The organism is Streptomyces sp. NPDC006235 (assembly GCF_040613735.1).
Lineage (GTDB): Bacteria > Actinomycetota > Actinomycetes > Streptomycetales > Streptomycetaceae > Streptomyces.
Genome location: NZ_JBEXSR010000043.1, coordinates 1 through 54,822 on the forward strand (window position 1 = coordinate 1; position 54,822 = coordinate 54,822).

General features: G+C 70.2%; 58 protein-coding genes, 8 tRNA genes and 1 riboswitch (1 of these 67 only partly in view). Of the genes, 24 read left to right on the forward strand and 42 right to left on the reverse strand.

Annotation, left to right across the window (positions count from 1 at the left end; genetic code table 11):
• A partial coding sequence (locus ABZ192_RS34880; RefSeq protein ID WP_356928493.1) for a transposase occupies window positions 1-180 on the forward strand: 180 nt, incomplete at its 5' end.
• Window positions 181-235: 55 nt separating this feature from the next.
• On the opposite strand, the gene ABZ192_RS34885 is transcribed toward ABZ192_RS34880, so the two are convergent.
• The 4 genes from ABZ192_RS34885 to ABZ192_RS34900 all read right to left on the reverse strand — a co-directional run bounded on the left by ABZ192_RS34885 (window position 236) and on the right by ABZ192_RS34900 (window position 3,160).
• Entirely contained in the window at window positions 236-1,180 is a 945-nt protein-coding gene (locus ABZ192_RS34885; protein WP_356928494.1) for an aldo/keto reductase, read from the reverse strand.
• Window positions 1,181-1,340: 160 nt separating this feature from the next.
• A complete protein-coding gene (locus tag ABZ192_RS34890) occupies window positions 1,341-2,372 on the reverse strand; it encodes a M23 family metallopeptidase (RefSeq protein ID WP_356928495.1) in 1,032 nt (343 codons plus the stop codon).
• 11 nt (window positions 2,373-2,383) lie between these two features.
• Window positions 2,384-2,540: riboswitch (cyclic di-AMP (ydaO/yuaA leader) on the reverse strand.
• A 300-nt stretch (window positions 2,541-2,840) separates the two neighbouring features.
• A tRNA-Met gene (locus tag ABZ192_RS34895) sits at window positions 2,841-2,914 on the reverse strand.
• Window positions 2,915-2,968: 54 nt separating this feature from the next.
• The gene (locus ABZ192_RS34900) at window positions 2,969-3,160 is read right to left on the reverse strand and encodes a hypothetical protein (RefSeq protein ID WP_356928496.1); all 192 of its coding nucleotides are present in this window, start codon (window positions 3,158-3,160) and stop codon (window positions 2,969-2,971) included.
• A gap of 444 nt (window positions 3,161-3,604) precedes the next feature.
• Between ABZ192_RS34900 and ABZ192_RS34905 the strand changes: the two genes are divergently transcribed.
• Window positions 3,605-4,129, forward strand: coding sequence for a hypothetical protein (locus tag ABZ192_RS34905; RefSeq protein WP_356928497.1), 525 nt, complete (start codon window positions 3,605-3,607; stop codon window positions 4,127-4,129).
• A gap of 49 nt (window positions 4,130-4,178) precedes the next feature.
• Here ABZ192_RS34905 and ABZ192_RS34910 read toward each other — a convergent pair whose 3' ends face one another.
• A complete protein-coding gene (locus tag ABZ192_RS34910; protein WP_356928498.1) occupies window positions 4,179-5,339 on the reverse strand; it encodes a dihydrofolate reductase family protein in 1,161 nt (386 codons plus the stop codon).
• A gap of 112 nt (window positions 5,340-5,451) precedes the next feature.
• On the opposite strand from ABZ192_RS34910, the gene ABZ192_RS34915 reads away from it, so the two are divergent.
• From ABZ192_RS34915 to ABZ192_RS34925, 3 genes are all read left to right on the forward strand, one after another.
• A complete protein-coding gene (locus tag ABZ192_RS34915; protein WP_356928499.1) occupies window positions 5,452-5,967 on the forward strand; it encodes a MarR family transcriptional regulator in 516 nt (171 codons plus the stop codon).
• A 152-nt stretch (window positions 5,968-6,119) separates the two neighbouring features.
• On the forward strand, window positions 6,120-6,761 hold the full coding sequence (gene ribA / locus ABZ192_RS34920) for a GTP cyclohydrolase II (RefSeq protein WP_356928500.1): 642 nt from the start codon (window positions 6,120-6,122) through the stop codon (window positions 6,759-6,761).
• Between the two features lie 117 nt (window positions 6,762-6,878).
• The gene (locus tag ABZ192_RS34925; RefSeq protein WP_356928501.1) at window positions 6,879-7,442 is read left to right on the forward strand and encodes a MarR family transcriptional regulator; all 564 of its coding nucleotides are present in this window, start codon (window positions 6,879-6,881) and stop codon (window positions 7,440-7,442) included.
• A gap of 84 nt (window positions 7,443-7,526) precedes the next feature.
• On the opposite strand, the gene ABZ192_RS34930 is transcribed toward ABZ192_RS34925, so the two are convergent.
• The 5 genes from ABZ192_RS34930 to ABZ192_RS34950 all read right to left on the reverse strand — a co-directional run bounded on the left by ABZ192_RS34930 (window position 7,527) and on the right by ABZ192_RS34950 (window position 11,727).
• Entirely contained in the window at window positions 7,527-8,591 is a 1,065-nt protein-coding gene (locus ABZ192_RS34930) for an ATP-binding SpoIIE family protein phosphatase (protein WP_356928502.1), read from the reverse strand.
• Window positions 8,591-9,034, reverse strand: coding sequence for an anti-sigma regulatory factor (locus tag ABZ192_RS34935; RefSeq protein ID WP_356928503.1), 444 nt, complete (start codon window positions 9,032-9,034; stop codon window positions 8,591-8,593). Before ABZ192_RS34935 ends, ABZ192_RS34930 begins: the two co-directional genes overlap by 1 nt.
• Entirely contained in the window at window positions 9,034-9,420 is a 387-nt protein-coding gene (locus tag ABZ192_RS34940) for an STAS domain-containing protein (RefSeq protein WP_356928504.1), read from the reverse strand. Before ABZ192_RS34940 ends, ABZ192_RS34935 begins: the two co-directional genes overlap by 1 nt.
• A 77-nt stretch (window positions 9,421-9,497) precedes the next feature.
• The gene (locus ABZ192_RS34945; RefSeq protein WP_356928505.1) at window positions 9,498-10,397 is read right to left on the reverse strand and encodes an STAS domain-containing protein; all 900 of its coding nucleotides are present in this window, start codon (window positions 10,395-10,397) and stop codon (window positions 9,498-9,500) included.
• 115 nt (window positions 10,398-10,512) lie between these two features.
• Complete coding sequence (locus ABZ192_RS34950) at window positions 10,513-11,727, reverse strand: PP2C family protein-serine/threonine phosphatase (RefSeq protein ID WP_356928506.1); 1,215 nt, start codon at window positions 11,725-11,727, stop codon at window positions 10,513-10,515.
• Window positions 11,728-11,881: 154 nt separating this feature from the next.
• Between ABZ192_RS34950 and ABZ192_RS34955 the strand changes: the two genes are divergently transcribed.
• Both ABZ192_RS34955 and ABZ192_RS34960 read left to right on the forward strand, forming a co-directional pair.
• On the forward strand, window positions 11,882-12,376 hold the full coding sequence (locus tag ABZ192_RS34955; protein WP_356928507.1) for a MarR family transcriptional regulator: 495 nt from the start codon (window positions 11,882-11,884) through the stop codon (window positions 12,374-12,376).
• 329 nt (window positions 12,377-12,705) lie between these two features.
• Window positions 12,706-13,566 (forward strand): RNA polymerase sigma factor SigF, encoded by an 861-nt coding sequence (locus ABZ192_RS34960; protein ID WP_356928508.1) that lies wholly within the window; start codon window positions 12,706-12,708, stop codon window positions 13,564-13,566.
• A gap of 9 nt (window positions 13,567-13,575) precedes the next feature.
• Here ABZ192_RS34960 and ABZ192_RS34965 read toward each other — a convergent pair whose 3' ends face one another.
• The 5 genes from ABZ192_RS34965 to ABZ192_RS34985 all read right to left on the reverse strand — a co-directional run bounded on the left by ABZ192_RS34965 (window position 13,576) and on the right by ABZ192_RS34985 (window position 17,906).
• Window positions 13,576-14,034 (reverse strand): MarR family winged helix-turn-helix transcriptional regulator, encoded by a 459-nt coding sequence (locus ABZ192_RS34965; protein WP_356928509.1) that lies wholly within the window; start codon window positions 14,032-14,034, stop codon window positions 13,576-13,578.
• 167 nt (window positions 14,035-14,201) lie between these two features.
• Window positions 14,202-14,274, reverse strand: a tRNA-Lys gene (locus tag ABZ192_RS34970).
• Between the two features lie 157 nt (window positions 14,275-14,431).
• Complete coding sequence (locus tag ABZ192_RS34975; RefSeq protein ID WP_356928510.1) at window positions 14,432-16,576, reverse strand: DEAD/DEAH box helicase; 2,145 nt, start codon at window positions 16,574-16,576, stop codon at window positions 14,432-14,434.
• A gap of 352 nt (window positions 16,577-16,928) precedes the next feature.
• On the reverse strand, window positions 16,929-17,468 hold the full coding sequence (locus tag ABZ192_RS34980; RefSeq protein ID WP_356928511.1) for a hypothetical protein: 540 nt from the start codon (window positions 17,466-17,468) through the stop codon (window positions 16,929-16,931).
• Window positions 17,469-17,555: 87 nt separating this feature from the next.
• A complete protein-coding gene (locus ABZ192_RS34985) occupies window positions 17,556-17,906 on the reverse strand; it encodes a metallopeptidase family protein (protein WP_356928512.1) in 351 nt (116 codons plus the stop codon).
• An 83-nt stretch (window positions 17,907-17,989) separates the two neighbouring features.
• Between ABZ192_RS34985 and ABZ192_RS34990 the strand changes: the two genes are divergently transcribed.
• From ABZ192_RS34990 to ABZ192_RS35005, 4 genes are all read left to right on the forward strand, one after another.
• Window positions 17,990-19,564: a metallophosphoesterase gene (locus ABZ192_RS34990; protein WP_356928513.1), complete on the forward strand. Its 1,575-nt coding sequence runs from the start codon at window positions 17,990-17,992 to the stop codon at window positions 19,562-19,564.
• A gap of 79 nt (window positions 19,565-19,643) precedes the next feature.
• A tRNA-Glu gene (locus ABZ192_RS34995) sits at window positions 19,644-19,716 on the forward strand.
• A 37-nt stretch (window positions 19,717-19,753) separates the two neighbouring features.
• Window positions 19,754-19,828, forward strand: a tRNA-Asp gene (locus ABZ192_RS35000).
• A gap of 24 nt (window positions 19,829-19,852) precedes the next feature.
• A tRNA-Phe gene (locus ABZ192_RS35005) sits at window positions 19,853-19,926 on the forward strand.
• Between the two features lie 91 nt (window positions 19,927-20,017).
• Here ABZ192_RS35005 and ABZ192_RS35010 read toward each other — a convergent pair.
• From ABZ192_RS35010 to ABZ192_RS35085, 16 genes are all read right to left on the reverse strand, one after another.
• The gene (locus ABZ192_RS35010) at window positions 20,018-21,220 is read right to left on the reverse strand and encodes a tyrosine-type recombinase/integrase (RefSeq protein WP_356928514.1); all 1,203 of its coding nucleotides are present in this window, start codon (window positions 21,218-21,220) and stop codon (window positions 20,018-20,020) included.
• Entirely contained in the window at window positions 21,220-21,417 is a 198-nt protein-coding gene (locus ABZ192_RS35015) for a helix-turn-helix domain-containing protein (RefSeq protein ID WP_262005986.1), read from the reverse strand. The genes ABZ192_RS35010 and ABZ192_RS35015 overlap by 1 nt, the downstream gene beginning before the upstream one ends.
• 179 nt (window positions 21,418-21,596) lie before the next feature.
• On the reverse strand, window positions 21,597-22,742 hold the full coding sequence (locus ABZ192_RS35020; RefSeq protein ID WP_356928515.1) for a DUF3631 domain-containing protein: 1,146 nt from the start codon (window positions 22,740-22,742) through the stop codon (window positions 21,597-21,599).
• Window positions 22,739-23,053: a hypothetical protein gene (locus tag ABZ192_RS35025; RefSeq protein ID WP_356928516.1), complete on the reverse strand. Its 315-nt coding sequence runs from the start codon at window positions 23,051-23,053 to the stop codon at window positions 22,739-22,741. The genes ABZ192_RS35020 and ABZ192_RS35025 overlap by 4 nt, the downstream gene beginning before the upstream one ends.
• A gap of 86 nt (window positions 23,054-23,139) precedes the next feature.
• Window positions 23,140-24,060: a bifunctional DNA primase/polymerase gene (locus tag ABZ192_RS35030; protein ID WP_356928517.1), complete on the reverse strand. Its 921-nt coding sequence runs from the start codon at window positions 24,058-24,060 to the stop codon at window positions 23,140-23,142.
• Entirely contained in the window at window positions 24,057-24,749 is a 693-nt protein-coding gene (locus tag ABZ192_RS35035) for an SAM-dependent methyltransferase (protein ID WP_356928518.1), read from the reverse strand. The genes ABZ192_RS35030 and ABZ192_RS35035 overlap by 4 nt, the downstream gene beginning before the upstream one ends.
• 90 nt (window positions 24,750-24,839) lie before the next feature.
• Window positions 24,840-25,304: a hypothetical protein gene (locus ABZ192_RS35040; protein WP_356928519.1), complete on the reverse strand. Its 465-nt coding sequence runs from the start codon at window positions 25,302-25,304 to the stop codon at window positions 24,840-24,842.
• 203 nt (window positions 25,305-25,507) lie between these two features.
• On the reverse strand, window positions 25,508-27,637 hold the full coding sequence (locus ABZ192_RS35045) for an FtsK/SpoIIIE domain-containing protein (protein ID WP_356928520.1): 2,130 nt from the start codon (window positions 27,635-27,637) through the stop codon (window positions 25,508-25,510).
• An 82-nt stretch (window positions 27,638-27,719) separates the two neighbouring features.
• Window positions 27,720-27,914, reverse strand: coding sequence for a hypothetical protein (locus ABZ192_RS35050; RefSeq protein WP_356928521.1), 195 nt, complete (start codon window positions 27,912-27,914; stop codon window positions 27,720-27,722).
• Between the two features lie 2 nt (window positions 27,915-27,916).
• Window positions 27,917-28,087 (reverse strand): pRL2-8, encoded by a 171-nt coding sequence (locus ABZ192_RS35055; RefSeq protein ID WP_356928522.1) that lies wholly within the window; start codon window positions 28,085-28,087, stop codon window positions 27,917-27,919.
• A 2-nt stretch (window positions 28,088-28,089) separates the two neighbouring features.
• Window positions 28,090-28,407, reverse strand: coding sequence for a hypothetical protein (locus ABZ192_RS35060; RefSeq protein ID WP_356928523.1), 318 nt, complete (start codon window positions 28,405-28,407; stop codon window positions 28,090-28,092).
• A 1-nt stretch (window position 28,408) separates the two neighbouring features.
• On the reverse strand, window positions 28,409-28,759 hold the full coding sequence (locus tag ABZ192_RS35065) for an RRQRL motif-containing zinc-binding protein (protein WP_356928524.1): 351 nt from the start codon (window positions 28,757-28,759) through the stop codon (window positions 28,409-28,411).
• Window positions 28,759-29,868, reverse strand: coding sequence for a hypothetical protein (locus ABZ192_RS35070; RefSeq protein ID WP_356928525.1), 1,110 nt, complete (start codon window positions 29,866-29,868; stop codon window positions 28,759-28,761). The genes ABZ192_RS35065 and ABZ192_RS35070 overlap by 1 nt, the downstream gene beginning before the upstream one ends.
• Window positions 29,865-30,311: a Pycsar system effector family protein gene (locus tag ABZ192_RS35075; RefSeq protein ID WP_356928526.1), complete on the reverse strand. Its 447-nt coding sequence runs from the start codon at window positions 30,309-30,311 to the stop codon at window positions 29,865-29,867. Before ABZ192_RS35075 ends, ABZ192_RS35070 begins: the two co-directional genes overlap by 4 nt.
• Complete coding sequence (locus tag ABZ192_RS35080) at window positions 30,308-30,577, reverse strand: DUF6284 family protein (protein ID WP_356928527.1); 270 nt, start codon at window positions 30,575-30,577, stop codon at window positions 30,308-30,310. The genes ABZ192_RS35075 and ABZ192_RS35080 overlap by 4 nt, the downstream gene beginning before the upstream one ends.
• Window positions 30,578-30,673: 96 nt before the next feature.
• Window positions 30,674-30,853: a hypothetical protein gene (locus ABZ192_RS35085; RefSeq protein ID WP_356928528.1), complete on the reverse strand. Its 180-nt coding sequence runs from the start codon at window positions 30,851-30,853 to the stop codon at window positions 30,674-30,676.
• A 402-nt stretch (window positions 30,854-31,255) separates the two neighbouring features.
• Between ABZ192_RS35085 and ABZ192_RS35090 the strand changes: the two genes are divergently transcribed.
• The 5 genes from ABZ192_RS35090 (at window position 31,256) to ABZ192_RS35110 (ending at window position 38,391) form a co-directional block, all read left to right on the forward strand.
• The gene (locus ABZ192_RS35090; RefSeq protein ID WP_356928529.1) at window positions 31,256-32,014 is read left to right on the forward strand and encodes a GntR family transcriptional regulator; all 759 of its coding nucleotides are present in this window, start codon (window positions 31,256-31,258) and stop codon (window positions 32,012-32,014) included.
• Window positions 31,995-32,708: a GNAT family N-acetyltransferase gene (locus ABZ192_RS35095; protein ID WP_356928530.1), complete on the forward strand. Its 714-nt coding sequence runs from the start codon at window positions 31,995-31,997 to the stop codon at window positions 32,706-32,708. The genes ABZ192_RS35090 and ABZ192_RS35095 overlap by 20 nt, the downstream gene beginning before the upstream one ends.
• 1,189 nt (window positions 32,709-33,897) lie before the next feature.
• Entirely contained in the window at window positions 33,898-37,866 is a 3,969-nt protein-coding gene (gene hrpA, locus ABZ192_RS35100; protein ID WP_356928531.1) for an ATP-dependent RNA helicase HrpA, read from the forward strand.
• A gap of 93 nt (window positions 37,867-37,959) precedes the next feature.
• Window positions 37,960-38,034, forward strand: a tRNA-Asp gene (locus tag ABZ192_RS35105).
• A 168-nt stretch (window positions 38,035-38,202) separates the two neighbouring features.
• Window positions 38,203-38,391: a DUF6274 family protein gene (locus ABZ192_RS35110; RefSeq protein WP_356928532.1), complete on the forward strand. Its 189-nt coding sequence runs from the start codon at window positions 38,203-38,205 to the stop codon at window positions 38,389-38,391.
• Window positions 38,392-38,853: 462 nt separating this feature from the next.
• On the opposite strand, the gene bldC is transcribed toward ABZ192_RS35110, so the two are convergent.
• Both bldC and ABZ192_RS35120 read right to left on the reverse strand, forming a co-directional pair.
• Window positions 38,854-39,060 (reverse strand): developmental transcriptional regulator BldC, encoded by a 207-nt coding sequence (gene bldC, locus ABZ192_RS35115; protein WP_003949541.1) that lies wholly within the window; start codon window positions 39,058-39,060, stop codon window positions 38,854-38,856.
• A 620-nt stretch (window positions 39,061-39,680) separates the two neighbouring features.
• A complete protein-coding gene (locus ABZ192_RS35120; RefSeq protein WP_356928533.1) occupies window positions 39,681-40,526 on the reverse strand; it encodes a hypothetical protein in 846 nt (281 codons plus the stop codon).
• 223 nt (window positions 40,527-40,749) lie between these two features.
• Here ABZ192_RS35120 and ABZ192_RS35125 point away from each other — a divergent pair, with 223 nt between their 5' ends.
• Both ABZ192_RS35125 and ABZ192_RS35130 read left to right on the forward strand, forming a co-directional pair.
• Window positions 40,750-41,853: a Glu/Leu/Phe/Val dehydrogenase dimerization domain-containing protein gene (locus tag ABZ192_RS35125; protein ID WP_356928534.1), complete on the forward strand. Its 1,104-nt coding sequence runs from the start codon at window positions 40,750-40,752 to the stop codon at window positions 41,851-41,853.
• 299 nt (window positions 41,854-42,152) lie between these two features.
• Window positions 42,153-42,404, forward strand: a complete 252-nt coding sequence (locus ABZ192_RS35130) for a DUF3073 domain-containing protein (protein WP_020277200.1) — start codon at window positions 42,153-42,155, stop codon at window positions 42,402-42,404.
• A gap of 91 nt (window positions 42,405-42,495) precedes the next feature.
• Here ABZ192_RS35130 and purM read toward each other — a convergent pair whose 3' ends face one another.
• From purM to purS, 9 genes are all read right to left on the reverse strand, one after another.
• The gene (gene purM, locus ABZ192_RS35135; RefSeq protein WP_356928535.1) at window positions 42,496-43,563 is read right to left on the reverse strand and encodes a phosphoribosylformylglycinamidine cyclo-ligase; all 1,068 of its coding nucleotides are present in this window, start codon (window positions 43,561-43,563) and stop codon (window positions 42,496-42,498) included.
• 45 nt (window positions 43,564-43,608) lie between these two features.
• Window positions 43,609-45,138: an amidophosphoribosyltransferase gene (purF, locus tag ABZ192_RS35140; protein ID WP_356928536.1), complete on the reverse strand. Its 1,530-nt coding sequence runs from the start codon at window positions 45,136-45,138 to the stop codon at window positions 43,609-43,611.
• Window positions 45,139-45,204: 66 nt separating this feature from the next.
• Window positions 45,205-45,981, reverse strand: a complete 777-nt coding sequence (locus ABZ192_RS35145; RefSeq protein ID WP_356928537.1) for an META domain-containing protein — start codon at window positions 45,979-45,981, stop codon at window positions 45,205-45,207.
• A 37-nt stretch (window positions 45,982-46,018) separates the two neighbouring features.
• Window positions 46,019-46,816, reverse strand: coding sequence for a sterol carrier family protein (locus ABZ192_RS35150; protein ID WP_356928538.1), 798 nt, complete (start codon window positions 46,814-46,816; stop codon window positions 46,019-46,021).
• Between the two features lie 10 nt (window positions 46,817-46,826).
• Window positions 46,827-47,660 (reverse strand): M23 family metallopeptidase, encoded by an 834-nt coding sequence (locus tag ABZ192_RS35155; RefSeq protein WP_356928539.1) that lies wholly within the window; start codon window positions 47,658-47,660, stop codon window positions 46,827-46,829.
• A 52-nt stretch (window positions 47,661-47,712) separates the two neighbouring features.
• Complete coding sequence (locus ABZ192_RS35160; protein WP_356928540.1) at window positions 47,713-48,219, reverse strand: helix-turn-helix domain-containing protein; 507 nt, start codon at window positions 48,217-48,219, stop codon at window positions 47,713-47,715.
• 105 nt (window positions 48,220-48,324) lie between these two features.
• Window positions 48,325-50,583 (reverse strand): phosphoribosylformylglycinamidine synthase subunit PurL, encoded by a 2,259-nt coding sequence (gene purL / locus ABZ192_RS35165; protein ID WP_356928541.1) that lies wholly within the window; start codon window positions 50,581-50,583, stop codon window positions 48,325-48,327.
• Window positions 50,580-51,260 carry a phosphoribosylformylglycinamidine synthase subunit PurQ gene (gene purQ, locus ABZ192_RS35170; protein WP_356928542.1) on the reverse strand — a complete coding sequence of 227 codons (681 nt, stop codon included), beginning with the start codon at window positions 51,258-51,260 and terminating at the stop codon, window positions 50,580-50,582. Before purQ ends, purL begins: the two co-directional genes overlap by 4 nt.
• Complete coding sequence (purS, locus tag ABZ192_RS35175; protein WP_010045045.1) at window positions 51,257-51,520, reverse strand: phosphoribosylformylglycinamidine synthase subunit PurS; 264 nt, start codon at window positions 51,518-51,520, stop codon at window positions 51,257-51,259. Before purS ends, purQ begins: the two co-directional genes overlap by 4 nt.
• Before the next feature lie 267 nt (window positions 51,521-51,787).
• On the opposite strand from purS, the gene ABZ192_RS35180 reads away from it, so the two are divergent.
• From ABZ192_RS35180 to ABZ192_RS35205, 6 genes are all read left to right on the forward strand, one after another.
• A complete protein-coding gene (locus ABZ192_RS35180) occupies window positions 51,788-52,105 on the forward strand; it encodes an Lsr2 family protein (RefSeq protein WP_356928543.1) in 318 nt (105 codons plus the stop codon).
• A gap of 134 nt (window positions 52,106-52,239) precedes the next feature.
• A tRNA-Gly gene (locus ABZ192_RS35185) sits at window positions 52,240-52,311 on the forward strand.
• 98 nt (window positions 52,312-52,409) lie between these two features.
• A tRNA-Gly gene (locus ABZ192_RS35190) sits at window positions 52,410-52,482 on the forward strand.
• A gap of 144 nt (window positions 52,483-52,626) precedes the next feature.
• Window positions 52,627-53,598 (forward strand): ABC transporter ATP-binding protein, encoded by a 972-nt coding sequence (locus ABZ192_RS35195; protein ID WP_356928544.1) that lies wholly within the window; start codon window positions 52,627-52,629, stop codon window positions 53,596-53,598.
• Window positions 53,595-54,398 carry an ABC transporter permease gene (locus ABZ192_RS35200; protein ID WP_356928545.1) on the forward strand — a complete coding sequence of 268 codons (804 nt, stop codon included), beginning with the start codon at window positions 53,595-53,597 and terminating at the stop codon, window positions 54,396-54,398. The genes ABZ192_RS35195 and ABZ192_RS35200 overlap by 4 nt, the downstream gene beginning before the upstream one ends.
• Before the next feature lie 22 nt (window positions 54,399-54,420).
• Window positions 54,421-54,822, forward strand: the beginning of a protein-coding gene (locus tag ABZ192_RS35205; RefSeq protein WP_356928546.1) for a histidine kinase. 867 nt of this gene lie beyond the right edge of the window; 402 of the gene's 1,269 nt are visible here — the first part of the coding sequence; its start codon is at window positions 54,421-54,423; its stop codon lies off the right edge, out of view.

Here is a 54,822-nt window from a genome sequence, read left to right on the forward strand (position 1 = left end):
ATCCGGCGCGGCGAAAGCCTGTGCCGACTCGACCGGGCGGCCTACCGTCGCCGCAATGTCGTCGAACGCTGCTTCAACCGGCTCAAACACAACAACGCCCTGGCCACCCGCTACGACAAGCGCGCTCGTCACTACCAAGCCCTGGTCACCATCGCCCGTCTCAGGCTCTGGCTTCCCTGACATTGCGGACACGGCCTAGCCGACCCCCCCCCAATCGGCCACCAGTCGGAACCGCTCAGGCCGAAGCCTCCGTGAGCCGCCCGACCTCCGCCTCCGTCAGCGTCAGCTCCCCGACCCCGATCAGCGCGGGCAGCTGCTCCACCGTCCGCGCGGAGGCGATCGGCGCCACCACGGTCGGCTGGGCCGCGAGCCAGGCGAGGGCGACCGTGGCGACGGGGACGTCATGGGCCGCGGCGATCCCGTCAAGGGCGTCGAGGACCCGGCGGCCCCTCTCGGTCTGAAGGTGCTGGGCGGCACCGCTCGCCCGCGCGCTGTCGACGGTCGTACCGGGCCGGTACTTGCCGGTCAGGAAGCCCGACGCGAGCGCGTAGTACGGGACGGCCGCCAGGCCGGTCCGCGCGGCGAGGTGCTGGAGCTCGCCCTCGTAGGTGTCGCGGGAGACCAGGTTGTAGTGGGGCTGGAGGGCGACGTACCGGGCGAGCCCCTCGCGGTCGGAGAACTCGATGGAGGCCCGCAGCCGCTCCGCGGAGATGTTGGAGGCGGCGATGTGCCGCACCTTCCCGGCCGTCACGAGTTCGTCGAGCGCGCCGATGATCTCCTCCACCGGCACGTCGGGCTTGTCGTAGTGCGTGTAGTACAGGTCGATGTAGTCGGTGCCGAGGCGCCGCAGGGAGGCGTCGGCGGCGGCCTTGATGTTGGCGGCGGACAGGCCCTGGAACTCGGGGTGCTGGCTGACCTTCGTGGCGACGACGACGTCCGCGCGGTTGCCGCGCGACGCCAGCCACTTACCGAGGACGGTCTCGGACTCGCCGCCCTGGTTGCCGTCCACCCACGCCGAGTAGACGTCGGCGGAGTCGATGAAGTTGCCGCCGGCGGCGGTGTACGCGTCGAGGACGGCGAACGACTGGGCCTCGTCCGCGGTCCAGCCGAAGACGTTGCCGCCGAGGGCGAGCGGGAAGACCTCGAGGTCGGAGGAGCCGAGCTTGCGAAGAGACGTCATGCTCCGCGTCAACGGCCGTGCGGGAGAGGCTCATTCCACAGCGGACGCAAAACTCCCGTAAACGGCCCCGCACGAAACTTCCGCACGAGACCCCGCACGAAACCTCCGCACGAGACCCCGCGCGAAACCTTCCGCACGAGACCGCAAACGCCGCCGTCGCTCAGACGTTCAGGCCCTTGCCCCGCAGCCACGCAAGCGGGTCGATGCCGTTGCTGGACCCACCGGTGTGGACCTCGAGGTGCAGATGCGCCCCGGTGACGTTGCCCGTCGCGCCCACGCGGCCGATGACGTCGCCCGTGCTGACCTTCTGGCCGACGCTGACGCCGATGGACGACTGGTGCGCGTACCAGATCTCCGTGCCGTCATCGAGGGTCAGGACCGTCTTGTAGCCGTACGAGCCGTTCCAGCCCGCCTCGGTGATGGTGCCGCTGTGCACCGCCTTGATCGGCGTGCCCGTGGGCGCGGCGAAGTCGAGGCCGGTGTGGTAGCCGGAGGACCAGTAGGCGCCGGCCTGACCGAAGGTCGAGGTGATGGTGTACGCGGAGGTCGGCAGCGTGTACTGCTTGGCGAGGGCGGCGAGCCGCTCGGCCTCGGCCTTCTTCCGGGCCTCCTCCTCCGCCTTCTCCTTGGCTTCGGCGGCCTTGGCCTTGGCTTCCTTCTCGGCCTTGGCGGCGGCCTCCGCGGCCGCCTTGCGGGCGGCTTCGGCGGCGTCCTGCGCGGCCTTGGTCTCGATCTGCTCCTGCTGGTGCTCGACCTGCGCCATGATCCGGGCGCGCAGTGCCTCACCGGCGCCGGAGGTGCCCTGCTCGGTGTCGGCGGACGCCGTGGCGAGGTCGCTGAGCGGAGTGGCGGAGCCTTCGGGGGTGTCGTCGTCCGAGATGAGGGAACCCACCGAGGGAAGGTCCGGGACGGAGATCGACACCGGCGGCTTGCCGGTCTGGGCGCTGGCCATGCCGCCCGCACCCACGGCGGCTATGACGCCGACGCCGAGGACGGTGGAGCTGCGCGCGAGGCCTCCGCCGCGCTGCTTGGTGACGCGATGCCGGCCACGGATGGGGCGGATGGACTCCGCGGTGGGGTTCCATTCCTGGAACGGGCCCTCGTCGGTGTGGTGACCGCCGTAGCCGAAGGTTTCGGTGTCGCGCTGGTTCGGCGCGGACGGGGCCGCGGGGGCAGGCCGGTTTGACGCCACGTGGGCGTACTCCTTTCCTTCCTTCTCGCCTACCGGGTTAGCTGACGGGTTCGGAGCAGGAAGGTCTCCTACGCGCGTATACCGGCCGTGCTTCCACGGCGGCATCCGCTCGATTCACCCCAAGTGGTGGTTCCCCGGTTCCCTTTCAGGATTCGGCGCGTGCGCACGGAGCCGCCTTCTGTGACGGCTGGGACGACCGCGCTGCGTTATCGAACGTTAATAGACGCGCGGTGGGTATTCCAGCGATTCCGCTTGATCATTAACCTTTTTCACGCGGACCAACCTGCCACGACCAGTCCAAAACGGGCGAGTTGACCGCCACGCAAGTGACTCACGTGTTTTGACGGTGTGTCAGTTGTGATGCGGAGCGGCGTGCTTCATTCACCGACAGTAATGTCGGCGGTAAAGGGAGAACCCAGGAAAAACCGAGGGCCGGAACCCTTTCGGATTCCGGCCCTCGGCCTTCAGTAGCGGGGACAGGATTTGAACCTGCGACCTCTGGGTTATGAGCCCAGCGAGCTACCGAGCTGCTCCACCCCGCGTCGTTGTGACTCCAGTGTACGCCATCCGCGGGACCACTCGCGCACACCCGGTGCTCAGCGGCCCGGGTCGCCCGCGGGGGTGAGGGTCTCCCAGGCGGTGAACAGGTCGTCGGTGCCGGCGGGCCGGGTGCGCACGGCCAGTGCGTGCGCGGCCGGGACCGACCGGCCGAGGCGGCCCTCCAGGCGATGGAGGACGGCCTCCAGGTGCGGTCCGAGTCTCCCCTTGATCCGGCCGCCGCACAGCACCCGGGCACGGACTCGCCCCGTTGGCGACGGGCGTGCAGGGCGAGCGCGGCCGTCAGCCGGTCCTCGGCCTCGCCGTAGAGGTCGACGCCCTGGTGCCGGGCCGTCTCGGCGATGTGTGCGGTGGCGGCGAGCGCGACACCGACGTGCCGGAAGCTGCGGCAGGTCTCCTGGGCGACACCGTCCCGGTACGTGGCCTGCCCGGACCAGTACGCCGTCGTCCGCCGCGGCGTGGCGAGGCCGGAGCCGGGCACGGTGAGCGGAGCGGGGCCGTCCTTCTCCAGGTAGAAGTAGGCGGGCACGCGTTCCCGGAAGCGCTCCAGGGCGTGACCGAAGGCCCGGTGGTCGTCGAGGAAGACGGCGATGGCGATGACCGCGTCGGTCGCCACCAGGTCCCAGCTCCCGGTGAAATCCGGGTCGGTGACGGCGACTTCGGGGAGACGGGCCGTGCGCAGCATGCGCTCGAAGCGCCGCACGCGCTCGGCGGGCCAGCCGGCACCCGGGGTGTGCCGCACGATCTCCGCGGCCCTGGCCCAGACCGACCCCGCCCGTGACGGTGAAGAGGGCCTGGGTGTAGGCGGCCAGTGCGTCCGCGCGTTCCCCGGCGCAGCCCCGGCCCTCCAGGTCACCGGCCGGGCAGACGACGGTCCCGTACGGCTCGGCCCGGTACCGGTACGAGCCGTACCTGCTGTCCCGCATGTCGAGGTACGCCTTCAGCCAAGGCTGCTTCCCGGCGGTGACGTGCTCGCGTACGGCGTCCAACCGGGCCTTGGCGACGAGGACGCCGGGGTGGGTGAAGGGGGCGTCGGCGGGCAGGGCCGGGCCGTGGGCCGGAGTGTCCGCGTCGACCGCTCCGCACGAGGAGGCGAAGAGGGCGAGCGCGGTGAGCAGGAGCGCTGCCGTACGTCGTCTTCCCGCTGCCCGCATGGCCGCTGGCTCCGCGCTGTCGTACCGGCCCTGGAGGCAGCGTGACCCGCGGGGCGGCCGGGCCGCAGGATCTGTTGGGCCGATCGGCCCGCGCTCAGTGCGTCAGGTGGCGGTTCGGGGCCTTGGCGCGCTCCTCGTGCTCCGGGAGGACGAGGACTTCCACTCCCCCGGCCGCCAGCAGGCCGCTGCCGTCGGCGTCCGCCACGAAGGTGTCCGGCTCGCGCCAGGCCGTGACCACGCGTCGTACGCCCGCGTCGAGGATCAGCCGGGCGCAGGGTGCGGGGCGGGAGGCCCGGCGGGCGCAGGGCTCCAGGCTGCTGTAGACCGTCGCGCCGGCGAGCCTGGGATCGGCCGGGTCGAGCTTGGCCAGGGCCGCCTCCTCGGCGTGCACGAGCGGGTCGCCGCCCTCGCGGGAGTGGCCGCGGGCCAGCTCGGTGCCGTCGGCCGCGACGACCACCGCGCCGACGCTGAACGCCGTGTCCGACGGCGGGCACTGTGCGGCCAGTTCGCAGGCGAGGGCCAGCCAATGGTGGTCGGCGGCGACGGGCAGGGGGCCGGTGCCGGGGGCGGTCGGCTCGTAGCGCATGAGGACCACGTCCTCGATCCGCCGGGTCTCCAGCAGCCGGAGCCGGCCGGACTGGTAGCCGCCGGGCCCGAAGAGGCGGGGTGCCCCGGGGTCGCCGACGAAGAGCGGGGCGAGGACCAGCTGGAGTTCGTCGGCCAGGCCCTGGGTGAGGAGCTGGGTGTGGATCAGGCCGCCGCCCTCGACCATGAGGCGTCGTACGCCCCGGACGTCGTGCAGGTGGGTGAGGAGCCGCCGCCAGTCGAGGTCGGCGCCGAGGGGGACGACGTCGGTGGCGTCGGCGGCATCGGTGCCATCGGCCGTGGCGAGGCCGAGGGCACGGGCGCGTTCGGCGCCCTGGTCGGTGGTGTAGAGGACCTTCTGGCCGCCGGTGTGCCAGAACTGCGCCGCCGGGTCGAGGTCGCCGGAGCCGCTGACCGTGACCTTGAGGGGGTACTCCGGCAGACCGGCTGCCGTGCGGGCGGCCCGCCGCTCGGGTGAGTTGACCAGCAGGCGCGGGTTGTCGGCGCGGACGGTCCCGGCACCGATCAGGATCGCGTCGACGGACGCCCGGACCTCGTCGACCCGGTCGAAGTCGGCCGGGCTGGACAGGAGCAGGCGTTCGGGGCCGGTGTCGTCCAGGTAGCCGTCGAGGGAGACGGCGGCGGACAGCAGGACGTACGGGTGGGGCATCGACGCTCCCGGCTCGTGGAGACTCGTGGCGGACGGGTGAACGGCGGACTGGTGGGACGGCGGACCGACGGACGGCCTTGGTTCAAGTTTGAAACAAACCTACACTGGGTGCATGACGACTCGCTGGCTCACCCCCGAGGAGCAACGCGCCTGGCGCGCGTACATCGCCGCCTCCTTGCTCCTGGAGGACGCGATCGACCGGCAGCTCCAGCAGGACGCCGGCATGCCGCACCTGTACTACTCCATCCTGTCGGTCCTGTCGGAGTCCCCGGAACGGCGGCTGCGCATGACCGATCTCGCCGAGCGCCTGAAGATCACGCGCAGCCGGCTGACGTACGCGGTGACGCGGCTGGAGAAGGACGGCATGGTGCGGCGCGAGGCCTGCCGGTACGACAAGCGGGGCAGCATCGCGGCCCTGACGGACGACGGGTTCGCCGTACTGGACCGGGCGGCGCCCGGGCATGTCGAGACGGTACGGAGCTTCCTGTTCGACCGGCTCAGCAAGGAGCAGGTGGAGCAGCTGGAGGAGATCTCCACGGCGATCGCGCAGGGGCTCCAGGAGGACGGGACGCGGCCGGCGTCGGACGACGTGCCGTGGCGACGGAGGTCCTCCACGGCCTGTTCGTGACTCACCTCACAACACACCTCGGTCTCACCGCTTCTCATTGCTTCAAATTTAAAGCAAGGGTAGGGTTCCGGACGTGGATCTGCTTCAAATCTGAAGCAGACTGCAAGCCGACGGCTGTGCAGCCGAACAGGAACGGAACCCGGAGGCCCCGCATGCCCGACACCCCCGCTGTCCTCGCCACCCCGCGCTCCCGCGTCCGGGTCCCGCTGCGCTTCCACGACGGCTACGAGGTCGACGCCGAAGTCGTCACCTTCCACGGCCTGGCCGACGGCCAGGAGCACGTGGCCGTCGTCCTGGGCGAGCCCGGGCAGGTTCCGCTGGTGCGGCTGCACTCCGAGTGTCTGACCGGGGACGTGTTCGGCTCGGCCCGCTGCGACTGCGGCCCGCAGCTGCGCGAGGCCGTCGAGCGCATAGCCGAGCGCGGCGGCGTGCTCCTCTACCTCCGACAGGAGGGCCGGGGCATCGGCCTCTACAACAAGCTCGACGCGTACGCCCTCCAGGACGAGGGCCTCGACACCTACGAGGCGAACGCGGCCCTGGGGCTGCCGGAGGACGCCCGCGACTACACGGCGGCGGCCCAGATGCTCCGGGCCCTGGGCGTCGGTGAGCTGGACCTGCTCTCCAACAACCCCGACAAGGCCGCCCAGCTGCGCGATCTGGGCGTGGCAGTCCGCGACCGCGTCCCCACGGGCGTCTTCACCACCGCGCACAATGTCCGGTACCTGCGCGCGAAGGTCCTCCAGACCCAGCACACGCTGCCGCTCGCCGCGCTGACAGGGCTCAGCGCGGGCTGAGCCTCCAGGCCCGGCCGGGTGCGTGAACGGGGCGGCTTGCCCCTTGGCTCATCGGGTACAGCCTTTGAAAGAGGGCGACCTCTGCAGTACCCGGAGCTTATGGAAAGTGACCGTTTCGTGACCGATCTCGACGGCCCCGGCGATCCCCGGGCGAGGAGACGGGGCGATGGCCCGGAGGCCGTGGCGGCGCAGATCGCCGAGGCCGTGGAGAGCCTGACGGCTCTGTGGTCGGTCGCCGCGCAGGACGCCTCCCTGCGGCTGTCCCTGCACCAGCTGCGGGCACTGCGCACCCTGGAGGCGGCGCCCGGCCTGAACCTGACGGCCCTGGCGGACCGGCTCGACATCGGCCTCCCCACGGCCAGCCGCCTGTGCGACCGCCTGGCGGCGGCCGGCCTCCTGGAACGCGCCCCGCACCCGGACACCCGACGCGAGGTGCAACTGTGGCTCACCACGCACGGGCGGCACGTCCTGGGCGACGTCGCCGGCCGCCGGGCACGGGCCCTGACCACGGCGCTGGCGGCGATGGAACCGGCGGAACGGGTGGCGCTGAGCAGGGGGTTGCGGGGGTTTCTGGCGGCACGGCGCGCGGAGATCCCGCGCGTCGACGGGGCCGAGCGGGACGCCGGGCCTGACGCGGCTGGCCCTCCTCCCCGGACCGACCCCCCGCCCGGCGAGCCGTAAAGCCGTAGCGCCCATAGCGCCGTATTCAGGACGCCGTAGCGCCGTCAGGGGCAGATCCGCCCCTCGACCCCGCAGGTCCGCCCCTCAACCCCCCGAGCCCTGACGGCTCCCGCCGCCCCCGCCCAGCACCGCCACACACGTGTCGTCCCGCACCGGGCGGGCCGCGCTGCCCGCGTCGCGGAGGACCACCGCGGCCACCACCGCCGGGTCACACCCGAGGAGCACGGTGTCGTCGGGGGGCGTCCAGCGGCCGGGCAGGCCGTCGCTGTGCAGGACGAGCAGGCTGTCGTCCCGCCACGGCTCCCGCTGCACGGACACGGACGCCGGGGCCTGCGCGCCCACGATGCCGGGCTGGGACAGCATCGCCCTCCAGCTGCCGTCGGTGCGCAGCCGGGCGCCGACGTTGCCGATCCCGGCGAAGTGCAACTGCCCTGACCCGAGATCCAGTTGGGCCACGGCGACGGCCGCGCCCCGGGTGCGGCGCAGGGACCGGCCCAGATGCCGCAGCATCTCGGCGGGCGGCCGGTCGGCCACGTCGCGCAGCGCGTCCACGGCGACGCCCGACGCCTCCGCCGCCTTGGGTCCGTGACCGAGCCCGTCGGCGAGCAGGAGGGTCAGACGGTCACCGGTGCAGACCCGGCTCCAGGCGTCACCGGAATACTCGGCCCGGCCGAGGGGGACGTTGACGCCACCGGCGCGCGGACTCCGCGGGGCCGTCCGGTACCGGCCGACGGGGGGTTCGTGGTCGATACGGGCCATGGCCACGGTGCCCCGGCCGGGTGCGCTGTGCAGGTCGAAGTCGTTCGCTATGCGCCGACACGTGCCGAGGCCGGCGCCCAGGGAAGCCGCGGTCGTGTAGCCGTCGCGCATCGCCGCCGCGACGTCCGGTATGCCCGGACCGTGGTCGAGCGCGACGAGCTGCACGGACGGGCGCCGGCCGTCGGCGGGTGGGCTCTCGACGAGGTTGATGAGGACGTACCCGCCGTCCGCGTGCCGCACCAGGTTGGTCGCCAGCTCCGTCGCCACCAGCGCGGCGGTCGCGATGCGGTGCGGGCCGAGCCCGGCGCACGCGCCGGCCTCCTCGGCCGCGACCCGGACGTCCCGCACCCGGGTCGAGTCGTCGACCGGGACGTCCCACACCCTGCTCATCACGACCCCGGCCGGGCCGACGGCACGACCGTGGCCCAGGCGGTGACGGTGACGGTGGTCCCCTCACCGGGGCGGCTGTCCACCTCGAACTCCTGGACCAGCCGCTTGGCCCCGCTCAGGCCGAGTCCGAGCCCGCCGCCGCTGGTGTAGCCGTCGGTCATCGCCCGGTCCAGGTCACGGATGCCGGGTCCGTGGTCGACGAAGGCCAGCCGCAGGCCGGGTGACGGCCCGGTCTCCAGCGGGGTGATCTCCACATGGCCGCCCCCGCCGTGGACGAGGGTGTTGCGGGCCAGCTCACTGGCCGCGGTGACGAGCTTGGTCTGCTGCACCAGTCCGAAACCGAGCTCGGCGGCGGCCTGCCGGACCTGCTGCCGTACCCAGGCCAGGTCGGCGTCCGAGCCGATCGGCAGGCTGGCCGGGGCGGCATGGCGGGAGGCCCGCATCACGGACTCCCCTCGCCCTGCCGCTCACCCGCGGTGAGCAGCTCCATCGCGCGTTCGACGTCCAGGGCCGTCCGCAGTCCGGGCAGGGTGAGCCCCAGCTCGACCAGGGTGATCGCCACTGCGGGACGCATCCCGGCCAGCACCGTACGGGCGGCCAGCAGTCCGGCTCCGGCGGCGATCTCGGCGAGGACCCGCCCCAGGAAGGAGTCGACGATGTCCACGCCGGAGATGTCGATGACCACGCCGGTCACCCGGGTGTGCGCGATGCGGTCGGTGATGTCCTGCTGGAGCTGTTCGGCCATCCCGTCGTGCAGCTCGCCCTGGAGGGTGACCAGCAGGATGTCACCCAGCCGGAGGACCGGAACCGTGAAGCCGTGCCCGCCCATGGGCCCGGCGACCGAGGACCCGGCGACCGGGGACCCTGATCCCGCGGGCCCGTTCCCCGAGGGCCCGTTCGGGCCGGTCATCGCGTGCCCGCGGCGGCCGGCCGGAGCGGCGCGATCTCGACGCCCTGCCGGCTGAGCGCGTAGGCCAGGGCGTCCGCCAGGCTCGCGCGGGTGAGCACCGTACCGAGGTCGATGCCCAGCTGGACGATGGTCTGCGCGATCGCGGGCCGGATACCGGAGACGATGCACTCGGCGCCCATCAGCCGCGCCGCGGCCACCGTCTTCATCAGATGCTGGGCGACCAGCGAGTCGACCGTGGGCACGCCGGTGATGTCGAGGATGGCGAACCGGGCGCGCTCGGCGACGATCGCGTCCAGCAGGCTCTCCATGACCACCTGGCTGCGCGCGCTGTCCAGCGTGCCGATCAGGGGTACGGCGACGGTGCTCTCCCAGAGTTTGATCACCGGGGTGGCCACTTCGTGCAGTTGCTCGCGCTGCCGTGCGATCACCTCCTCCCCCGCGCTGACCGTCGTCTCCAGTACGACCAGACGCAGCGTGCCCATCAGCACGGTGAGGGCCAGCACGCACTCCTGGGCCTCGGGTGCGTGCGGGTCGGGGAACTCGGCGCGCAGCAGCTCGGTCACCGGTTCGCGCAGGGCGGCCACCTCGTCGGCGAGCGCGTCCGTGTCGATGCCCATGCGGGCGCGGGAGGCCGCCATCCGCCCCAACTGGTCACGCACCGCCGCGAATCCCGAGGCCCGGAGGTCGTCCAGCCGCCCGGTGGCGGCCACCGCGGCCAGCGCAGCCGCCACGGACCTGCCCGCCTCCACCGCCTCGTCGCGGGACACGGTGAAGACCGTGCGGAACAGCGCGGCGTCCGCCCACCGTTGGGCGATCTGCTCCCGACGCCGTTCGAGGAAGGCACTCACCTGCTGTGCGGGCGGCTCTTGTTCCGTGTTCTCTTCCGATACCGACACCGACACTTGCATCGCTCCCTTGCACGGGCCGGACCGAGGTCGCGCTGCGGCACCTCGCCATTACTTGCCGTATGACAAACATTAGGGCCGACGTACGGCTCCGCCAAACAGCCGCTCACACACATCTCCTGGCCTCCGCTTTCCCCGGTCCGTTCCGCCCACGCCAGTCCAGGCACACCACCAGGGCGTCGTCGTCCGGGACGGACCTGCCGCGGTGGCCGGACAGTTCGCGCAGGACGGCCCGGGGCACCTCGGCGGCCGGGAGCAGCCGGGTCGACTGGATCGCCCGGGCCAGGGCCGCGTCCCCGTACGCCTCACCACCCGGGGAGGCGACGTCGTACACCCCGTCGCTGACGAAGACCAGCCGGTCGCCGGGCTCGACCGTGAACTCCTGGGCGACGTAGTCGGTCTCCTCGAACATGCCGAGCGGCAGCTGGGCGTCGAAGGGCACCCGCTCCACCGCGCCCCGGCGCAGCCGCAGCAGCCGCGGGGAACCGGCGTCCACCGCCCGGACCCGCCCGGTGGCCAGCTCGATGTCCAGCATGAGCACGGACAGGTAGCAGCGGCCCCGGTAGTGGGCGTACACCGCCTGGTCGGCCAGGGCCGCCTGGTCGGCGAGCGGGAGACCGGCCCGGCGCGCGTTGCGCAGGGCGTTGATCGCCAGGTTCGTCAGCAGGGAGGCCTCTATGCCCTCGCCCATGCCGTTGGTGACGTAGAGACTGAGCCGGTCGGCCGTGGCGGACCAGTCGAAGTTGTCGCCGAAGACCGCGTACGCCGGTTCCAGCTGGGCGCCCAGCTCGTACTCGGGGCGGACGCAGGAGCGGCCCGGCAGCAACTGCCACTGCATCTCGGCGGCCAGCGTGAGCCGGTCCCTGCGGCGTGCCTGGAGGTACAGGTCGGTGTCCCGCTCGGCCACGACGATCTCGTGCCCGAGCACCTCGGCGATCTCGGCCAGTTCGCCGATGCGGCCGTCGGCGTGCTCGCCGCCCGGCAGGGTCACCGTCAGCACGCCGAGGCGGTCACCGCGCACGGTGACCGGCAGATGCACGCGTACCCCGTCGGGCGAGTCACCCGAGAGGGTTTCCACGTACGGCTCCTGCGCGCCGAAGGCCCGGCCCGCCGGGCTGTTGGCGACGGACACCGGCTGCAGGGTGTGCGGCAGCACGGACACCGGCTGAAGCACCGTCAGTCCGTAGTCGGCCAGGTACAGCTCGACGGAGTCCGCCGCGTACTGATCGGTCAGTACACGACGGACCGCGTCCAGCAGTTGATGGGGCGCCGCCGTGCGCAGGGCGCGCTCGGCGGCGACGAGTCTGTTCACGATCGTCATCACGATGGTCGAAGCCCAATCCTTGATCCTCGTCGGACATCACTCCGGACAGCTCCGGGGTCCTCGGACACGGCCCTCGGTCCGGGGGGCCGGTGACGGCCCTGGGCCGCGGCACGCCTAGTACGCTGACGGCCATCCCGGTGCCTGCGAGAGTGTGACTGTGACTTCCCTCCGACCCCGCCCTGAGCCAGCAGAGGTCGCACGTGTGACCTCCACGGCCGCGGAGTTGCTGGAAGTCCTCTGGGGCCGGGCCTCCACGGCACCCGCCTCGGCGTCCCAGCTGCGCGTGCTGCTCATCCTGGAGCACCACGAAGGCATCAACCTGCGCACCCTCGCCGACTCCCTCGCCTCCACCCCGCCCTCCACCAGCCGGCTGTGCGACCGGCTCCAGGCGGCCGGGTTCGTCGAACGCGTGGTGAGCGCGGCGGACCGGCGCGAGGTACAGCTGCACCTCAGCGGGCGGGGCCGCGCCTTCCTGGCCGACCTGCGCGTCCGCCGGGAGCAGACGCTGCGCGCGGTGCTCGACCAGATGCCCGCCGCCAAGCGGGTCGCGCTGCTGCAAGGGCTGGAGGCGTTCTGCGACGCGGCCGCGGCCCAGATACACGACGACACCGACGACTCCGCCGCGTCCGGTACCCGCACTGCCTGAACCGCCCGTCGTGGCACCGGGACGAACATTCCGGATCCTCCCCCGCGCCCACACGTCACGGCTAGATTGTTGTCCCATGACTATAGTTGTCAAACGACAACTGTCCGCCCCACGTGTCCCGTCGCCAACTCCTCCGTGCCGCACCGCCCCGCCCTCCTGCCCGTACCGTGAGCCGACCGTGCGGGTACCCCGTCACCGCCCCGACCTGCACCGACTGTGGTCAACGTCTCGGCGGGCAGAACACGGGGCATGAGCGGGGCGTCGGCGGGTAGCGGCCTGGAGGTGGCCTGACGGGGGACGAGAGCGGGCCGGACGACGAGGGAGGGCCCGTGACGGCGACGACGCGCATCGGCACGACGACGGATTCCGGCACCGACACCGGTGAGGAACTGCCGCAGATCGCCGAGCCCCAGAAGCTCGCACCGCAGGACGCGCGCGAGCTGACCGGGCAGTTCCTCGAGCGGCTCGCCGTGCTGGAGGAGGGCACCCCCGAATACCAGTACGCGCGCAACACGCTCATCGAGATGAACATGTCGCTGGTGCGGTTCGCGGCCCGCCGGTTCCGAGCGAGCGGCCAGTCCATGGAGGACGTCGTCCAGGTCGGCGTCATCGGGCTGATCAAGGCCATCGACCGGTTCGAGGTCTCCCGCGAGGTGCAGTTCACCAGCTTCGCGGTGCCGTACATCATCGGCGAGATCAAGCGGTTCTTCCGCGACACGTCCTGGGCCGTGCACGTGCCGCGCCGCCTTCAGGAAGCCCGTACGGAGCTCGCCAAGGCCACCGAGGAACTGGCCTCCCGCCTCGGCCGCGCGCCCAAGGTCGCGGAGCTGGCGGCGCTGATGAACCTCTCGGAGGAGGAGGTCGTCGAGGCCCAGGTCGCGGCGAACGGCTACCTCTCCTCGTCCCTGGACGCCGCGGTCACCGGCGACTCGGAGGACAGCGACAGCACGCTCTCCGAGTTCATCGGCGAGGAGGACCCGGCCCTCGAACTCGTCGAGGACTTCCACGCGCTGGCCCCCCTGGTCGCCGAACTCGACGAGCGCCAGCGCCTCATCCTCCACCTCCGCTTCGTCGAGGAACTCACCCAGGCGGACATCGGCAAGCGCCTCGGCATCTCCCAGATGCACGTCTCCCGCCTGATCTCCCGGACGGTGGCCCGCCTGCGCTCGGGGATGCTGGCGACGGGCTAGCGGACGCCCTCAGTGGTGCCAGGCGCGGCCGCCCGTGTTGTGGATGAACCGCTGCAGCACCTTGAGGGTCGTCAGGTACTCCTCGTCGGAGATGCCCGCGTGCCGTTCCGCCCACAGCTCGTCCTGGAGTGCCGCGGCCTTGTCGTAGAACGCCCTGCCCTCCTCCGTGAGGGCCAGGCGCCCCTCGGAGTCCTCGGTGATCCAGCCCTGGGCGATCATGGCGTCGATCTCCCGCTCCATGGATTCCGAGCCCGTGTCGAGGTAGTTCTCGAGGAGACGGGACACCTCGTGCCGGGTTTTGGCACGGTCGGCTCGTGCGACCTGGGCGAGGACCCACCACTGCGGCTGCGTGGTGCCGATCCCCGCGAGGGCGGCCCGGGTGCGGCTGACGACAGCCTTGTGGGCGGCCCAGCTCCAGTAGCCGATGGGCTGCTGGATCAGTTCGGCATCGCTGTGTGAGTACTCCACGGCAGGTCCTCCCGCTTGGTCTGGGCTACCTCGACCCGACCGACCGTAGAAACTCAACCTCGCTTGAGGTCAAGGACCTTCGGGAAACACAACGGCGCCCGAGCCGGCCGAAGCCGACCCGGGCGCCGCGTTGCAGGCCGGGGGATGTTTCCCCCGCCCGCCTTCGGTAGGCCCTGTGGGACTCGAACCCACAACCAATGGATTAAAAGTCCACTGCTCTGCCAATTGAGCTAAGGGCCCAGGCGATGTCGCCCCCACGAGCATAGCCGGACGAGGCCGAGTCTCCGATCGGGTATCGGTGACCCGGCCGTGCCGGAGGTGTGAAAACCCTGCCGGAACGGCGGAGCGCCGTGGCCCCCGCGGGAGCGGGGACCACGGCGCTCGTCACGCCGGTGCGTCAGCCGTTGCGCTTCCAGCGCGGCTTGTCCTCGCGGCGCTGGAAGGAAGCACCGCCACGGTGGTCGTCACGACGACCCTGCGGGCGGTCGTGCCCGGGACGGTCGTGCCCACCGGAACGGAAGCCCGGACGGTCGTCCCGGCGGTCGCGGTTGAAGGGACGGTCGCTGCCTCGGTGCCCCGTGCGCTCGTCCCGGCGGAAGCCTCCGCGGTCGTCACGACGCTCGAACGGACGGCTCCCGCCGCGGTCGTCACGACGCTCGAACGGACGGCTGCCGCCACGGTCGTCGCGACGCTCGAAGGAACGGCTGGCGCCACGGTCGTCGCGACGCTCGAAGGAGCGACCACCCCGGTCGTCACGACGGAAGCCGCCGCGCTCACCACGGTCGCCCCGGTCGTCCCGGCGGAAACCGCCACGGTCACGGTCGCGGTCGAAGGAACGACCACCACGGTCGCGGTCCCTGTCCCGGTCACGGTTGAACCCGCCGCGGTCGTCACGACGCTCGAACGAACGGCTGCCGCCACGGTCGTCACGACGGTCGGAGGAGCGGCCACCGCGGTCGCGGTCGAAGGACCGGTCCCGGTCGGCGTACCGGTCACGCCCGGCCCCGCCGCGCTCCTCGCGCCGCTCCCGACGCTCGTACGGCGCGGAGGAAGCCTCGGCGCGCTCCACGTCCTGCGCGGTCCGCTGCTCCGGCACCGACAGCTCGACGCCGGCCGGAATCTCCGCGGACTCCTCGGACACCGCCGCCTGCGGCTCCTCGCCGCGCTCCCGCGCGACCCGCGCGAGCAGCCGGTCGGCCTCCTCGCGCAGCTCGTTCGCACGCCGCTGCGCCCGCTCCAGCTCCTTGGTGAGCTGGGCGACCTCACGCTCGGCCTGCTGCGCGGCGTTGCCCACCGACTCGGCCTGGACCTCGGTCATCGACCGGGCGCCGGTGATCTCGGCGACCTCCGGGTCGAAGGCGCCGGCGCCCTGGATGATGTGGCGCGTGGCGTCGACGCCCGCGTCCTCCATCAGCCGGAAGATCTGACGCCGCTGGTGCGGCAGGGAGAGCGACACGACCGTGCCCGTGCGGCCGGCACGCGCCGTACGGCCGGCGCGGTGCAGGTAGTCCTTGTGGTCGCCGGCCGGGTCCACGTTCAGCACCAGGTCGATGCCGTCGACGTGGATGCCGCGCGCCGCGACGTCGGTGGCGACGAGCACGTTGACGTACCCGTCCTTGAAGTCGGCCAGAGTCCGCGTCCGCGCACCCTGCGTCATGCCGCCGTGGAGCGCGTCGGCCTTCACACCGGAGTCGCGCAGCTGCTCGGCCACGCGGTCGGCGCCCAGCTGGGTCCGGACGAAGATGATCGTGCGGCCCTTGCGGGAGGCGATGGCCGCGGTGACCGGCGCCTTGTCCTTGGGCTTCACGATGAGGATGTGGTGCGACATGGTCGTCACGGCGCCCTGGGCGGCGTCGACCTCGTGGCTGACCGGGTTGTTCAGGTACCGGTCGACGAGGGTCTTGATCTCGTTCTCCATGGTCGCGGAGAACAGCATCCGCTGACCGCCCGCGGGGACCTGGTCCAGCAGCTCCGTCACCTCGGGCATGAAGCCCAGGTCGGACATCTGGTCGGCCTCGTCGAGAACGGCGATCTGCACGTTCTCCAGCGAGCAGGCGCCGCGGTTGATGATGTCGCGCAGCCGGCCAGGCGTGGCGACCAGGACGTCGACGCCCCGCTCCAGGGCGTAGATCTGGTTGCCCATGGACGTGCCGCCGCAGACGACCTTCATCTTGAGGCCGAGGACGTCGCCGTAGGGCTGGAGCGCGTCGGCCACCTGCATGGCGAGCTCACGTGTCGGCGTGAGGATGACGGCGCGCGGCTTGTGCTTCTCGGTGCGGCCGCCGGCCAGCGTGGCCAGGGCGGGCAGACCGAAGGAGAGGGTCTTGCCGGAGCCGGTGCGGCCCCGGCCGAGGATGTCCTTGCCGAGCAGGGCGTCCGGGATGGTCGCGGCCTGGATCGGGAAGGGGGTGGTCACGCCGTTCTGCGCGAGCTTGCGGACGACGCCTTCGGGGAGACCGAGGTCGGCGAAAGTGGCCTCGGGGGCGTCCTCGGCTGCCTCGTTCTCGGGCACGACGACGTGATCAGTACTGGCGATGGACATGCGAATGCGAAACCTTCCGGAGTCTCGTCGGCACGCGCCCGTCAACTCCGTGATTCGCGATTCGCAATACGACCGCCTCAATGCGGTCCACCACGGCAAGGGAGAGAGTACGCGCCACACGGCGCGCTCTGCAGTGGCGCCGGGCAAGATGGGATCAAACGATCTGCCACCATACGCACTCCGGGCCCCTCAAGGCAAACCGGACTCCGCAGGAGACAGGTGGGACGCCCTCCGCCGGCCAGTGGCCCGGAGAACCTCCCGTGGTCTGCCAACCGGCCGCCCCCCGGAATTGTTCCCGCCCCGGATTTTTCCCGCCCCGAATTTTTCCGTCCGACGGCACAGGCCGGCAGGGCTACGCCGGCGACCCCGCCTCCGGTGCCGGCTCCCGCTGCGCCAGCTGCGGCCCCGGCGGTTCGTGCGCCGACGACGACGGCTCCGGTTTGTCCGACGGCTCCGGCGACGTCGTCACCTCGGTCGGCGTCGGCGTGGGCTCGGGTTCGGCCGTCCGGGTGGGCGTCGGCTGAGCCGGTGGCTTCGGCGTGGGCTTGACCGGCTTCCCCGGCTTGTCGCGCCCGGGCGCGGACGCGCTCACCACGGCGGACGGCGACACGCCCGGAGACGCCTGCTCCCCCGCCCCGCCGTCCTTGCCCTTCTTCCCCTTCTTGCCCTTGCCGTGCCCGCGCTCGCCGTCGGCCGCCGCCGCACCGGCCCCGGTACCGCCGCCCGCCGCCGCGGACCCGCCGTCGGGCGCCTCCCCGCCGTGCCGCCCGGCGGAGTGCGACGGCCTGGCGCTCCCTCCCGCGTCGTCGTCGCCGACGCTCATACAGCCGGCGGCAGCGGCGACGGCCACGACCGTGGCGGCAAGGCGGACGGGAACGTACAAGGGGCGCACGGGGCCACCTCCGGGAAGGGTGAGGGAGTCAACACCTCCAACTCCCGCCGCCCACAAGAGGACACGCGCCCCGTATTCACAACCCGCTCAGCCGTAGCCCAGGGCGTGAAGGCGCGCGTCGTCGATGCCGAAGTGGTGCGCGATCTCGTGCACCACTGTGATCTCCGTCTCGGCGACGACGTCCTCCCGCGACTCGCACATCCGCAGCGTCGGATTCCGGTAGACGGTGATCCGGTCCGGCAGCACACCGGCGTACCACTCGCCCCGGTCGGTCAGCGGAGTCCCCTCGTACAGCCCGAGCAGCTCGGGATCGTCCGAGGGCGGATCGTCCTCGACGAACACCGCGACGTTGTCCATCAGTCGCGTCAACTCCGGCGGGATCCGGTCGAGCGCCTCGGCGACCAGCTCCTCGAACTCCTCGCGCGTCATCTCCAGCACAGGCCCATTGTCGGCCACGACCGGGCGGTACGAGAGCCTTCCGGCGTCGCATATCCGGCCCGGGACTTGGGCATACGGGACCAATGGCCCGCGTCCCCGCCGCAGTCCTGAGCGTCCTGAACCCGATCCTCAAGGCCCCGCGCACCCTCACCCGCCGCTACCGCTCCCGGCAGGCCCCGGCCACGATCGAACTCGTGCCGCAGCCGCACCCGTGGACCCGTGCGGTGGGACTCGTGGCCGTCGTCCTCCTCGGCGCCTGGCTGGGCCTGCTCGTCGTGGGCAATGTCCGGGTCCCGGTCGGCCCCATGAACACCACCATGACGCTGCGGCCCTCCTTCACCGGCGGCACAAAGATCAACATCTCGCCCCTGGGCGCCCTCCAGCTGGACAGCCACATCGCCCCCGTCCGCCTGGACGTGAACGTCGACCAGCTCGACCCGGAGCGCTCCCAGGCCCTGGTCGACCACCCCGAGCGGCTCTCCGGCCTCCAGGACGAGGTCACCGAGGACGTGGGACGCGGCACCCTCGACCTGGCCGTCCGCTCGAGCGTCGCGGTCGTCGGCGGCGCCACCGCCCTCGGCCTCGCGGTCTACCGCCGCCCGCGCCGCGCCCTGGCGGCCGGCGGCCTCGCGCTCGCCCTCCTCGCCGCCTCGGGCGGCACGGCGTACGCCACCTGGCGCCCCGACTCCGTCCTGGAACCCAAGTTCTCCGGGCTGCTCACCTCGGCCCCCTCCCTGGTCGGCAACGCGCGCAACATCGTCACCGAATTCGACGTCTACCAGAAGGAATTGGCCCGTCTGGTCACCAACGTGACCAAGCTCTACGACGCCACCTCGACCCTTCCGGCCTACGCGCCCGACCCCTCGACCATCCGGGTCCTGCACGTCTCCGACATCCACCTGAACCCGGCGAGCTGGAAGATCATCGCCTCGCTGGTGGAGCAGTACAAGGTGGACGTGATCGTCGACTCGGGCGACACGATGGACCACGGCACGGCCGCCGAGAACGGCTTCCTGGACCCCATCGAGGACCTCGGCGCGCCCTACGTCTGGGTCCGCGGAAACCACGACTCGATGATCACGCAGCGCTATCTGGAGGGCCTGAAGAACGTCCACGTCCTGGACGACGGCCGCGCGAAGACGATCAAGGGCCTGCGCTTCGCGGGCATCGGCGATCCCCAGTTCACCCCGGACCGCTCGAAGCAGCCCGGCAACGAGCAGTCCCAGGAGCTGGCGGGCGCCCGCCTGGCCACGGCCCTGCGCGACCAGCGCACGGCCGGCAGCCCGGTGGACATCGCCATCGCCCATGAGCCGTCGGCGGCCCGCGAGGTCGACGGCGAGGTGCCGCTGGTGCTGGCCGGCCACGTCCACCACGACGAGATGGAAGTCCTGAAGTACGGCACCCGGCTCCGTATCGAGGGCTCCACGGGCGGCAGCGGCCTGCGCGCCATCGAGGGCAAGCACCCGGACCCCATCGAGGCGTCGATCCTGTACTTCGACCGGGACACCCGTCATCTCCAGGCCTGGGACGAGATCGAACTGGGCGGCCTCGGCCTCACGACGGCCGAGGTCAGCCGCCACCTCCCGGAGGAGAACCAGCCGGGCGCGAGCCCGTCCCCGAGCACCCCGTCGGAAGGCGCTCCCTCCGCCTCCCCCTAAACCGTTTTGGCGATAGCTCCGCCATCCCATATGCTTCTCACGTCCCCGACGCGCTGAGAAGCGCCCAGGCGGGCCGATAGCCCTCATCGTCTAGCGGCCTAGGACGCCGCCCTTTCAAGGCGGTAGCACGGGTTCGAATCCCGTTGGGGGCACGCACCACCCTGTGCGACACTGTCGTACGACACGCTTGGTCCTGTGGAGCAGTTTGGAGTGCTCGCCACCCTGTCAAGGTGGAGGCCGCGGGTTCAAATCCCGTCAGGACCGCTGAGGTTTCACGTGAAACCTCGTGGCTGGGTAGCTCAGTTGGTACGAGCGTCCGCCTGAAAAGCGGAAGGTCGCCGGTTCGACCCCGGCCCCAGCCACCGCCGCCCTCACCAGGGCTTGAGCCCCTCTCCGTCTCCATCGGGGAGGGGCTCTTTCGTGCCGTCTACGCCAACCGGTACGCCAACGCCCTCATGAGAGGGTGTCCCCGAGCTTCCGGAGTGCCTTCCGCTGTTCGTCCAGCGACGCGTGTGCGTAGACCTTCATGGTCACTCCGATGTCGCTGTGGCCAACGATCTGCCGAACGATGTGCGGCGGGACTCCAAGATCGAGCAGGAGTGAGACGGCGGAGTGCCGGAGGTCGTGAAACCGGATCTCCATACCGAGCCGCTTGCGGAGGGGGTACCAGCTCCGCCGGAGGTTGTCCGGCTCCAGCGGGGTGCCGATGCGGGACGTGAAGATCAGCCCGTTTTCCTTCCACTCCATGCCGACCGCCGCTCGTTCCTGTGCCTGTCGCTCGCGGTGCTCGGTGAGCGCCTTCACGACGACGGGCGGGAGCGGGACGGTACGGACTGACGCCAGGGTCTTGGGCTTGACCAGCTTCAGCTCACCGCCGACGCGCTGTAGCGCACGCTCCACGGTCAGCGTCTCGCGGTCCAGGTCCACCGCGTCCCAGCGCAGTCCGAGCAACTCACCGCGTCGCATCCCAAGGACCAAGGCGAGCACGTAGAGGGCGTGCAACCGGTCCTCAGCGGACTCGCGCAGCAGAAGCCGCGCGTCAGCGACACTGAGCCCCTTCCCGGTGTCGTAGGACGGCGTGGGGACCTGTACGAGTTGGGCGACGTTCCGCACGATCAGTTCTTCTCGTACGGCGTTCTGCAGCGCGTTGCGGAGTACCGCGTGGATGGACTGCACCATGCGGCGGGACAGCAGGGTCTTGCAGCACTCCCCTGCCGCGCAGCACTCCGGTTCGGACCGCTCCTTGTCCCAGCCGTGCTTGCAGCACTGGCACTCGGACGCGACCCGGGCGAGCCACGTCCGGACCTCTGCCGCACGGAGAGTGCGGATCTTCTTCCGGCCTAGCCCTGGCACCAGGTGGACGCGGGCCACGCTCTCGTAGCCCTGGTGGGTCTTGGGCCGACGGTGAACCTTGACCACGGCCGCGAGCCAGTAGGTCAGGTAGTCCTCCAGGTTCATGTTCGTGTCGGGCACCGGGATGCCCTGGTTCTCCTGCGCCTGGAGTTCGGTGATCTTTCCGCGAACCTCGTCACGGGTCTTGCCGTAGACCGAGACCCGCTTGCGGATGCCGCTGGTCGTGGTCACGTACACGCGACCGTGGAAGGTGCCGTCTTTGCGCTTGGTGATGCTGCCTTCGCCGTTGGCACGCTTCGCCATTAGGCGGCCTCCTCAAGTCGGTTCTTCATGTACGTGGCGAGCGCGTCCGCCGGGATACGGCGGGAGCGCCCCTCGGTGAAGCTCGGGAGCCGCTTGGTCCGGATCAGGTCGTAGACCTTGAAGCGGCTCATTCGGAGTGCGCTCATGACCTCGGGCACGGTCAGGGCCTGGTGACTTGTGGGCAAGGCGGAGCTCATGCGGTGACTCCTCGGGGACAGTCCTTCGGGGGCCTCTCTGAGGGCCGCTACTTCCGCTACCGCCGCTACCTCGCAGGTCAGGGGCCTGTGTGGGGTAGCGGGAAGGGGTAGCGGTAGCGGATGGGTAGCGGCGGGGTAGCGGCTCGCTGTGGTGCTTGCCGCTACCCCGTTAGTGCTGGTCAGGCGGCGTTTTCAGTGCCGGGTAGCGGAAGTAGCGGACTTTCCGGGGGTGGGGGGCAGTAGCGGGCCCAGGCGTCCCGGAGGTCGGCGGCGTAGTAGCCCTTGAGGACACTCCCGGCGGTCTTGATGTTGCGGGAGGTAATGGGCTCGTTGTCGGCCGTCATGTACTCCGCGAGCATCCGTGACAGCCGCCGGTTGTCGAGCGGCTTGCCGCCCAGGTCGGCCCAGGGGGCGTCGTCGAGGGCGTTGAGTCGGTCCAGGATGGCGACGGTGGGCAGGCGGTCGATGCCGACCATGACGTGATCGCGCAGGTCGGTCAGCAGCCGGACGCCCAGGCTGCCTTTGTCGTTGGCCTTGGACGCGGTGACCAGGGTCACGCATGCTTCGCGGGCCCGGGTGGGCCATTCGCCGCCGGCCGCGTCGGCGACGGCGAGCAGGGGTTCCCATACGTCCGCTGGGCGGTCGGTGACGCCGTCGGGCATGTCCGGCCAGGCGTCCACAACCTGTGCGCGAGCCTGCTCGGCCCACGCCGCGAGACGGTCACGCAACTTGTGTCCCTCGGCTTCGTGGATGCGGGCCCGGAAGGACTCGACGTGTTCGTTGCGGGCACGCCGTCGCATGCGGATGATGACCGATCGGGTCATGATCGTGTCCGGGAGGGAGCCCAGACCGGCGACCGCAACCCCGCAGTACGACGGGAAGGCCTGAACGGTCTGGTTGCCGCCGTCGCCGATGCACCGGTAGGTGACCCCGGAGCGGCGGTGACCTGCATTGAGGAATCCGCGCAGTTCCTCGTTGTCCCCCGCCTTGGGTCCGAAGATCGTATCGATCTCGTCGAACAGGATCGTCGGTCGGCCGTTGGGCCCGGACACAGCCCGGAACAGGGCGGCGGCGGAGGCGTTGACGGCCGTCATGGGCTGCGGAACGAGGGTTTCGACGATCTCCAGGGCCCGTGACTTGCCCGAGCCGGGCTCGGGGGAGAGGAACGCCAGGCGCGGGGTGGAGTCGAAGCAGTCGAGCAGGTGGGCGTGCGCGTCCCACAGGGCGACCGCGACGTACGCGGCATCGGTGGGGAAGACGTTGAAGCGGCGGTGGAAGGCTTCCACCTCGTCGAGCAGCGCGGCGCCGTCGATGGGGTCGGTCATGCGGCGGCCCTTCCTTCCTCGCGGTTCCGGAGCGGGCAGGTGTCGCGGTGGATGTCGTACTGGGTGAGCAGCGCGGCCACGGCGCGGGCGCCGGTGGCGTTGCCGGTCTGTCCGCATCGGCAGGCGTAGGCGGCGGTGGGGGTGTCGCCGTAGCGCTTGGACCAGCGGGCCCCGTCGTAGTGGTCGCGGTAGACCGGCGGGGCGTAGATGCGCAGGCCGGGCCGCTCCGGTGTGGGGTTGCCCGGGTCGGCGGTCTGCGGCTCAGGGCTTGTTCGGACGCCCTTGCGGGCGGCGTCTTTGGGCTCGCCCACGGCCGCCGTGTCCACAGGCTGTGGAGCGGCTTGCAGCCTGACGGGGCGGACGGTGGGGCAATCCAGGGCGGGGGGAGTCGGCGCCGTCATGCCGCCTCCCGCGGGGTGGCGTGGGCGATGACCCAGTCCAGGGCGCTGCGGATGGTGGTGCGGCACTCGGCCGGCGGCAGGCCCGTAGCCTCCCCCGCCCCCTGGATTGCCTCCTCCACCACGTGCCGGGGGATGTCGCCCCACGCCACGAACCGCGCCACCTTGCAGGCGCTCTTGTGGAGGGTGTTGTTGCGGCCGTTCGGCCCGCCCTCGGACGCGGCTGCGATGACGGCGCATTCGCGCTCCAGGGCGACCCGGGCGGCGCGGGTGCCGTCATGGACCTTCACAGGCGCCACAGCGGGCCTGTGCGGCTCTGTGAGTAACTCGGCGAGCCAGGAGGGCAGTTCGGCTACGGGCGCCTCACAGGCGACCTCGTAGATGCCGTCGGGGGTGGTGCTGCCGGGGGCGACGACGTAGCCGCCCCATGCGCGGGTATCGATGTGCGGCCCGAGACGGTTGGCGCTGCACTTCAGCTGCACCCCGGCAGGGGCGGTGAAGTACAGGTGCTCCCCGCCGCGCGCGGTCCGCACACGGTAGGTCGTGGGGACGGTCTGGCCGGTGCGCTCGCAGAGCGCCGCAAGGGAAGCTGCGCCGTCAGGCGCTCCTTTCGGCTCTTCGGGCTTGCGCACGTCCAGGTCGATGACGAGCAGCCCGGCCGGGCCGGTTGCGATTCCCACGTTGTACGGACGCGCAGCCCACGTGGCGTGGATCAGGTCGGGGTCGGTGGTGGCGCGCTGTTCGGGCTTGCGGTGCCCGCCTGCACAGCGGCCGGTGCGGGGGCAGTCCCGTTCGGCGTGACCGGCCGGCCGCTTGGTGTACGGGTGCAGGGGAATGACGGGCCAGCCGCGTTCGGCGCTGGTGAGTGCGGAGGCGAGCCGGGGCAGGCATTCCAGGCTCGCGGTCAGGATGCCGTTCACGCCGCCACCCCCAGCAGGGGGGCGAGCTGGGCGAGGGCGGTGTATCCAATGTGTTCGGCGTAGGCGGGCGGGATGCACTCGCGGATGCCGTCGCGGTTCATCCACGGCACTCCCAGCACCCGGCGGGCGAGGGAGACGCCGGAGAAGTTGCCGACGAACTGTCCGTAGTGCCCCGGCGGGACCGGGCGGCCCATCTTGGCCTGCGGCACCAGATGGGCGGGGTGGTCCGGCTGGGCGAGGGTGAAGCCGCCGCCGGTTTCGAAGTACCGGTGCCGGTAGTTGGCCAGGCCGAACATCTGCCCGCACAGCATCACCGGAGCGTGCAGCTTGGGCACCGCCCCGCGCACGTTCTCCATGACCCACGGCCGGCCGGTCGTGTCCAGCGCCGCGCGGGTCGGGGCGATCAGGTCGGGGTGGTCGTTGCCCTGGAGGCGCTGGCATTCGGTGTCGTGCTGGCACGGCGGGGAGGCGTGGATGAAGTCGAACGCAGCCCCGTGCTCCAGGACGAACGCGATCGCGTCCGCCTGAACGAACCGGAACGGGTAGCGCGGCTGCGGGTCCTTGTCGACGCCGGTCACGTCGAACCCGGCGTCGTCGTAGCCCTTGCCGGCTCCGCCCTGGCGGCAGAACAGATCCAGTAAGCGCGGCCGACGGCCGCGCACTCGCCGGATGTCGGTGGGTTGCGTCATGCTGGGAGACCTCCACAGGTCAAGTGGTTGACAGGTGGACAAGGGCGGCCCCGCGGCTTTGGCGAGACGAGGGGGCCGCCCTTGGCGTAGCTAGCCGTGGAAGTGGTTGCGCTTGATCACGGCCTTGCGGATGTTCACGGTCGTGTTGCCCTTGTGGCCGGTCGCGGTGAAGACCTGTACGGCGATCCATCCGCCGAAGCAGACGGCGGCCAGGGTGATGAGCTGGGTGATGATGGCAGTGAGTGCGGCGATGAACGAGGTGAGCAGGATCAGTCCGCCGCACACCGCGAGGAACCCGACGCCTCCGAGGGCGACGTTCACCGCCGCACGCGAGACGGGCGGCTTGGCGGTGACCGGCTCGGGCTGTGCGGGGTTGATGGCGTAGCCGGTGACGACGCGGCCGTCGGGCAGGACGATGCTCGCGACGGCCGGAACGCTGCCCGGCTGGACCGGGATGACCGGCGTCGGCACGGTCACGGCGGGCGGGAGCGGGGTGGGCTGGTGGACTTCCACGGCCCCTTCGCTGGGCGGCCGTGGGGTGTGGTCGGGGTACATGCGGAATCCCTTCCGAGGGGTGTTGGGGGAGGCAGGGGCACACCCTTCGGGGTGCGCTGAGGGCGGCGTTTCGGGGGTCTGGGCAGGTAGGCTCCCCGCCTCCCCGAACCAGTGTTTTCGCTGATCAACGCGGGGGAGGCGCCGTGGGGAGGGGGTTGGGGAGTTCTCCCCGCCTCCCCAGGCCGGACGGGCTTGCCTCCCCGCTACTGGGCGGCGGAAGCGGAACCGTCGGTGTCGCGGTTGGCGAGCGCCCGCGCGACGTGATCGCGGTGGACGACCATGACGCCATGGGACTTCTTCGGCTCCTCGCCGTGCTCCTCCAGCAGAGCCTTGAGCCGGTCGTTGGTCCACTGGTCGCCGTAGACCTTCGGATCCAGGGCGTGCAACCGCTTGAGTACCTCGTTGGTCCGCAGCCGGGCCGCGTCCCCAATGACGGTCGCGACGTCGGCGAGCGCGTCACGCTCCTCGCCCTGGTCGACTACGCGCAGGGTGGCGACGCCGTCGCGCAGGGCCTTGGCCCGGTCGGCGATCACGGCGGCCGGTTCGTCGTCGATGAAGTGGGTACGGACCGTGATGGAGGACTGGCCCGCCGGCATCTGGATGCCGTCGGAGGCAACCACGAGGGTGCCCTTGTCCAGCCCTTGACGCAGCAGGTGCGGGGCGGCGCCGTCGTCCACGGCCTTGTCGCCCAGCGCCATCCGGGACTGTGTCTCGGTGCCCAGGACGAGGGAGGCGCGGGTGTGGGCGCCCTCGCGGACCAGCTTGGGAAGGTTCTGGTCGGTGGGGTCCTGCGTGCCCTGCCACATCAGCACGTCGACCGCACGGCCCTGGTTGTGAATCTTGCGGACGGCCATGAAGTAGCGGGAAGTGGCCTTGGCGCCGCCGTAGGGACGGCCGTCCTCGCCCTTGACCGGGCACATGAACGCCACCTGCGCTTCGTCCACGTTCACGATCAGCGGCGGGAACACGGCGGCCGGGTCGGTGCGGCGGACCTCGATGCGCCGGTTCATCTCCTCCACGGCCGCTTCGACCATTTCGGTGGCTTGGATGACGTGGTCGTCGGAGGGGCCCTCAATGAGCACCTCTGCGATGCCGTCGAACATGCTCCAGTCGCCCACGCCCTTGAGGTCGGCGATCCAGAACTGCACCGTGCGGTCCAGGGCCAGCCACAGGGCCAGGGCGCGCAGGGCGGCGGTCTTGCCCTGGTTGGAGCGGCCGGTGATGAGCAGGTGCCGCTGATACACGCTCAGTTCTGCGGCGTCCCCGCGCAGGTTCCGGCCCCACGGCGCCTTGCCCGTCTTGTAGTTCGCCGTGATCGTCTCGTCGGTGACCAGCGGGGAGGGGCCGATCGGCTCATCCAGCGCCCCGGAGTCGGCGATCCACAGCCGCACCGTGCGGGCGGCTTCGGGGATGGTGATGAACACCTCGTGTTCGTGCCGGGTGAGGTTCTCGGCGAGCTTGCGCCGCCTGTTCTGCACCTCGTTCGTCGCCACACCCGAGGGCAGGGTCACATCGACTTCCACCCCGCAGCCAGCAATCCGGATCGGCCCGAGCATCGATGCGCCGGCGTCGCCCATCTCCTTGATGGCGTTCTTCAGCGGAGCGATACCCAGGTCGCGGAAGGCCTTGACCACGATGGACGGCGTGATCGGCTCCCCCTCGCCCGATCGCACGTTCGCGGGCAGGGCCCACTGGGGTGCGGCTTGCTGCTTGCGGCCGACCGCCCACAGGGCCAGCAGGGCCAGGAACGGGCCGATGGTGATAGCGGGTCCCCAGACGATCTGCACGATCCGCATGAGCGTGCCGATGAACTCGATGGTGGCGCTGAGCGGGGTGATGACATCCCCGACCTGCTTGGTGTTGAGCGCCATCACGACCCCGAGAGCGACGAGCAGGCCGATGCTCATGCCGGCGCCGACGGCCGCGCCCTTGGCCACGTCCATGGGCGAGTGCAGCAGGTCCATGCGGCGGCGGTGGCGCGCGTCGCGGAAGCGCTGCAACCGCTCCTCCCACTCAGCGGCCAGTTCCATGTTCCCCGCGGCTTCCGCCGCGCGCATGTACCGCTCGTAGCGGGAGCCGGTGCGGCCGTCCCAGGTACGACGGGCCACGATCCGGCCCCCGTTGACGGTGTAGAGGCTGTGGCGGGCCACCCCGCGCACGATCGCCTTGGTGTTCTCGTGGGTGGCGGCGGCCTTGATGACCTGCCCGGAGCGCAGCCACAGCGGCACGGGTGCGGGCGGGGCGGGTTCGGGGACCACGGTCAGCGTGGTCACGGTCGCGGTGTCGGCGGGCGGGTCGGTGTTCTTGTGCAGGTGAACGACGTTGTCACCCATGACGGGAAGACTCCTGACTGCCCTAGAACGGGGCGAGAAGATGAAGGGGCGCCGCCCCGCCAGAGGGCGGCGCCGGAAGGGGTTAGCGGCGGTGGCTGCGCTGGTGGGCGCGCAGGGCCGCCTTGCAGGCCGGGCACTTGCGCTCGGGGCCGTCGCCGATGACCGGGGCGGGGATGACGTGGCCGCAGATGGCCCGGGTCACGCCGAAGACCAGCGGCCCGCAGTCCGGGCAGTGAAAGTGCGAATTCGGGACGTTCGTGCGGGCGGTGCGCGGCATGCTCACCACCACCCCGACGACTTCTTGGGCACGAGGTAGGGGCAGCCGTTGACCATGTGGTCGACGCACTGCGGGCAGTCCTGTCGCGGCTTCAAGCGGCGGTGAATGCTCTTGTCGTAGGCGTGCTGCCAGCACTGCGGGCACTGCCCCGGGGGCGTCTCGACGGCGGCCATAGTCACCACCACCCCGAAGACTTCTTCGCGGCGCGGGACTTGGCGTGCTCGTTGACGACCCGCTGACGCTCGGTCTGCAACGCGGTCAGCTCGGCGATGAGCCGGGTCTGGGCCGCGTTCCACGCCGTCTCCAGGCGGCGTTCAGCGCGGTCGGTGCTGCGGCCCCGCACGACGCGGTAGGAGCCGCCGGCCAGGGCGCCGACCACGGCGCGGCGTTCGGCACTGTTCAGCGGCCACATCTCGCGCTGCTGGACCGCTTCGAGCTTGCGGCTGGTCTGCTGAATCGCCTTGTCCAGGCGGCGGGTGTCGGGCTTGCCCATGTCAGGCACTCCTCAGCTCAAGGGAGGGTTCGGGGAAGGCGCAGGGGGTGCACATGCCGAGTGCCGGCGGGATGACGTAGCCCGCATCGCGGCGGCAGGTGGGGCAGATACGGCGGGCACGATTGGCTTTGGCCAGGGCCGCCCACCGGGCCGGGGTCATCGGCCGGACCGGCTTCGCCAAGTCGATGCGGTACAGGTAGGCGACCAGTGGCGGGCGGCCCCGCCGCCGGGGGCGCTCCAGCTGCGCGGCCACGTCCTGGCCACCGGGCCGTAGGCCTTGTGCGCGGAGTTGGCGGCGGGTGGCGTAGCCGTCCGGGGCGAGGCGCCACCGGAACACCGGTAGCGCCCGCATCACGCGTCCCGCTCAGCCAGCAGCGCATCCCGCAGCATGCGGGCATTGGCCGGGGAGGTGCGCAGGGCCCTGCGCAGGCCCTCGCCCGTGATCTGTGCATCCGTCCAGTTGGCCGTCAGCTTGCGGGCTTCGGTCATGAGCTGTTCAGGGCTGCGGCGCACACGCGGTGTCTTCGCCGCCTCCGGCACACGGCCGGTCGCCCGGACGCGCCGGGTCGATTCAGCCGCCACCGGCCGCGTAACGGGCCGGATCGGGGCTGCCTCGATCGGCTCGGGGGCCGGGCCGACGGGAGGCAGGATCGGGGCGCCTGCCGGGCCCGGTTTGCCGATGTCGAGGGGGACGGGATCGGGCAGGGGCAGGCGGGTCAGGGTGACGGTGAGCGGGGTCGATTCCACCAGCTCAGCCGTAGACCGTTCCATCCCGGTCTTGGTCGATTCCTCCGCATCCGTCCCGCCATCAGCGGTCGCAGTGGTCCAAGTGGGCAGTGCCCAGCCTGTGGACGTGCCCGCCAGGGCCCGGGTGGTGCCCTTCTCCTGGTGGGTGCTTTCCAGGGTCGACCATGCCCCCGCCAGCTTCTTGGCGGTCGTGGCCTGGACACGGGCGACGCGGGCGCCGGCCGCTGTGACCGCTGTCAGCCGCGTCTGTTCCGTCCCCGCTTCTGCCCGCAGCCGAGCCCGTTCCAGGGCCGCCGCGTCGCGCGCCTGCTGCTGAATAGCGCGGATCGACTCCAGCGCCGTGGGAGTCAGCGCGGTCTGTTCCCACAGGCTGTGGACGAGCCACAGGGCCTTAGCGGCGACCGGCAGCCAGGACACCGCCAGCCATGCGCCCGCCGAATCCTCAGCGGTCAGTGCGTGGACGACCAGGACACCGGTGGCGAGCAGACCGAAGCCCCAACCCACGGCGGTCACGGCGCGGTTGTGGTCGCCCTGCGCGGCAAGGCGCCGTTCGTAGGCGAGGGTGGCCAGCCATCCCCCGTCGATCCCCAGACCGACGACCAGGGCAACCGGCCACGGCACCGCTACCCCCAGCCACATCACCACCACGGCCAGGGTGAGCACCATCGACACGGCCGTCATCGCCACAGCGGGCATGACCGTCTTGGCTTTCACGCCGCACCCCCCGCCGTGAGCAGGGCGGCCACGATGAGCAGGGCGCCACCGGTCATGGTCAGGTCGACCGCGCGGCGCAGGATGGTGAACTTGGCGACCGCGAGCCTGGACAGTCCGGCGATGTCGGCGGCCAGGTCGGTTACGGCGGCTTCGGTGATCTCCTCGGCGGTGAGCGTGGCCCACAGCGGGAACCCGTGTCGGCCGCGCAGGTTCGGCCGGGTCGAACGCAGCAGCAGACCAGCCGCCGCGACCAGCAGCACCATCCCGAGCCCACCCGCCACGTAGGCGGGGAGCGTCAGAGGGAGGTCCCGGGCGGCGGTCCACGCGCCGGCCAGCACCGCGCCGACGAACGCCAGCAGTAGACCGGTCTTGGTGTCGGTCCGCGTGATCTCCGCCTTCACCTCAGCGTGCGCGGCCGTCAGACTCCGTGTGGTGGCGCTCATGCCGCACCCCCCGGCAGGGCAGCGCCGGCGGTGCGGTTGGCCAAGGCGAGACGCGCGGCCAGCGCCCGGCGGCGGGCCCGGCGAAGGCGCCGGTTGTCCAGCTCGGTCGGGATGCGGTCCAGCGTGATGATCTGCGCGTCCAGCAACTCGACGTCCGCCAGAATGACGGGCATCTCCTGCTCGATCGCGTCCAGCTCCGCGTCCGTCGGCTCCATGAAGTCGGCGAACGCGGTAACAGCGTCCTGAACAGTGACGATGTGGTTCATGGGTCGTGGTCTCCCTAGCAGGTGAAACGGCCCGAACAGCGCCCCCGGTGTTCCAGCACCGGGGGCGCGCCGTTTATGGATGAAGCAGGTCTGAGGTCAGCGGCGAAAGGCCCAGGAGATGAGGCCACTCACGGCGTCGGTGCAGTCGGTGACCCGGCCGGACTCCAACTCGTCGGCCCGAGCCTCCATCTCCTTCGCGGCAACGTCCTTGCCCCGGCGGCGCAGCACCTTCGCCGCCTCACGGTTCTTCGCGGCCTGTGACTTCAGGCGGTCCATGAACAGTCCTCTCGACTGGGGAAGGGTGAAGCCCTCACGGCTCCCCTCAGCTCCGCTCGTACGAGACGAGCGGAGGAGGCAACCGGCCACAGCGGATGAGGTGTGGCGAGGCCAATACGCGGCGCAGGCCGCGCGGTCCGTCTTTTCGACTCGGGGAGACGGGACCCACCTATGCAGTTCTCAAGTAACGGACGCTTCCTTCGTATTCACCCCGTCTGAGCTGGGGCTTTCCTCCGGGCGCACCTCCTGTACGGCAAGACCGTACGTGACACCCCGTCCGCCTTGTCTGGAGGAGTGCCTGGCAAGAGACTGCACGAGTCGCGCTTGGAGAGTCAAGCCCCCTGGTCTAACTTGTACGGAGGAGTCGGAGCAGAGGGGAACAAGGTGCCGGTGCGACGCGGTATGACGAAGGCTCAGGAAATTGCCTATGACCTGCGCGAACAGATCCTGTCCGGGCGACTGGCGGGGGGTGAAGCGCTCCCCAGCGAATCGAAGATGATGAGCCAGTACGGCTACAGCCGCGAGACCATCCGCGCCGGCGTCCGCCTCCTAATCGAGGAGGGTCTCGTCGTAACAGGGCAGGGCCAAGGGAAGTACGTTCGCGAGGACTACCCGCCCGTCGTGTGGAACTGGACGACGCTGGAGAGCCGGAGTCGCCACGCCAACGCGGTTGAAGGCCGAACGGCTGGTGACCAATGGGCAAGCGTGATCTCGGAGAACGGAAATGCCCCTCGGCAAGACATCACTGTGTCGATCGTGGAGCCTCCGGCGCACGTTCGCGAGCGTCTCGAACTGCCCGAGAATGGCTTGGCTGTGGCGCGCAAGCGCGTCCGGTTCATAGACAACCGGCCGTACGCACTGGCTGACTCGTACTTCCCTCAGGAACTCGTCAGCGGTACGCCCTTGATGGAGCCCCGGGACGTGTCCGCGCCCGGCGGCATCTTGGCCTCCGTGGGACTCGTGCAAGCCAAGTACGTGGACGAGATCTCGGTGCGCATGCCGACCCGCCCGGAGGCTGAACTGCTTGCACTACCTGCGGCAACACCCGTTGCAGAGCACACCCGAACGGGCTATGACGCGGACGGCCAGCCCCTCCGCTGCATGGTCACCATCCTCCCCGGAGACAGGCACAAGATCCTCTATGAAGTCAGCACGGACTGAGTACCTCCGCCCCGCAGCGGCGGAGGACGTTCCCGCCCTCACGGCTCTTCGAACAGAGGCGGAACGGTGGCTACGCACCAAGGGAACCGACCAGTGGAGCGACCCGGAAACGGGCGAACGCGCCCTCGCGAAATGGCGCGCCAGCATAGATGAAGGGCGAGCATGGGTCGTCATCGGTGAGGGCGACAAGGTACTAGCAACCGTCAGCCGTGGGCCTGTTGACCGGGATTTCTGGACGGACGCCGACCGCCCCGAATCAGCGCTCTACCTGTACAAATTGATGGTCGCTCGCGAGGCGTCCGGTAGGCATCTCGGCACGCGTGTCATCGACTGGATGTCGCGCCTCGCGGCACTCGAAGGGCGAACCTGGGTGCGCATCGACACGTGGCGGACGAACACTGGACTGCACGCCTACTACGAACGGTTGGGCTTCAAGCACGTCCGCACTGAGGCGCCGCCCCACAGGCGTTCTGGGTGGCTCGCCCAACGGCCGGCGGGTGAGGTGGCATTGCCACATGACCTCTTGCCCGTCGGCTCGCCTGAGGGACGACTCGGGGACCCGACAACCCTCCGGCAAGTGCCCCACCAGGGTGAGTGGCGTCACGCTGCTGAGTCGCCGACCGAGAGGCGACGTTCGCCACAGGAGACGCCCGCTGACGCAAGTGGCGAAGGCAGCGGCAGCACTGGGCAGTGATGGTGGCACTTCCGACGGGGACGACTTCGATGCCTCCTGGGCCCGGGAAACGGGTTACGCCAAGTAATGCAGGCCATACCGTTGGAAGTGTCCCGGGTTCCCGCAGTAGGGACTGACGGTATCTGCCAGGGCGCACTCTCACCAGCGCAACACGCGCGTGTGGCGTGTATGTATGAGCCCATCCCCACATCTAGTGGTTGGATTGCAGCAACAGCCCAGAAGATGTGGTCACTCGGGTCATCTGACCCGCTCAACCCCCTTATGCTGAGCTGAGTTCCTCCCCAGAGGTCCCACCGAGTCATTCGCCTCGGTGAGGCGAAGCCCTGAGCCTCGCTCAGGGCCCCTACTGGGACCGAAGGGAGGGATGCAGGTGGCTGAGGAGCCTTCTCCGGATGGTCACTGCGCTCAGTGCGAGAGCCGCCGCTCGAAACGGCAGGCGGTCATCGACTGGACGCCAGTGATCTTCAGAGTCATCTGGGAAGTGATGCAGTCCTTCTGGTTCTGATCAGAAGTAGGGAACGGCCGGTGGTAGGCGCTCACGCAGTGAGCCCGACCGCGTCTTAGTCGGCCGGGCTCGTGACTGCGGCACCCTCGGGGGGCCTGATTTGCTGGATGCAGCCCGCGTCAGGCCCTTCGGGGCTCCCGGCACCGTCGAGACTCAATGAGTCCTGATCAGTCCCTGGCAGTCCCAGGTGTCCACTGCATCGTAAGGCATTGGCATTGCTATGCAATGCCGCTGCGGGTACTGTCGCCGCTCCGCTGAGCCGCGTACAGCTCCGTGAAGCGACTCACGGACGCGGGCCGCCTAAGGCACGTCAACACCCGGGGCCGACCCCCAGCGCTCCGTGAGTCGTTTCACGGAGCTCCCTCGACAGACTGTCTACCAGCGATAAGGGCCTTCTGTGACCGGCCCAGGCTACGCCAACCCGTACGCCAACAGCAGCACACAGACACGGCCGACCGAGGTCACCGGCACCCTGCACGATCAGGCCCACACCCACCACGACACGGCCTGAAAAGCGGAAGGTCGCCGGTTCGACCCCGGCCCCAGCCACAACGGAAACCCCCGTCGAGATCTCGACGGGGGTTTCGCTGTGCCACCCTCCGGAAGGGTTCGCGGCCCCGCCCGAACCAGCGGAGACAAAAGCGTTAGCCACAAAAATCCGCGGGATGAGATCCTGGACCGCGTATGTCTACGCAATCCGCCCCCGTCCTCGGCGCCCTCGCCTCCCGCCTGACCGAGCTCTCCCTGCGCGACGCGCACCGGCTCGGGCGCAGGCTCGAAGGTGCGCGCAAGATCCGTAAGCCGGAGGCCCGCGCCGCCGTGCTGGCCGAGATCGAGTCGGAGGTCGCCAAGGCCGAGGAGCGGATGGCCGGGCGCCGCGCCGGCGTACCCGAGATCACGTATCCCGAGCAGCTGCCGGTCAGCCAGAAGAAGGACGAGATCGCCGACGCCATCCGCGACCACCAGGTCGTGATCGTCGCCGGTGAGACCGGTTCCGGGAAGACCACGCAGATCCCGAAGATCTGCATGGAGCTCGGCCGCGGGGTCCGCGGCATGATCGGGCACACCCAGCCCCGCCGTATCGCCGCCCGCACCGTCGCCGAGCGTGTGGCGGAGGAACTGGACACCCCGCTGGGCGGGGCCGTCGGCTGGAAGGTCCGCTTCACCGACCAGGTCGACCCGGACGCCACCTTCGTCAAGCTCATGACGGACGGCATCCTGCTCGCCGAGATCCAGACCGACCGCGAGCTGCGCGCCTACGACACGATCATCATCGACGAGGCCCACGAGCGGTCCCTCAACATCGACTTCCTGCTGGGCTACCTCGCCCAGCTGCTGCCGAAGCGCCCCGACCTCAAGGTCGTCATCACCTCGGCCACCATCGACCCCGAGCGCTTCTCCCGGCACTTCGGCGACGCCCCGATCGTCGAGGTCAGCGGCCGTACGTACCCCGTGGAGGTCCGCTACCGGCCGCTGCTGGAGGAGGACGGCGACGACGCCGACCGCGACCAGATCACCGCGATCACCGACGCGGTGGAGGAGCTCCAGAAGGAGGGCAAGGGCGACATCCTGGTCTTCCTCTCCGGCGAGCGGGAGATCCGCGACACGGCCGACGCCCTGACCAAGAAGAACTACCGCTTCACGGAGATCCTGCCCCTCTACGCCCGGCTCTCCCACGCCGAGCAGCACCGCGTCTTCCAGCCCCACACCGGACGCAGGATCGTTCTGGCCACGAACGTCGCCGAGACGTCCCTCACGGTCCCGGGGATCAAGTACGTCATCGACCCCGGCTTCGCCCGCATCTCGCGCTACAGCCACCGCACCAAGGTCCAGCGCCTCCCGATCGAACCGGTGTCCCAGGCCAGTGCCAACCAGCGCAAGGGCCGCTGCGGACGTACCAGCGACGGCATCTGCATCCGCCTCTACAGCGAGGACGACTTCAACGCCCGCCCGGAGTTCACGGACGCGGAGATCCTCCGGACGAACCTGGCCTCCGTCATCCTGCAGATGACCGCGGCCGGCCTCGGCGACATCGAGAAGTTCCCCTTCATCGACCCGCCGGACCACCGCAACATCCGCGACGGCGTGCAGCTCCTCCAGGAGCTGGGCGCCCTCGACCCGGCGCAGAAGGACCCCCGCAAGCGGCTCACGGACACCGGCCGCAAGCTCGCCCAGCTGCCCGTCGACCCGCGGCTGGCCCGCATGGTCCTGGAGGCGGACAAGAACGGCTGCGTGCGCGAGGTCATGGTCATAGCCGCCGCGCTGTCCATCCAGGACCCGCGCGAACGCCCCGCAGACAAGCAGACCCAGGCCGACCAGCAACACGCCCGCTTCAAGGACGAGACCAGCGACTTCCTGGCCTACCTCAACCTCTGGCGCTACATCCGCGAGCAGCAGAAGGAGCGCGGTTCGTCCTCCTTCCGCCGGATGTGCAAGCAGGAGTACCTCAATTTCCTTCGCATCCGCGAATGGCAGGACATCTACAGCCAGTTGCGCACGGTCGCGAAGCAGATGGGCATCCACCTCAACGAGGACGACGCCCCGGCCGACCGCATCCACGTCTCCCTCCTCGCCGGCCTGCTGTCCCACATCGGCATGAAGGACGTGAAGGACGCCGGGGCGGAGGGCGGGAGAAACACCGGGAAGAACGAGTACCTGGGCGCCCGCAACGCCAAGTTCGCGATCTTCCCCGGCTCGGCCCTCTTCAAGAAGCCCCCGCGCTTCGTGATGTCCGCCGAGCTCGTCGAGACGTCCCGCCTCTGGGCCCGCGTCAACGCCAAGATCGAGCCCGAGTGGGTCGAACCCCTCGCCGGCCACCTCCTCAAGCGCACCTACAGCGAGCCGCACTGGGAGAAGGACCAGGCCGCGGTGATGGCGTACGAGAAGGTCACGCTCTACGGCGTGCCGATCGTGGCGCAGCGGAAGGTGAACTACGGCCGGATCGACCCGGAGGTCAGCCGCGAGCTGTTCATCCGGAACGCGCTCGTCGAGGGCGACTGGCGCACGCACCACAAGTTCTTCTCGGACAACCGCAGACTCCTCACCGAGGTCGAGGAGCTGGAGCACCGGGCCCGGCGCCGGGACATCCTGGTCGACGACGAGACGCTGTTCGACTTCTACGACCAGCGGATCCCCGAACACGTCGTCTCCGGCGCCCACTTCGACTCCTGGTGGAAGCACAAGCGGCACGAACAGCCCGACCTCCTCGACTTCGAGCGCGAGATGCTCATCAACGAGAAGGCGGGCGAGGTCACCAAGGACGACTACCCGGACACCTGGCGCCAGGGCAACCTCAAGTTCCGGGTGACGTACCAGTTCGAGCCGGGCGCGGACGCCGACGGCGTGACCGTCCACATCCCGCTCCAGGTCCTCAACCAGGTCACGGACGAGGGCTTCGACTGGCAGATCCCGGGCCTCAGGGAGGAGCTCGTCACGGAGCTCATCCGGTCCCTGCCCAAACCGATCCGCCGCAACTACGTGCCCGCGCCGAACTACGCGAAGGCCTTCCTGGACAAGGCGGTCCCCCTTCAGGAGCCCCTCACCACGACCATGGCCCGCGAGCTGCGGCTCATGGTGGGAGTCCCCTTCGACGCCGAGGACTTCGACTGGTCAAAGGTCCCCGACCACCTGAAGATCACCTTCCGGATCGTTGACGAACGGCGCCGCAAGCTCGCCGAGGACAAGGACCTGGAGGCGCTGAAGCTCAGGCTCCGGCCGAAGGCCCGCAAGGCCCTCTCCCAGGCGGCCGCGGCCACCGCGGAGCGCCAGGGCGGCGAGTCCCTGGAGCGCAAGGGCCTCACGGACTGGACGATCGGCACGCTCACCCGCGTCTTCGAGACCCGGCGGGCCGGCCAGCCGGTGAAGGCCTACCCGGCGCTGGTCGACGACGGCGACACGGTCTCCGTGCGCCTCTTCGACACGGAGGCCGAGCAGCAGCAGGCCATGTGGAAGGGCACCCGCCGCCTCATCCTGCGCAACATCCCGGTGAACCCGGCGAAGTTCGCCTCCGAGAAGCTGACGAACCCGCAGAAGCTGGCGCTGTCCGCGAATCCGCACGGCTCCATCCAGGCGCTGTTCGACGACTGCGCGATGGCGGCCGCCGACAAGCTGATCGCGGACTTCGGCGGGCCGGCGTGGGACGAGGAGTCGTACCGGAAGCTGTACGACAAGGTGCGCGCCGAGATCGTCGACACGACCGTCCGTACGGTGGGGCAGGTGCGGCAGGTGCTGGCCGCCTGGCAGGCCTGTGAACGCCGTCTGAAGGCCGTACGCAGCCCCGCGCTGCTGCCGAACCTCCAGGACGTACGGAGGCAGCTGGACGCCCTCGTGAAGCCCGGTTTCGTGACCGAGTCGGGTCTGCGTCGCATGCCGGACCTGATGCGCTACCTGGTGGCCGCGGACCGGCGTCTGCAGCAGATGCCGACGAACGTCCAGCGGGACACCACACGGATGCAGAAGGTCCACGAGATGCAGGACGAGTACGCCTGGCTCCTGGAGCAGATGCCGCAGGGGCGGCCGGTGCCGTCATCGGTCCTGGACATCCGCTGGATGATCGAGGAACTCCGGGTCAGCTACTTCGCCCACGCGCTGGGCACGGCGTACCCCGTCTCCGACAAGCGGATCGTGAAGGCGATCGACGCGGCGGTGCCGTAACGGGTGGCACACGCAGGGTGAGTTCGACCAGGACCCCACCCTCCTGTAGAGTCTCTTCTCGCAGCGCAACGCACGAATCGCGCCGCGAAACCTGGTCCTGTGGAGCAGTTTGGAGTGCTCGCCACCCTGTCAAGGTGGAGGCCGCGGGTTCAAATCCCGTCAGGACCGCAGTGAAAGAGCCCGGATCTTCGGATCCGGGCTCTTTCGTTGTGCGCCCGTGCGCCCCTGACCTGCGCGATGCCCCCTCGCGGGCTCTCACGCCGTCTTGACGGCCTCTCAATCCCTCGGTACCCAGAAACCAGGGCCGTTCCCCGTTCGGCCTTCCGGAGGTGGCGTATGGCGGCATCGGCTAGGCACGAGACGCGGGCCCTGCTCCGTGCGCACCTGGCGGCCGCGTCGTCGTACCGGCATCTCACTCGCCACTGTCCGATCTGCCATCACCTGCTGCGGCTGGCGATGGAGTCCGCCCAGCCCGCCCAGGCCTCCCAGGGGGCCGTCGAGAACGAGAGCCCGGCGCGAGCCTGACCGGAGGCCGACCTCAACACCCGTTCGCACACGGACTGCTGGAGCCGAACGGTTTCACTACCGCACCCGGAGCGGGGCTAACAAGCCGCTCGGTATGTGACGGGTGTCACCGCATGAGTTTTGAAAAGTGCGGTACTTACCCTCCACCTACAATGGGTCAATTTAATATGTGCAATTGCACCCCTTCGGCGGTGCCGCACACAGGGCATCCGACACCCCTCCCCAGACTCCGACAAGGCCGCTCACAGCCAGGCCACGAGTCCGACAGCCGGCGCACAAAAAAGATCGCGCTGGACCCGGCGGAGTCCAGCGCGATCGACGACGCACCCTGTTGTATGCCTGAAGAACTCTGACTGGCGTGGGCGTGGGGCCTGTTGGGGCAGAACCCGCGTCGCTTGGAGCTGTGGTTCCGGACGTCACGGCTGATGGGGGACCAGCCGGTTTGCCCGGTTATTCAGTTGTTCAGGCCTCGCTGCGCTGCTGCGGAATGCCCGCGAGCAGAGCGCGGACCTCGGCCTCGCGGTAGCGGCGATGCCCGCCGAGCGTGCGGATCGACGTGAGCTTGCCGGCCTTCGCCCACCGCGTGACCGTCTTGGGGTCGACACGGAACATGGTGGCGACCTCAGCCGGGGTCAGCAGCGGCTCGGCATCAGGGGTGCGAGCGGTCATGAGCGGCCTCCTCGGGAGAACCGAACCTTCTCGGTTCTTTCCTCTAAATTCTGCACCTTGACCCGCGTTGCCCGAAATGGCGGACGCGAGTCGAGTCGGTTATAGGACGAACGGCTTGTCCTCGGCACTACAACTACACCATCTGTCCAGCCGCGTCGGCCAAACCGATGGAATTGCCCTCCCAGGTGTTCATCAGCGACGGAAGCCGATGGACCATGCCATAGCGGACAGTCACGCCACTGTGACGATCAGTCACAGGACGATCAGGAGTCACCAGACCCCCCAAAGCGTGCAATGCTGAGATTCCGCCCACAATGCAGCACATCGGGACGGAAGGAGCCCCCCGGACTCCTTGTCCTATTTTGGCATGAGGAGGGGCAAGGGGCGCAAGGGCCATGTACGTGCAGTCCGTCACGTTTGGCCTACTTGAGCGGTACGCCCGGATCGGAACCTACGTCCGTTGTTGACAAGGCGTCAGTAGACGCAGAGCACACTTCAGCAACGTCGGTGCGAGGACGTAACCCCAAAACGGGCGGTACGTCAAACGCCTGTTCGTGACCGGTCGCGAGCGGTCCGTAGGAACCGAAGGTCAGAGGTCGGGCCAGAGGTCGGGTCGGCGGTCAGTTCGCCGACCGAAGATCCCGTACGGAACGCCACCGGGTCACCAGCCGGGCGTACGCCTCCCCGGCGGCCGCCCCGTCGCCCCGGCGCAGCGCGGCGATCCCCTCGGCCACGTCCGCCGCCGAATGGTCGTCCTCCAGCGTCCCGGCGGGCACCGCGTGCACCAGGCCGCCGTAGTCCAGCTCCACGAGCGAGCGCGGGTGGAACTCCTCCAGCCAGCGCCCGACGTCCACCAGGCCGTCGATCAGCGGCCCCTCGTCCATGGCCTCCTTCAGGGCCCGCAGGCCCCGGGCCACACGCCGCCGGGCCTGGACCATGGGCGTGCGGTAGCGCAGCACCGGGGGGCTGTCGTCGCTGTCGCCCTTGTCGTACTCGCGCTCCTCGTCGGTGACCAGCACGAACCAGCTGATCGGCACCTGCCAGGTCGCCGTGCGGATCCACGGCCGGGCGTCCGGGTTCACCGCCAGCCAGCGCTCGTAGTCCTGGGCCGCCTGGTGGCGCAGGAAGGGCGGCAGGACCGCGTCCAGGACGGGCGGCGGGAGTTCCTCGGAGAGCTCCTCCAGGGCCTGCCAGCCGCGCAGCCGGGTGCGCCAGGGGCAGACGCAGACGACACCGTCGACCTCCAGCACGAAGGCGTCCTCGCTCTCGTGCACCGGCACCAGGACCGGCGGGGTGGGCGCCAAGTCGGCCAGGGCGCTGCGGAGTTCGTCCTGGTACGAGGGACGGTCCGGACGGCGGGCGTAGCGGGCCCAGTGGCTGCGCTCCGGCTCCGCGAAGGCGGCCAACGGTTCGTACACGCGCAGATAGGTCGCGTAGGGGACGATCACCGAGGACACCTTGGGCACGCCTGCTCCCTCCCCCGCCCATCGTCGCGAAAACCTGCGGAACCCACTCACAAACGCGCGGGAAATCTATGCAAATCGTCGCACGGGTGTACTCCGGTCGGAGGTGATCCTGAGCACTGTGCGGTCCGCGGGCCCGTCAGGCTCTAATCTCGTGCTCAACAGCCCCCGCCACCCGCACGGGAGCTCGTCTCCACCCGCCGCAATTTACTCAGGAGTCACCACAGTGACCGACGTAACCGGCGCACCTGCTGATGTACTGCACACCCTGTTCCACTCGGACCAGGGGGGACATGAGCAAGTCGTGCTCTGCCAGGACCGCGCGAGCGGCCTCAAGGCCGTCATCGCCATCCACTCCACCGCCCTGGGCCCCGCGCTCGGCGGTACGCGTTTCTATCCGTACGCGAACGAGGCCGAGGCCGTCGCCGATGCGCTGAACCTCGCCCGCGGGATGTCGTACAAGAACGCCATGGCCGGTCTCGACCACGGCGGCGGCAAGGCCGTGATCATCGGCGACCCGGAGCGGATCAAGACCGAGGAGCTGCTCCTCGCCTACGGCCGGTTCGTCGCCTCCCTCGGCGGCCGGTACGTCACCGCCTGCGACGTCGGCACGTACGTCGCCGACATGGACGTCGTGGCCCGCGAGTGCCGCTGGACGACCGGCCGCTCCCCGGAGAACGGCGGCGCCGGCGACTCCTCCGTCCTCACCGCCTACGGCGTCTACCAGGGCATGCGGGCCTCCGCGCAGCACCTGTGGGGCGACCCCTCACTGCGCGCGAAGCGGGTCGGCATCGCCGGCGTCGGCAAGGTCGGCCACCACCTGGTGGAGCACCTCGTGAAGGAGGGCGCCGAGGTCTTCGTCACGGACGTGCGCGAGGACGCCGTACGGCGGATCACCGAGCGGCACCGGGACGTCATGGCCGTGAAGGACACCGACGAGCTGATCCGCATCGACGGTCTGGGCATCTACGCGCCCTGCGCGCTGGGCGGGGCGCTGGACGACGGCACCGTGCCGGTGCTGACCGCCGAGGTGGTCTGCGGCGCCGCCAACAACCAGCTCGCCCACCCGGGCGTGGAGAAGGACCTCGCCGACCGCGGGATCCTCTACGCGCCGGACTACGTAGTGAACGCCGGCGGTGTCATCCAGGTGGCCGACGAGCTGCACGGCTTCGACTTCGAGCGGTGCAAGGCGAAGGCCGCGAAGATCTTCGACACCACGCTGGCCATATTCGCACGTGCGAAGGAAGACGGCATTCCGCCGGCTGCCGCGGCCGACCGGATCGCCGAGCAGCGCATGCACGACGCGGCCGCGGCCCGCCGGGCGCGCTGATCCGGGAGCGCCCTCGTACGTTTGGCCGGTACCCGTCGGTGGGCAGTTAGAGAGAACTCTCACTTCTACCGGCGGGTCGACCGCCGATAAGTGGTTAAAATCGCGGTTGACCAGCGAGGACGGGGCGCCTCGAAGGTCCTGGGCGCGGGCACGTCATGCGGGCGACGTACCGTATGGGCGCGGGCTCAGGTACCGTGGAAGCCCTACGGACCGGTCTCTCTGCGGAGGGGCCGTTCCGGACCATGAACGCGTGTCAAGACTCTGGGGCCGTCGAGCCCCGTCGTTGAGGGGGTCGAGCCATGGGGCGCGGCCGGGCCAAGGCCAAGCAGACGAAGGTCGCCCGCCAGCTGAAGTACAACAGCGGTGGGACTGACCTCTCACGCCTGGCCGAGGAGCTGGGTGCATCGCCTTCGAATCCGCAGCCGCCTAACGGCGGGCCGTTCGAGGACGATGATCAGGACGACGACCTGTACGCACGGTACGCCGACCTCTACGAGGACGACGACGAAGACGAGGACGACCAGTCCTCGCAACACCGTCGCGGCGCTTGACCTTGCACTGAGCATGTACCCGGTCGGTGACCGAAAATCACCGACCGGGTTCTGTGCTGCCTGCAAGGTCCCGTGGGGTTCGCCCCCCGTGTCAGTTCGCGTAGTCACCGATCAGGGCGGCACCAGTGGTGTGCTCGCCCCGGTCCGTGATCTCTCCGGCCACCCAGGCGTCCACGCCGCGGTCGGCCAGCGTTGCCAGGGCCACCTCGGTGGACTCCTGCGGCACGATCGCGATCATGCCGACGCCCATGTTCAGCGTCTTCTCCAGCTCCAGGCGCTCGACGTTGCCCGTCTTGCCGACGAGGTCGAAGATCGGGCCCGGGGTCCAGGTGGAGCGGTCGACGATCGCGTGCAGGTCGTCCGGGACGACCCGGGCGAGGTTGGCCGCGAGTCCGCCGCCGGTGACATGGCTGAAGGCGTGCACCTCGGTGGTGCGCATCAGGGCCAGGCAGTCCAGCGAGTAGATCTTCGTCGGCTCCAGCAGCTCCTCGCCGAGGGTGCGGCCGAGCTCGTCGATATGGGTGTCCAGGGCGAGACCGGCCTGGTTCAACAGGACGTGCCGGACGAGCGAGTACCCGTTCGAGTGAAGTCCGGAGGACGCCATGGCGATCACCGCGTCACCCGTACGGATGCGATCCGCGCCGAGCAGCCGGTCAGCCTCCACGACGCCCGTACCGGCGCCGGCGACGTCGAAGTCGTCCTCGCCCAGCAGGCCCGGGTGCTCGGCCGTCTCGCCGCCGACCAGGGCGCAGCCGGCCAGCACACAGCCCTCGGCGATGCCCTTGACGATGGCGGCGACGCGCTCGGGGTGGACCTTGCCGACGCAGATGTAGTCGGTCATGAACAGCGGCTCGGCGCCGCACACCACGATGTCGTCCATGACCATCGCGACCAGGTCATGGCCGATCGTGTCGTAGACGCCGAGCCGGCGGGCGATGTCGACCTTGGTGCCGACGCCGTCGGTGGCGGAGGCGAGCAGGGGCCGCTCGTAGTTCTTCAGGGCGGAGGCGTCGAAGAGTCCGGCGAAGCCGCCGAGGCCGCCGAGGACCTCGGGGCGCTGGGCTTTCTTCACCCACTCCTTCATCAGCTCGACGGCGCGGTCGCCCGCTTCGATGTCGACGCCCGCGGCTGCGTAGCTGGCACCAGTTGTCTCAGACATGGCTAATGAGAACCTTCGTGTCGTACAGCAGGTAGTGCGGGCTGCCTACGGGCGGCGGATCGCGTCGGCGGCGGCCGTGGCGGCCGGGCCGGCGGCCAGCTCCGTCTCCAGGAGCTGCTTGCCGAGCAGCTCGGGGTCCGGGAGGTCCATCGGGTACTCGCCGTCGAAGCAGGCGCGGCACAGGTTCGGCTTGGCGATGGTCGTCGCCTCGATCATGCCGTCGATGGAGATGTAGGCCAGGGAGTCGGCGCCCAGGGAGGTGCCGATCTCGTCGATCGTCATGCCGTTGGCGATGAGCTCGGCGCGGGTGGCGAAGTCGATGCCGAAGAAGCAGGGCCACTTCACGGGCGGCGAGGAGATCCGGATGTGGACCTCGGCGGCGCCCGCCTCGCGGAGCATGCGGACCAGGGCGCGCTGGGTGTTGCCGCGCACGATCGAGTCGTCGACGACGACCAGGCGCTTGCCCTTGATGACTTCCTTGAGCGGGTTCAGCTTCAGGCGGATGCCCAGCTGGCGGATGGTCTGCGAGGGCTGGATGAACGTACGGCCGACGTAGGCGTTCTTCACCAGGCCGGCGCCGAACGGGATGCCGGAGGCCTCCGCGTAGCCGATGGCGGCCGGGGTGCCGGACTCCGGGGTCGCTATGACCAGGTCGGCTTCGACCGGGGCTTCCTTCGCGAGCTTGCGGCCCATCTCCACGCGGGAGAGGTAGACGTTCCGGCCGGCGATGTCGGTGTCGGGGCGGGCCAGGTACACGTACTCGAAGACACAGCCCTTGGGCTTCGCTTCCGCGAATCGGGAGGTGCGCAGGCCGTTCTCGTCGATGGCGACGAACTCGCCCGGCTCGATCTCGCGGACGTAGGCGGCGCCGCAGATGTCGAGGGCCGCGGACTCCGAGGCCACGACCCAGCCGCGCTCCAGCCGACCGAGGACCAGGGGGCGGATGCCCTGCGGGTCGCGGGCGGCGTACAGGGTGTTCTCGTCCATGAAGACGAGGCTGAAGGCGCCGCGCACCTGGGGCAGGACCTCGCCGGCCGCCTCCTCGATGGTCAGCGGCTTGCCGTCCTCGTCGACCTGGGCCGCGAGGAGCGCGGTGAGCAGGTCGGTGTCGTTGGTGGCCGCCACGCGCGGCGTACGGCCGCCCTCCTGCTTGGGCAGGTCGGCGACCATCTCGGCGAGCTGGGCGGTGTTGACGAGGTTGCCGTTGTGACCGAGCGCGATGGAGCCGTGCGCGGTCGCGCGGAACGTCGGCTGGGCGTTCTCCCACACGGAGGCGCCGGTGGTCGAGTAGCGGGCGTGACCGACCGCGATGTGACCCTGGAGCGAACCGAGCGAGGTCTCGTCGAAGACCTGGGAAACGAGGCCCATGTCCTTGAAGACGAGGATCTGTGAGCCGTTGCTGACCGCGATTCCCGCGGATTCCTGGCCTCGATGCTGGAGGGCGTAGAGCCCGAAGTACGTGAGCTTGGCGACCTCTTCGCCCGGAGCCCAGACACCGAAGACGCCGCAAGCGTCCTGGGGGCCCTTCTCACCGGGGAGCAGGTCGTGGTTGAGTCGTCCGTCACCACGTGGCACGCCACCGAGTGTAGGCGAGGTCGTCCACTGGTCCGAATTGGGGATACCGGACTTTTCAGCGGATCACTACTCGGCGACGGCTCGCACACGCGTGCCGTTTTCGCTGGTCAGCGTCAGAGTTTGGTGATCGACTCCGTACTTCAGCTTCCCGTCGAAAAGTCGCAGCAGGGCCTTCTCGCCGGACATGAGTGAGTCTTCGCACATCATTCGGGTCGTCGCCGGGCGGCCGAGGGTGATATCGCCGTCGCGGACGGTGGCCTCGGCGTTGACCTTGTTGCAGCCGAGGCTGCCCGAGACCGTGCCCTTCTTCGCGTCGAAGGTGAGGTGGGCGCGGCCGTCGGTGTCCGGGGTCGTGACGGTCCACTTGGTGCCGCTCAGCGGGGCGTCCTTCGCCTTGGTCAGGCGGACGGTCTCCCCCTGGCCCGTGGTGAGGGTGAGGCGGTCGCCGTCCACCCGGGTCTGAAACTCCCGGCCGGAGAGCATGCCGACGAGGGTCTGCTCGAAGTCCATGGGCTTGTTCTCGCAGGCCATCTGGGTGGACATGGTCCTGCCGAGCCGGATGCGGTCGCCTTCGACGGTGGCGTCGGCCCTGAAGTTGTTGCAGCCGAGGCTGCCCTCGGCCCGGCCCTTGTCGATGGTGACGTGGGCGCCGGTGGGGGCCTTCTGGGTCTTTCCGTCGGTGGTGACGCTGTCCACGTTCCACCGCACGCCCGTCACCGTCACCGGTTTCCCGGCACCGACCGAACCGCTGCCGCCGTCCGCCTTCTCGTTGCCGCAGGCCGCCATGAGCGGGACGAGCATGGCGGCTGCCGTCAGGGTCATGCGCTGCTTCTGCCTGTCCATGCCACTTCGACGGGGGACCCGGGGGGATCGGTTCCCCTTATGCCATCAGTGGCAGGTGGGCCGAAAGGTCCGCCCGCTCGCCACTGGCGCTCACGTGGGCGTCCTGGAGAGCCTGTGCCCAGGCCAGCCGCCCGGTCGCGAGCCGGATCCAGGTCAGCGGGTCCGTCTCGACGACGCTGGGCGGGGTGCCCCGGGTGTGCCTCGGGCCCGCCACGCACTGCACCACCGCGTAGGGCGGGATCCGCACCTCCGTGGAGCCGCCGGGTGCCTTGGCGGCGAGGGCGTCGGCGAGGAGGCGGGTGCAGGCGGCGAGGGCCTGGCGGTCGTAGGGGATGTCGAGGCCGGGGACGGCGGCGTTGAGGTCGTCGGTGTGGACGACGAGTTCGACGGTGCGGGTGACCAGGTAGTCGGCGAGGGTGATGGCGCCGGTGCGGGCGGCCAGGACGCGGGTGCCGGGCGCGTCCGCCAGGCTCCGCCCGAGGCGCTCCTCGGTGCGGGCGTAGAGGGCGTCGAGGTCGGGGTTGGCGGCGGCCAGGTCGCGGGTGCCGTCGGCGATGTCGCCGGCGCGGGCGGCGGTGGCGAAGGGCCAGTCGAGGAGCGCGAGCTCCGGTTTCGCCGGCTCCTCGCGCTCCAGGTTGCGGCTGACGGTCTCCACGGCCATGGTCACGTGCGCGGCGAGCTCCCGTACCGTCCAGTCCCCCAGCCGGGTGGGCAGCGCGAGCTGGTCGGGGGTGAGGGTGCGCACCGCCTCACGGACGTTCCCGAACTGGGTCAGCACCGCGGTGCGGATCTTGGCGGGGTCGTAGCTGCGGGCGCGCTTCTTGGCCGGGGGCATGGAGATCAGCCTATGCGCGCTGCGATGCCGCCGAGGGCGTCTCGAAGGCTTCGCGGTTGCGGGGGACGCCGATGCCGCGCCAGGTGAAGGGGACGCCGCGGGCCGTGTCCGGGTCGGGGGCGTCCATCAGCTGGAAGTGGAGGTGGGGCTCGGTGGAGTTGCCCGAGTTGCCGCAGCGGGCGAGCGGCTGTCCGGCGGTCACCCGGTCCCCCTCACGGACGGTGAGCGAGCCGCGCTGGAGGTGGGCGTAGAGCGCGTAGGTGCCGTTGCCCAGGTCGAGGACGACGTGGTTGCCGACGATGCGCCGGGCGCCGGACAGGTCGCGTACGGACGCCTCCACGACCATCAGGTACAGCAGCGCGAGCAGCGACGTACGGCTGAGGTGGTCGCGCTGACCGTCGGCGGCCCGTACGACGGTGCCGTCGGCGACCGCGAGGAGCGGCGCGCCGTAGGCGGGGAAGGCGCTGTTGCGGCGTGCGAGCGGCCACAGCCATCGGAAGCCCGGGCGGGCGCCCGGCTCGGGCTCGGCGACGACGTCGATGGCGTAGGTCTGGCCGTAGGCGTGTGTGCCGTGGCTGGGGGTGCGGTCGGCCGGGCTGTTCAGCGCGGTCCAGCGGCCGGTGACGGGCGGCTCGACCTCGACCGGCCCCCGGGCCGCGCGCGGGCTGTCCGGCGCGCCACCCCACCGGTTCGACACGCTGAGGATCGCGTAGGCCAGGGCGATCGGCAGGAAGTTCCACCACCACGGATAGCCCAGGTCCAGCGCGGTATGAGCGATCACCAGGCCGAGGAACACCAGTTGCAGGCCGCGGTAGGTGACTTTGGCGAGTTTGCGTACGGACATCGTTCCCCCGGTTCGGTCGGTCGCGGGTTCGCTCGGTCGCGGATTCAGTCGTTCACGGACGTGCCGTCGCCACCGCCACCGCCACCAGCAGCGGTACGACCCGCCCCGGCGGCACCTCGTAGCGGCCCCGCCCGGTCGTGTGCAGCCAGCCGGCTCCGGTCAGCTGGCGCAGGTGGTGGTAGATCTGGCCGGTCGTGCCGACCTCGTCCAGCTCGGCGAGTTCCGCCGCGGTGCGCCGGCCGCCGAGGATCTCGCGGAGCAGCCGGAGCCGGACCGGATGGCCGAGCGCCGCCAGCGACTCGGCGACCGGCGCCCAGTCGTCCTCGAGCAGCCCCTCCGTCAGGGCCCCCGTCTGCCACGCGTACTGCTCGCCGGTCGGCAGGCGTACGGAGCCGGTGTAGAGGACACCGCCGTCGGCGGCTCCCAGCTCGGACAGCTGTTCCTTCAGCCCGTTCAGCGCCCAGAAGTCGCCCGCGTCGAGGCGGGGTCCGGCGCGGTGGGCGCCTTCCAGGGCCGCCAGTCGTCGTTCGAGGTCGGCGACACGTTGTTCCAGTTCCACGCCGTGGATATTACGGAACTACGTAATTGCGTGCAAGAGGTGGGGCCGAACATGCGAAAGCCCCGCCCGTCGCCATGACCGGCGGGGCGGGGCCTTCGTGCGTGACTACGCCAGCAGGGCCGGGATCGTCCCCTCGTGGAGCTCGCGCAGCTCGGACAGGGGGAGCGTGAACTCGCCCTGGATGTCCACCGAGTCGCCGTCCACGACACCGATACGGGTGGCCGGCAGACCCCGCGCACCGCACATGTCGTTGAAGCGGACCTCCTCCGAACGCGGCACGGCCACGACCGCGCGGCCCGCCGACTCGGAGAAGAGGAAGGTGAAGGCGTCCAGACCGTCCGGGACGATCAGACGCGCGCCCTTGCCGCCCAGCAGCGCCGACTCGACGACCGCCTGGATCAGACCGCCGTCGGACAGGTCGTGCGCGGAGTCGATCATGCCGTCGCGGGAGGCGGCGATCAGGATCTCGGCGAGCAGCCGCTCACGCTCCAGGTCCACCTTGGGCGGCAGACCGCCGAGGTGGTCGTGCACGACCTGCGACCAGGCCGAACCGCCGAACTCCTCACGTGTGTCGCCGAGGAGGTAGAGCAGCTGCCCCTCCTCCTGGAAGGCGACCGGCGTGCGCCGGGTGACGTCGTCGATGACGCCCAGGACCGCGACGACCGGGGTCGGGTGGATGGCCGCCTCGCCCGTCTGGTTGTAGAGCGAGACGTTGCCGCCGGTCACCGGTGTGCCCAGCTGCTGGCAGGCGTCCGCCAGACCGCGCACGGCCTCCGCGAACTGCCACATCACCGCCGGGTCCTCGGGCGAGCCGAAGTTCAGGCAGTCCGAGACGGCGAGCGGCTTGGCGCCCGTCGTCGCCACGTTCCGGTAGGCCTCCGCCAGCGCCAGCTGCGCGCCCGTGTACGGGTCGAGCTTGGCGTACCGGCCGTTGCCGTCCGTGGCGAGGGCCACGCCGAGGCCGGTCTCCTCGTCGATCCGGATCATGCCGGAGTCCTCGGGCTGGGCGAGGACCGTGTTGCCCTGCACGAAGTGGTCGTACTGGCTCGTGATCCAGGACTTGGAGGCCTGGTTCGGGGAACCGACCAGCTTCAGGACCTGGTCCTTCAGCTCCTCGCTCGTCGCCGGCCGCGGCAGCTTGTTCGCGTCGTCCGCCTGGAGGGCGTCCTGCCAGGACGGGCGGGCGTACGGGCGCTCGTAGACCGGGCCCTCGTGGGCCACCGTGCGCGGGTCGACGTCGACGATCTTGCCGCCGTGCCAGTAGATCTCCAGGCGATCGCCGTCGGTGACCTCACCGATGACGGTGGCGATGACGTCCCACTTCTCGCAGATCTCCAGGAAGCGGTCGACCTTCTCCGGCTCGACGACCGCGCACATGCGCTCCTGCGACTCGCTCATGAGGATTTCCTCGGGCGAGAGCGTCGAGTCGCGCAGGGGGACGTCGTCCAGCGTCACGCGCATGCCGCCGGAGCCGTTGGAGGCCAGCTCGCTGGTCGCGCAGGACAGGCCGGCCGCGCCCAGGTCCTGGATGCCGACGACCAGCTTCTCCTTGAAGGCCTCCAGGGTGCACTCGATGAGCAGCTTCTCCTGGAAGGGGTCACCGACCTGGACCGCCGGGCGCTTCGACGGCTTGGCGTCGTCGAAGGTCTCACTCGCCAGGATCGACGCGCCGCCGATGCCGTCACCACCCGTACGAGCCCCGTACAGGATGACCTTGTTGCCCGCGCCGGACGCCTTCGCGAGGTGGATGTCCTCGTGCCGCATCACGCCGATGCAGCCGGCGTTGACCAGCGGGTTGCCCTGGTAGCAGGCGTCGAAGACGACCTCGCCGCCGATGTTGGGCAGGCCCAGGCAGTTGCCGTAGCCGCCGATGCCGGCGACGACACCCGGCAGCACACGCTTGGTGTCGGGGTGGTCGGCCGCGCCGAAGCGCAGCGGGTCGACGACCGCCACCGGGCGGGCGCCCATGGCGATGATGTCGCGGACGATGCCGCCGACACCCGTGGCCGCGCCCTGGTAGGGCTCCACGTACGACGGGTGGTTGTGCGACTCGACCTTGAAGGTGACCGCGTAGCCCTGGCCGACGTCCACGACACCGGCGTTCTCGCCGATGCCGACGAGCATGGCGTCGTTCTCGGGCGCCTTCTCGCCGAACTGGCGCAGGTGCACCTTGCTGCTCTTGTACGAGCAGTGCTCCGACCACATCACCGAGTACATGGCGAGCTCGGCCCCGGTGGGCCGGCGGCCGAGGATCTCGACCACGCGCTCGTACTCGTCCTTCTTCAGGCCCAGTTCGGCCCAGGGCAGCTCGACGTCGGGGGTCGCGGCCGCGTGCTCGACCGTGTCCAGAGGCGTCCGGCTCATGCGTTGACCAGCTTCTTGAGGATCGAGGTGAAGAACGGGAGGCCGTCGGTACGACCGGTGCCGATCAGCGGCTCGACGGCGTGCTCGGGGTGCGGCATGAGGCCCACGACGTTGCCGGCCTCGTTGGTGACACCCGCGATGTCGTTGTTCGAGCCGTTGGGGTTGACGTCCAGGTACCGGAAGGCGACCCGGCCCTCGGACTCCAGCGCGTCCAGCGTGCGCCGGTCGGCGACGTACTGCCCGTCGATGTTCTTCAGCGGGATGTGGATCTCCTGGCCGGCGGTGTAGTCGCTGGTCCAGGCCGTCTCGGCGTTCTCCACCCGGAGCTTCTGGTCACGGCAGATGAAGTGCAGGTGGTTGTTGCGCAGCATCGTGCCGGGCAGCAGGTGGGCCTCGGTGAGGATCTGGAAGCCGTTGCAGATGCCGAGGACCGGCAGGCCGGCCTTCGCCTGCTCCAGCAGGGGCTCCATCACCGGCGAGAAACGGGCGATGGCCCCGGCGCGCAGATAGTCGCCGTAGGAGAAACCACCACACAGCACCACGGCGTCGACCTGCTTGAGGTCCTTGTCCTTGTGCCACAGGGCGACCGGCTCGGCGCCCGCGAGGCGGATCGCGCGCTGCGTGTCCCGGTCGTCCAGACTGCCGGGGAAAGTGACGACGCCAATACGAGCGGTCACTTCACGGCCTCCGCGACTTCCTCGACCCGGACGGTGAAGTCCTCGATCACGGTGTTCGCGAGGAACGACTCCGCAAGATCGTGAATGCGGGCGAGGGCGGCCTCGTCGACCGGCCCGTCAACTTCCAGTTCGAAACGCTTTCCCTGGCGGACGTCCGAGATCCCTTCGAAACCCAGCCGCGGCAGTGCGCGCTGCACCGCCTGGCCCTGGGGGTCGAGGATCTCCGGCTTGAGCATGACGTCGACTACGACGCGTGCCACTGGCACTCCCGGTGTGTGGTGCTGAGCAGGTTCCTTCAGACTACCCGCACAAAAAATCTACGCGCGTTGACTTGTAGGAAACTACGTGACGGTCATCACGATCCTGCATCGACCCACCCACACACGAAAATTTCCGGGAAAGATTCCGGGTCGACACCCGAAACCTATTGCGTTCGGACACGCGGACAGATTTAGTCGGGTTTCACATTGCATTGTCAGGCACTGTAGAAATGAATTGGCAAGTGCCGCAGGAAGGGACCGATATTCGTGGCGCAGAAGGTCGTGGTCACTCTCTTTGACGACATCGACGGCTCGGAAGCGGCGGAAACGATCGCCTTCGGACTGGACGGCAAGTCGTACGAGATCGATCTGAACGAAGTCAATGCCGGCGAACTGCGGAAGGCGCTCGCGCCCTACGTGGAGGCCGGCCGCAAGCGGTCCCGCTCGGGCAGGGCGTACCGGCAGACGGAGGTCGCCCCCGACCCGTCGGCCGTGCGGGCCTGGGCCCAGGCCAACAAGATGGAGGTCCCCGCGCGCGGGCGCATCCCCAAGAAGATCTACGAGGCGTTCACCGCCGCCCAGTGACGGCCCGGTGAGGCCCGGCGGACGGCCGCTCACCCGCCCCTCGCGGCAACCGACTTGCGCAGCACCCCGGCTGATCAGCTAGAGTCTGGAGCACGCCGAGGGGCGAGGCCGAAAGGCCCGGCTCACGGAAACATGCGGGTGTAGTTCAGTAGTAGAACATCCCCCTTCCAGGGGGAAGGCGCAGTGTGCGATTCCTGTCACCCGCTCTGCATCGCCAGTACCGACCACTCTTGTGGATCAGGTAGGCTGGTGCCCGCACCGATCGGTGGCCGTGCTTGTTTCAGGCTGGCGATCGGGAGCACATGCGGACGTAGCTCAGTTGGTAGAGCGCAACCTTGCCAAGGTTGAGGTCGCGAGTTCGAGCCTCGTCGTCCGCTCGGGAATGAGACCCCGGTCCTGATGGACCGGGGTCTTCTTCGTGTTTCCGTTCCTCGCCTCTGATCCTTGCTTCTGACATTTGTCATGCCGAGTGATGACAGTGCGCACTGCTTCCCCGGCTGCGGGGCCGGGACGCTGAAGGCATGGAAACGAACGGACACGAACACGTGATTGAGGTCACTGACCTGCGGCGTGTGTACGGGGGCGGGTTCGAGGCGGTAAGCGGAATCACCTTTTCCGTACGTCGCGGGGAGATCTTCGCCCTGCTGGGCACCAACGGCGCGGGCAAGACCTCGACCGTCGAACTGCTGGAGGGACTCGCGGCGCCCGCGGCCGGCCGGGTCCGGGTCCTCGGGCACGACCCGTACACGGAGCGGGCCCTCGTACGGCCGCGCACCGGCGTGATGCTCCAGGAAGGCGGCTTCCCGTCCGAGCTGACCGTCGCGGAGACCGCGCGGATGTGGGCGGGGTGCGTGAGCGGGGCCCGGCCGCCGGCGGAGGCCCTGGCGCTGGTCGGACTGGAGTCGAAGGCCGGCATCCGGGTCAAGCAGTTGTCCGGCGGGCAGCGGCGCCGGCTGGATCTGGCGCTCGCGCTGCTCGGCGACCCCGAGGTGCTCTTCCTGGACGAGCCGACCACCGGCCTGGACGCCGAAGGCCGCCACGACACCTGGGAATTGGTGAGCGCGCTGCGCGACGGCGGGACGACGGTGCTGCTGACCACGCACTACCTGGAAGAGGCCGAGAACCTCGCCGACCGGCTGGCGATCATGCACGAGGGCCGCATCGCCACCACCGGAACCCCGGCCGAGGTCACCGCCGCGGAACCGTCGCGGATCTCCTTCGAACTGCCCGACGGCTACTTCGTCGGCGATCTCCCGCCGCTCGGCGAGCTGGGCGTGAGCGGGCACGAGACCGACGGCCGGACCGTCCGGCTGCGCACCCACGAACTCCAGCGGACGGCCACCGACCTGCTGACGTGGGCCGCGCGGGCCCGGGTGGAACTGCGCCGCCTGGACGTGCGGTCGGCCTCCCTGGAGGAGGCGTTCCTCCGCATCGCCAAGGAGGTCTCCGCGGGCCGGACCACGGGAACGACGACGAAGGAGTACGCGGTATGAGCGCCCTCACCACGACGCCCCGCCCGGCACCGGCGGCGACCACTGCGCTGAGCCGGATGACCGCTCTCGCCCGCGCCGAACTGACCCTGCTCGGGCGGACCAGGGGCGCGCTCGTCGCGGCGCTGGTCGTACCGCTCGTGATGCCTTTCAGCGTGCGGTCGGCGGCCCAGGAGATGGACCTCGCCGGAGCCGGACTGAACACCGGCACCCTGGTGCTGCCCGCCGCGGTCGGCTTCTCCCTGCTGTTCGCCGTCTACTCGGTGCTCGTCGGCACGTACGTCGTCCGGCGGGAGGAACTCGTCCTCAAGCGGCTGCGCACCGGTGAGCTGCGGGACGTCGAGATCCTGGCCGGCTCCGCGCTGCCCGCCGCCCTCACCGGACTCGCGCAGTGCCTGCTGCTCGTGGCCGGCTGCACCGTGCTGCTGGACCTGTCCGCGCCGTCCGCGCCCCATCTCGCCGTAGCCGGACTGCTGTTGGGGCTCGTGATGTGCGCGGCCCTCGCCGCGGCCACCGCCGCCGTGACCCGGACCGGCGAGAGCGCACAGGCCACGCCCATGCCGCTGCTGCTCGTCTCGATGATGGGCTCCGGCATGTTCTTCCCGCTGGAGCTGATGCCCGACCGGCTGGCCTCCGTCTGCGAACTCCTGCCGCTGACGCCGGTCATCACCTTGGTGCGCGGCGGCTGGACCGGCGATCTGTCGGCGTACGAGGCGCTCGGCGCCCTCGCGACGGCGATGGCCTGGATCGTCGTCGCGGTGTTTGCTGTACGGCGGTGGTTCCGCTGGGAACCGCGGCGCTGACCGAAGGGGGAGTGACGGGCTGATGCGCGGGCCGGGCAGGTGGTGGCGGCGGAAGAGCACACCGCAGAAGGTCGAGACCTACACACGGTGGTCGTTCTACTTCTTCGCGGTGATGGAGTTCTTCTCCGTCGGCTTCACGTCCGTGGCCCCGCTGGGGGCACGGCTGGGCGGTGCCGTCATGCTGGTGGTGGCCGTGCACGCCACCATCGCCTTCGTGACCGTGTCGCGGGCGGTGGACTGGACGCGGGGCCGCAGGCCCCAGCCCGTCGGGCTGATGTGGACACTGGCCGCCGTCACCGCCGCGGTCTCCGTCGCCGCGCTCGGGATCGCCGAGCGCGGGCCCGCCGGCGAAAGCGTCGACACCGCCGCCGGTGGGGTCTTCGGAGTGATCCTGGTCTTCGGGCCCGGCATCATCGCGCTCGGC

Bases quoted from the DNA above. Each gene is read 5' to 3' on its own strand.
- ABZ192_RS35055 (WP_356928522.1), bottom strand. From the start codon at position 28,087: ATGGCCGCCGTCGAGACGCCCCCGGGGCAGTGCCCGCAGTGCTGGCAG.
- ABZ192_RS35020 (WP_356928515.1), bottom strand. From the start codon at position 22,742: ATGACCGACCCCATCGACGGCGCCGCGCTGCTCGACGAGGTGGAAGCC.
- ABZ192_RS34885 (WP_356928494.1), bottom strand. From the start codon at position 1,180: ATGACGTCTCTTCGCAAGCTCGGCTCCTCCGACCTCGAGGTCTTCCCG.
- ABZ192_RS35085 (WP_356928528.1), bottom strand. From the start codon at position 30,853: ATGGACCGCCTGAAGTCACAGGCCGCGAAGAACCGTGAGGCGGCGAAG.
- bldC (WP_003949541.1), bottom strand. From the start codon at position 39,060: ATGACCGCTCGCACCCCTGATGCCGAGCCGCTGCTGACCCCGGCTGAG.
- ABZ192_RS35060 (WP_356928523.1), bottom strand. From the start codon at position 28,407: ATGGGCAAGCCCGACACCCGCCGCCTGGACAAGGCGATTCAGCAGACC.
- ABZ192_RS35150 (WP_356928538.1), bottom strand. From the start codon at position 46,816: ATGCCCCCGGCCAAGAAGCGCGCCCGCAGCTACGACCCCGCCAAGATC.
- ABZ192_RS34975 (WP_356928510.1), bottom strand. From the start codon at position 16,576: ATGTCCATCGCCAGTACTGATCACGTCGTCGTGCCCGAGAACGAGGCA.
- ABZ192_RS35195 (WP_356928544.1), top strand. From the start codon at position 52,627: ATGGAAACGAACGGACACGAACACGTGATTGAGGTCACTGACCTGCGG.
- ABZ192_RS35050 (WP_356928521.1), bottom strand. From the start codon at position 27,914: ATGCCGCGCACCGCCCGCACGAACGTCCCGAATTCGCACTTTCACTGC.
- ABZ192_RS34950 (WP_356928506.1), bottom strand. From the start codon at position 11,727: ATGACGATCGTGAACAGACTCGTCGCCGCCGAGCGCGCCCTGCGCACG.
- ABZ192_RS35035 (WP_356928518.1), bottom strand. From the start codon at position 24,749: ATGACGCAACCCACCGACATCCGGCGAGTGCGCGGCCGTCGGCCGCGC.
- ABZ192_RS35155 (WP_356928539.1), bottom strand. From the start codon at position 47,660: ATGTCCGTACGCAAACTCGCCAAAGTCACCTACCGCGGCCTGCAACTG.
- ABZ192_RS35065 (WP_356928524.1), bottom strand. From the start codon at position 28,759: ATGCGGGCGCTACCGGTGTTCCGGTGGCGCCTCGCCCCGGACGGCTAC.
- ABZ192_RS34935 (WP_356928503.1), bottom strand. From the start codon at position 9,034: ATGCGGGCCTCCCGCCATGCCGCCCCGGCCAGCCTGCCGATCGGCTCG.
- ABZ192_RS35010 (WP_356928514.1), bottom strand. From the start codon at position 21,220: ATGGCGAAGCGTGCCAACGGCGAAGGCAGCATCACCAAGCGCAAAGAC.
- ABZ192_RS35095 (WP_356928530.1), top strand. From the start codon at position 31,995: ATGAAGTCAGCACGGACTGAGTACCTCCGCCCCGCAGCGGCGGAGGAC.
- ABZ192_RS35110 (WP_356928532.1), top strand. From the start codon at position 38,203: ATGGCGGCATCGGCTAGGCACGAGACGCGGGCCCTGCTCCGTGCGCAC.
- ABZ192_RS35145 (WP_356928537.1), bottom strand. From the start codon at position 45,981: ATGGACAGGCAGAAGCAGCGCATGACCCTGACGGCAGCCGCCATGCTC.
- ABZ192_RS35075 (WP_356928526.1), bottom strand. From the start codon at position 30,311: ATGAGCGCCACCACACGGAGTCTGACGGCCGCGCACGCTGAGGTGAAG.
- ABZ192_RS35200 (WP_356928545.1), top strand. From the start codon at position 53,595: ATGAGCGCCCTCACCACGACGCCCCGCCCGGCACCGGCGGCGACCACT.
- ABZ192_RS35130 (WP_020277200.1), top strand. From the start codon at position 42,153: ATGGGGCGCGGCCGGGCCAAGGCCAAGCAGACGAAGGTCGCCCGCCAG.
- ABZ192_RS35090 (WP_356928529.1), top strand. From the start codon at position 31,256: ATGACGAAGGCTCAGGAAATTGCCTATGACCTGCGCGAACAGATCCTG.
- ABZ192_RS34940 (WP_356928504.1), bottom strand. From the start codon at position 9,420: ATGGGCGGGCACGGCTTCACGGTTCCGGTCCTCCGGCTGGGTGACATC.
- ABZ192_RS34910 (WP_356928498.1), bottom strand. From the start codon at position 5,339: ATGCCCCACCCGTACGTCCTGCTGTCCGCCGCCGTCTCCCTCGACGGC.
- ABZ192_RS34990 (WP_356928513.1), top strand. From the start codon at position 17,990: ATGGCCCGCGTCCCCGCCGCAGTCCTGAGCGTCCTGAACCCGATCCTC.
- ABZ192_RS35015 (WP_262005986.1), bottom strand. From the start codon at position 21,417: ATGAGCTCCGCCTTGCCCACAAGTCACCAGGCCCTGACCGTGCCCGAG.
- purL (WP_356928541.1), bottom strand. From the start codon at position 50,583: ATGAGCCGGACGCCTCTGGACACGGTCGAGCACGCGGCCGCGACCCCC.
- ABZ192_RS35080 (WP_356928527.1), bottom strand. From the start codon at position 30,577: ATGAACCACATCGTCACTGTTCAGGACGCTGTTACCGCGTTCGCCGAC.
- ABZ192_RS34915 (WP_356928499.1), top strand. From the start codon at position 5,452: ATGACGACTCGCTGGCTCACCCCCGAGGAGCAACGCGCCTGGCGCGCG.
- purM (WP_356928535.1), bottom strand. From the start codon at position 43,563: ATGTCTGAGACAACTGGTGCCAGCTACGCAGCCGCGGGCGTCGACATC.
- ABZ192_RS34930 (WP_356928502.1), bottom strand. From the start codon at position 8,591: ATGAGCAGGGTGTGGGACGTCCCGGTCGACGACTCGACCCGGGTGCGG.
- ABZ192_RS35045 (WP_356928520.1), bottom strand. From the start codon at position 27,637: ATGGGTGACAACGTCGTTCACCTGCACAAGAACACCGACCCGCCCGCC.
- ABZ192_RS35040 (WP_356928519.1), bottom strand. From the start codon at position 25,304: ATGTACCCCGACCACACCCCACGGCCGCCCAGCGAAGGGGCCGTGGAA.
- ribA (WP_356928500.1), top strand. From the start codon at position 6,120: ATGCCCGACACCCCCGCTGTCCTCGCCACCCCGCGCTCCCGCGTCCGG.
- hrpA (WP_356928531.1), top strand. From the start codon at position 33,898: ATGTCTACGCAATCCGCCCCCGTCCTCGGCGCCCTCGCCTCCCGCCTG.